Genomic DNA, 57,308 nt, shown 5'->3' with positions numbered 1-57,308 from the left:
AACACCTGCAGGCCGAAGGCATTCCCATGCGGCTGTAGAAAGAGATTCAGGGATAAAGGAGCATCAATCAAGTATAAGCAGGCCCCACCAGTGGCTTTACGAAATCCCAAGCATCAAGCACTAACAACATGCAGTTAGACTTTCAGAAAATGTCCGACGGCCTGGTTCCGGCCGTGGTACAGGATGCCGCCACCGGGCAGGTGCTCATGCTGGGCTACGTAAATGAGGAAGCCTGGGAGAAAACCCGGCAGGAGGGACGGGTAACCTTTTTCTCCCGGTCGAAAGGCCGGCTGTGGACCAAGGGGGAAACCTCCGGCAACTACCTGCGGGTCGTAAGCCTGCACCCTGACTGTGATAGTGACGCTCTGCTGATCCGGGCCATTCCCGACGGCCCCACCTGTCACCGTGGCACCACCAGCTGCTTTGAGCAGCCCGGGCAGCTGGCGCTGCCGGTGGCCCCGGTTGGGTTTCTGGCCGAGCTGGAGCGCCTCGTACAGCGGCGGCACCAGCATCCGGAGGAGGATCCTAACTCCTATACCGCGTCGCTGTTCCGGAAAGGAATGCCCAAAATTGCTCAGAAGGTGGGGGAAGAGGCCGTGGAAACGGTCATTGATGCCGTAGCCGGTAACCGGGAGGGACTGCCGGGGGAGGCTGCAGATCTGCTCTACCACTTGCTGGTGCTGCTGACTGCCGCCGGGCTTCAGCTCGACGACGTCGTGGCGGTGCTCCGCCAGCGGCACTCCACTATTTCGGCGGGTCAGCGCCGGGAATAGGTAGACCCTCTGATGCAGGTGGGGGTGGTTTACCTGCGCGGCCGTTGTAATTTGCCGGCTCAATTCCCTCCCGCTGCATGACAGGTGAACCCACCCCGCCGGCCGACTATATTTCCCGCCAGACGCTGACGGTACTGGTGCCCCTGTACAACGAGCAGGAGAGCCTGCCCCAGTTTGTGGTGGAGATGGACAAGTTCCTGGCCCGGGCCCCGCTGCCGGTCACGGTGCTGTTCATCAACGACGGCAGCACGGATAACTCCCTGTCCTTGCTGCGCTCCATTTGCCAGCCCCCGACGGCCTACGAATACCTGTCTCTGGTCCAGAACCGGGGGCTGAGCACTGCTCTAAAAGCCGGTATCGACCAGTGCCGGACTACCCTGGTCGGCTATATCGACGCGGATATTCAGACTTCGCCGGAAGATTTTCTGCTCTTTTTCGAGTTTTTCCCGGCCTACGATATGGTAACCGGCATCCGGGCCCGGCGCCGGGATTCAGTGGTCAAAAAGCTTTCTTCCCGCGTTGCCAACACCTTCCGTCGGGTGCTGATCAACGACGGGATTACCGATACGGGCTGCCCGCTCAAGATTCTGAAAACCGACTATGCCCGCCGGGTGCCCTTACTCCATGGCATGCACCGCTTCCTGGGGGCCCTGGTGCAGCTGCAGGGGGGGCGGGTCCACCAGCTGCCGGTCCGTCACTTTCCCCGTTTTGCGGGCACGGCTAAGTACACCCTCTGGAACCGGCTGTGGAAGCCCTTGGTCGACACCTTCGGCTTCCGCTGGATCCGTAGCCGCTGGGTGAATTATGAAATCAAAGAACAGCAGCGCCGCCCGGCAGGGGGCTCCGCGCGGTGACGACGGCTACGCTGGCCCTCTTGGTGGGCGCGACGGCTCAGCTGTTATTTTTCGGACGGATGGCGCTGCAATGGGTGCAGAGCGAGCGGGAGGGGCGGGTGCTGGTTTCCCGGGCTTTCTGGCTGATTAGTCTCGTGTCGGCCTTTCTGATGCTTGTATACGGACTGCTTCGCCAAGACCCGCTGATTCTGGGGGCTCAGCTGGTCAGCTACGGAATCTATATCCGCAACCTGCAGCTGCTGGGCCAGTGGCATTCCCTGACACGCTGGTTGCGGATTGGAATCTGTCTGGTGCCGCTCGTTACCATTGGATGGCTGCTGGCTACTCCGGACTCCATCCTGGCCCGGGCTATCCGGGAGCATGGCATTCCGGCGGGCTGGCTGCTGGTGGGTGGGGCAGGGCAGGCCCTGTCGCTGCTCCGGTTTGTTTACCAGTGGCTTTACTCCGAGCGCCGCGGAGCTTCCGTATTGCCGCTGGGCTTCTGGGTTGTCAGCCTGTTGGGATCGGTACTTACGATAGTGTATGCCATCTTCCGGGTTGATTTAGTGCTGATACTGGGCAATGCTGTTGGCCTGGTGATCTACACCCGCAACCTTCTGCTGCTCGGACGCACCCGCCGGCAGGGTGGCTCTATTTAACATAAAAAATAGGATAAACCCGGCAGGTCCGTTCCAGCAGGAGCGGCGCACCTATACCATGTCGACTACACCTGCCAGGCCTTTATTCCGGCAGCTGCTTGCGGATCTTATCAAGTAGAATTCGCACGATGTCGAGGTCCTGTTGATCCTGAATTACGAGCTGAGTATCCATCCCTGGTCCGCTTATCCTTATGGAGTAAGTAGCTCCGGCCGCAGTAACCGGCCCGGCAATACTGGCCATCTGGCCACGCCCCGGTTGGCTGACTGCCGGGCTCTCCAAAGGTACTGTCTTACCTGGCTCCACCGGCTCCGCAGAATTGGTACTCCGGTCCCGACGGTCTGCCTCGGGCAGTTGTTCAGAAAAGGCGGAAGCATCGGCAGCGTCCAGATCCAGCGTATCGAGTCCAAACAGCCGGGAAACTGCATCATATGTCCGGGCTGGGGGTACAACGCGGGGCTCCGGGGATATACCCGGCGTAGGAGTCCGGGCATGGGGAGTACTAGGAGCTCCTGGAGCGCTGTTTGTACCCGCAGGGATGCCGGGTGTTGCTGAAGCCTCTGGGGAAGCACCAGTGCCCCGGAACAGGTTTGGCGTTAAATCGGTGCTGGCAATTTCCCGCCTCGGAGTCTGCTGAGCAGAAAGCTGGTCGATATCGGCCAGTACGTTGCGCTCATCCATGATACCAACCATACGGGCACCTTCCAGAAAGGCTTTGGCTACGTTTTGCGCGTTTATCTCCTCAACCCCGAATTCCCGGATCAGGATAACGTCAAACATATGAACCGGGAGCTCCCGGCTCCGGAATTTGCGACAGATCTGCGTGAACAGAGGAGGGTTCAGAAACGCTTCCCGGTGGAATACTTTTTCTTCCTGCTTGTCATAAGCATGCTTGATGCGGCGGAAAAGATTGGTGGTCGTGAGTAACTCACGCTTGCTGGTAACCAAACCGAACTTAACGGCGGAACCAATGATGGCCTTGAACGAGCCACTAACCTTTCTATTGAGTTTGCGGGCACAGGTATCAATGGCACACTTACCACCAGTGTCGTCAACTACTTCAGCTACTTCCCAGGCACTGGTATAAGAAGTGCGGGGATAGTCAATGGTTTTAGGCATGAGAATGAATTGATATCAAAGTATAAAGGCAAAGATAAGCAAGTGAATGCTATATAAAAGTATAAAATAGTAGTACAAAGTATAAAATAGTAAAACCATCGTATACTAATTTTAACTTTTTATACTATTTATTACTTTTGATGATCATTCTCATTAATATCTCTTTACTAATCACTACATAACAACTTAAATAAATACCACCACAACGAAAGGGGGCGGTCGAGGCGGGTAGGGGACAGAAGCGTCTGAATAGGGGGCTTATCCATCGCGCTAAGCGAGAGTAGGCATCCTCGCTGCCATTGTAGCAAGCCTGGCGAGAGCCCTCGTTACAAGAGCTCCTAAGGCCTTCTTATCAGCTATACCGCGAATTGTATTACTTCAGAACAATGATACTGGCACTGAAAACCGAAGGCGCAGCATGCCATTTCATCTCCGGTTAAGCAGATCCTGATTGTGAAGGACCACAGCCGCATAGCTTTAAAGTGTGAGCTAATAGACTAGTGCTGCCAAAACCGTTAACCTGGATGCTGAGGCTACTTAAGCTTCATGCTAAGTACGCTCAATCGTACTATCATAATTTGAACCCATCAGAGTTACCTATTATATGCTTGCCAGTATTGACTGCCTGACAGCATAGCAATTATAGCATCAGACGTGGCCAGCCACAATTAAACGGGCTGCAGGGCGTGGTTATTTAGAAAACCTAGTCATTTAGAATGAGCCGCGGACGGTTGCCGTTTTTTACGCGCTTCTATACAGAGTCGTTAACCTGGGGTCGGCTAACCAGCGGTGCCGAGCGGTGCGGATTCATTGGCCGAACCAGTCCTTGAGTTATACCTCAGCAGATGGTCTATTGTGTTTCCATTCTTGCCGATTTTAGAGTGCCTGAACCAGATACGGCTTTTCGGCACGCTCCCGATACGATTATTGGTTTGTCTTATAATTTATATTATGTTAAGTAATGTTTTGAAAATACAGCCCGGACTCCTGTAGTGGCGGTCCGGGCTGCTGTTCTTCTCCTCGCCTGATCCAGGCAGGCGGTCGGTGTTTATTTCTTCTGACCTTCCATCTTGGCCGACATCCGCTCGGAGTCTGCTTTGCGACCCAGCTGCATGTAGCCTTTCTGAAGTGCCGTCAGAGTGCCGCGGTCATTCGGGCTGATCTGCAGCGCAGCTTCGAAGTACGGAATGGACTGCTCAACCAGCTTTTTGCCTTCGGCCTCCATGGCTTTGCCTTTCTTCTGGTACGTGGCCAGATCCATCTTATTGGTAGCCTTGAAGATGTCGGCGGCTTTGTTGAAGTAGTACACACCGGCGTTGTACTGCGCGTCGAAGTTCTTCGGATCAACCTCTACCGCTTTTTTGTAGGCGGCCAGCGCCTCGTTTGGCTGTTTGTTCTGGTCGTATACCGAGCCCAGCACCGCGTACAGGTTGGAATTCTTGGGATCAACCGCAATGGCTTTGTTGATCTTGTCGATTGCCTCCTTGCCGCGGCCGGCTTTCAGGTACATGTTGAGTTCCATCAACATGAAGTCCTTGTTGTTGGGATATGCCTGCAGCGCCTGCTGGAGCACGGCAGTCTTGGCCTTTTCGTCGTCGCCCGCCATCTGAATCATCCGGCTGTACATCGCCGGCGACTTATAGTTCATGGCCATGAGCTGCTTGTAGCTTTCGTTGGCAGCGGCAAAGTCATTGCCGGCCTGAGCGGCATAGGCAGCATACAGATACGCCGTGGTATCCTGGGGACGGTACTGCTGAGCCAGCCGGTACGACTTCAGCGCCTCCGCGTAGTTTTTGCCGTTGTAGCTCTCTACGCCGGCGTTCAGCGCCTGCCCGTACATAATTTCCTGCAGGGACTTTACTTTCTCATCGGCCTTCTTGGCGAATTCGTTGTCCTTGCCTTCAACTTCCTGGGCTTTTTTGTAGGAGTCATACGCCAGCTTGGTCGCATCAGCCTGGGGTATTGCCTTGCCGAAGATCGGGTCAGTCATCAGCTTCTCGTAGATCTCCCCGCGGGTGTACCAGGTCTTGGCTTTGGTGGAGGTTTTCTCGTTGAGAGCAGCTTTATCAATTTCAGCGCGGGCTTTATCAAGCACGCCCTGGCGCTGATACATGATGGCGTTGACAACAGCCGAGTTCTGGGCCGAGGCCGTGTGCAGCGCCGCGGCAGCGACAATCGTCAGAAAAATCTTCTTCATAGTGAGTGGAGACAGAAGAAACAAAAGTAAAAGTGAGTGGAATCGTTAAGCAAACGGGGCAAGCTGATGCTTAGTTCAGCCTGCCCCGGTGCCTTATGGTCGTTTAATTGTCGCTAAGGGAGTCGGCATCGGTGATAGCCGACAGGTCCGCGTCGCCGGTGGGCTCCACGGCAAGCCCCTCCCCGTCCTGGTTTTCGAACGCCTCCTCAGCCAGCTCGGCTTCCTTATCGGCCGCTACTTTGGCCACCGAGGAGATTTCGTCGCCCTCGTTGATTTTAAGCAGCCGCACGCCCTGGGTAGCCCGGCCAATAGTGCGCAGGTCGCTCATGCGCAGACGGATCGTGATGCCCGATTTGTTGATAATCATCAGGTCGTCGGAATCCTTCACCTCCTTGATAGCCACCAGCGCGCCGGTTTTGTCGGTGATCTTCATGGCCCGCACGCCCTTGCCACCACGGTTGGTGATGCGGTACTCATCGAGCGAGCTGCGCTTGCCGTAGCCGTTCTCCGAAACCACCAGGAGCTCCTGGGTTTCCGCATCCGACACGCATACCATGCCCACTACCCGATCATCCGGGCCAGCCAGCGTAATGCCGCGCACACCGGCAGCATTGCGGCCCATCGAGCGCACCTTGTCTTCGGGGAAACGCACGGCCCGGCCCGACCGCAGGGCTACGACAATCTCGCTGTTACCGCTGGTCAGCAGCACGTCGAGCAGCCGGTCGCCTTCGTTGATGGTAATGGCGTTGATGCCGGCGGTGCGGGGCCGCGAGTACGCCTCCAGCGGAGTCTTCTTCACGGTACCCTGCTCGGTGCAGAACATCAGGTAGGTGTTTTCCAGGTAGTCCGGGTCGCGCAGACCGCGCACATTCAGCACCGACCGCACCGAGTCCTCACGCGGAATCTCGATGATGTTCTGGATGGGACGGCCTTTGGCGTTCTTCCCTCCTTCCGGCACTTCGTATACCTTCAGCCAGAACACCCGGCCCAACTCGGTGAAGAAAAGCAGGTATTCATGCGTGGTAGCCACGAACAGGTGCTCGGTGAAGTCATCCTGCTTGGTTGCCGCGCCGCGCGCCCCGACGCCGCCCCGGGCCTGGGACCGGTACTCGTCGAGCGGGGTACGCTTGATGTAGCCTTCGCTGGAGATGGTAATCACCATGCTCTCGTCGGCAATCATGTCTTCCATTGAGAAGTCGCCACCGGCGTACTCGATCTGGGTGCGGCGGGCGTCGCCGTACCGCTCCCGGATGTCGATCAGCTCGTCCTTGATGATCTGACGCTGCAGCTCATCCGAAGCCAGTACGGACTTGAGGTAGTCAATCAGGCGCATCAGCTCCTCGTACTCCTGCACGATCTTGTCGCGCTCCAGGCCGGTGAGGCGCTGCAGACGCATGTCCAGGATGGCGCGGGCCTGTACTTCGCTCAGGGCGAAGCGCTCAATCAACTGGCCCCGGGCTACTTCGCCGTCGCGGGAGCCGCGGATCAGCTTAATCACCTCGTCGAGGTGGTCGAGGGCAATGAGCAGGCCTTCCAGGATGTGGGCCCGCTTCTGGGCTTCGGCCAGCTCGTAGCGGGTGCGGCGCACTACCACGTCGCCGCGGTGCTCCACGAAGTAGTGAATCAGCTCCTTGAGGTTAAGCGTCATCGGGCGGCCTTTTACCAGGCACACGTTGTTGACGCCAAACGAGCTTTGCAGCTGGGTGTAGCGGTACAGGTTGTTGAGCACCACGTTGGGCATCGCGTCGCGCTTCAAATCGTACACGATGCGCATACCGTCACGGTCCGACTCGTCGCGCAGGTCGGAGATGCCCTCGATCTTCTTGTCGTTGATGAGTGCGGCGGTTTTCTCGATCATCGCCGCCTTGTTCACCATGTAGGGAATCTCGGTGATGATGATCTGCTCCTTGCCGCTGGGCAGGGTTTCGTAGTGGGCCTTCGCGCGCATCACGATGCGGCCCCGGCCGGTTTCGAACGCCTGCTTGACGCCCTCGTAGCCGTAGATGGTACCACCGGTGGGGAAGTCGGGCGCCAGCACGTGCTCCATCAGCTCCGGAATGGTGATTTCCGGGTTATCCAGAAACGCGATGATGCCGCTGACCACTTCCGTCAGGTTGTGGGGCGCCATGTTGGTAGCCATACCCACGGCAATACCCGAGGTGCCGTTCACCAACAGGTTCGGGAACTTGGCCGGCATCACACTGGGCTCTTCCAGGGAGTCGTCGAAGTTGGGCTGGAAGTCAACGGTCTCCTTGTCCAGGTCGCCGAGCAGCTCGTCAGCCAAGCGCTTGAGGCGGGCCTCCGTGTAGCGCATCGCCGCCGGGGAGTCGCCGTCGATAGAGCCAAAGTTACCCTGCCCGTCGACGAGCGGGTAGCGCAGGCTCCAGTCCTGGGCCATGCGCACCATGGTGTCGTACACCGAGGAGTCGCCGTGCGGGTGGTACTTACCCAGCACCTCGCCCACGATACGGGCGCTCTTTTTGTAGGATTTATTGTAGGAAACGCCCAGCTCCGACATGCCATACAGCACGCGGCGGTGCACGGGCTTCAGGCCGTCGCGCACGTCCGGCAGGGCCCGGGAGATGATAACCGACATCGAGTAGTCGATGTAGGCGCCGCGCATCTCGTCTTCAATGTTAATCGGAATGATCTTTTCGCCTTCCGCCATAGAGAGAACTAAGTGGGTCGAAGCCGGACCGTACAGCCCGTCTGACCCGAGTGAATGAGTACTGCGTGTAAGCCCGAAAGATACGAAAAAAAGGCCATTTAGCCTAATCTACGCTACTCTTTTGACTTGCTCCGGTCGTTCTTGCGCTTGCCCTGATCCTGGCTGTGCACCTTGATTTTTTCGCCGATGGCGGGGCGCTGTTTTTTCCACAGCGGCTGGCCCCGGTACTTGGCGCCGTTGTGGAAGTGCACCTTGCGGGTGTGGCACGATAGGATGGGGCAGTTGCGGCAGGAAGCCAGGGTGAGCAGCAACAGGCCCGGCAGCAGGCCGCGGTAAAGCAGCAGACGAACGTTCATGCGGTAAAGGTAAGAACTGACGGGTCGGGGCCGCGGTACGGCGGCCAAAGTTGGAAGATATTGAGTTAGAAGCGTTAAAGATCCTGCCCTTCCCACTCGCGCAGAAACTGACCCAGGAAAACCTCCAGAAACGCGTGTCGCTCCTCGGCCACGGCCCGGGCCGCCGGCGTGTGCAGCCGCTCGCGCAGGTGGAGCAGCTTCTCGTAGAAATGGTTGATGGTAGGCGCCGTGTTCTGCTTGTAGCTTTCAAAGGAGTCATGGGCAATGGGCGGCACCGCAGGGTCGTGCAGGGGGCGCCCCTTGTAGCCCCCGTAGGCAAAGGCCCGGGCCACCCCGATGGCCCCGATGGCGTCGAGCCGGTCGGCATCCTGCACGACCTGCCCGGCCGGTGTGCTCATGGGTGTAGCTACGCCGACGCCCTTGAAGGAGATTTCCCGGATGATGGCCTCCACCGGCCCGATAACCTCCTCTCCCACTCCCAGGCTCAGCAGCCACTCCCGGGCCGCCCGGGGACCAGCCTCTTCGTCACCCCCATGAAACTTCCAGTCGGCAATGTCGTGGAGCAGGGCCCCCAGCTCGGTGATGAGCGGGTCGGCCCCGGGCGTGGTGCGGGCCAGGGCCCGGGCTACCTGCCACACCCGGCGGATGTGCTCCCAGTCGTGGCCGGAGCCTTCGTGAAGAAACTTCTGGCGCACGAACTCGGCGGTGCGGTCAATGATCTGCTGGGATTCCGGAGCCATGAAAAGCAAGGAAGATGAATCGGCAAAGCAACGAAGATGACGGCAGATTCTTGCCGGGCTACCGGCTTTCACCAGGCTGCTTCCCTCCTGCTCAAGGTCTTAGCTGACCAGCCTGATTGATTTTTTTAGCTGAATCCGGAGTTCGTCCGTATATTGCCTTCAAATGACGATTTAAAATTGCGCAAATGACTGCCGTTCGTAAAACCTCCGTTGCCAACATGGTGGACCTGATGGGCGGCCCGGCCGTGATTCCGCAGCTGGTGCACAACGAGCTCGATCTGCTGGCTGTGGCCATTAAGGGCATTTCGGTGCAGGCCCTGCGGGCGCTGCAGCAGCGGCTGCGCTTTTCCAACAAGGAAATCAGCGCGGTGCTGGGCGTTTCGGAAAGCACCCTGGCCCGGCGCGAGCAAAGCAACAAGGCCCTGACCCTGGACGAGGGCGAGAAAACCATTCAGCTCTCGGCCGTACTGGCCAAGGGCCTGGAGGTGTTTGAGGACGAGGATGACTTTCACCACTGGCTGAGCACCCGCAACGTGGCCCTGGGCGGTATCCGGCCCATCGAACTGTTGTCGTCGGCTATCGGGCGGGAGCAGGTGCAGGAAATTCTGGGGCGGATCCAGTACGGCATGTACTCCTGAGTTGTCCGTTGCAAGTTGTCCGTTGTCAGAGCACGGCCGACAACTGACAACGGGCAACTCATAACAAACCAACACCCCACAACTCAGCGACCCACGATGCTTCTCTACCGCCTCGGGCAGCAGCCCTACATCGGGGATACGGCCGGGCGCGGCGGGCTGTACTACGCGGGCCGCTGGCACGAGAAGGGCACGCTGATTCTCTACACCTCCGAGCACCTGTCTTTGGCCAAGCTGGAAGTGCTGGCCAATTCGGCCACGCTGCCCCGCAACATGTCAGCCCTGACGCTGGAAGTACCTGACCACACGCCGGTAAAGCACGTAACAGTGGCTGACCTGCCCGCCCACTGGCGGGAACTGCCCTATCCGCAGGAGCTGGCCCAGCTTACCCGGGCCTGGATTGAGGAAGGCCGGTACTGGCTGATGCGAGTACCCTCGGCCCACGCTCCCGGGGAGTGGAACTATCTGCTTAACCCGCTGCACCCGGCCCACGGCACGCTACGCATCGTCTCGCTGGAGCCCCACTCCTTCGACCCGCGCCTGAAGTGAGTTTTTAAGCTGATGGCCGGCAGCTACCGGCTAATGGCTTTTTCTGACCAGAGCCCACGAAAAAGCGGCACCGGAAATCCGGTGCCGCTTTTCGTTTGGGGTTTGCTCAACTCGGGAGCTACTTCTTCTGCTCGTTCAGGGACCAGTCGTAGGTCATGTAGGTGAGTTTGGCGTCGGGGTTGATTTTCTGGGTGGCGTAGCGGTTGATGAGCGTCTGGACCGAGCTGCCGTTCTTCTTGAAGTCGTCGGGGTAGAAGCTGAAGATGGCTGACACCTCGGCGGCGGTGGGCGTGAGCTTGTTTTTAGCGGGGTTGTTAATGAACTCCCGGCTTTGGTCGTCGAGCTGCTCATTGAGGCGGGCGGCTACGAAGGCCTCGTTGCGCAGGCGGGGGCAGGACATGGCCGCGCACACCAGGGCAAAGTGAATCCGGGGCTCGTCGAACTTCTTGCGGATGATGCGCTGCTCGATGTCGTTAAGCGAGTATTTCTCGTCGCTTAAGCGAATAAACTTCTGGTCCCAGGTGGTATTGACCAGGGTTTTGTCGCCGCCCAGCTGCCGGATACTCTTAACCGGGTACGCCCGGATGATGCGCTGAATGGTAAACGCGTTGTAGGCATTTATCCAGTAGGCCAGCTTTTCATCCTGGGTCCACTTGTCGTTTGGAGCCCCGTCGCTGAGGGTTTTCAGGTAGCCGTTCAGCGTGGTGCTGTCGGCCCGGAAGCCCACGTAGTCGACCATCCCGGCCGGATCGACATACTTCTTAAGCAGCGCATCCCAGGGGCCGTGGTCGGGCGCCGTGCTAGCCGCGGAAGTTGGATTCAAAGGAATCAGGTAGCGTACGTAGGCGCAACCGGTCTGGCAGGCCGAGGTACCTACCAGCAGCGCAAACAACGCCAGGCGGGTCAGGAGTCTCATAGTAGAGGAACAAGGAAAGAAAACAAATCAGGCGGGGGCCGGCTTACTCTGCCAACCCGCAGCGCAACGGCAGAGCCGAAACCATAACCGACGTACGAAAGTAGGAACTACCCAGTTTGCGGCCCGGTCCCACAGGCCGATTTCACCATTGGAACAATCCAACTGACCTGCCGGACGCGTAGATCAACAAATTTCGGACAGCTCTGCGGTCTGAATCCTTCCTTCTTCTCCTACTTCCCCTCTTCTATGCATCTAACCCCTACCCGCCTTCAGCGGTGGCTGCCCGGCATAGCCCTGGTGTGCACGCTGGCCGTGCCGGCCCAGGCCCAGACTACCGCGGGCCGCATCAGCGGCCAGATCCGCGACGCCAGCGGCCGGACCCTGCCCGGCGCCACCGTGCTGGTCAGCCCCCAGGGCAGCCCGGCCGGCACCAGCCCCCGGGCCGCTACTGCCGACGCCAACGGCCTGTTTGAGCTGACGGGCGTGGCGCCCGGCTCCTACACCGTGACCACAAGCTTTCTAGGCTACCGCAGCGCCACGCAGACCGTGACCGTATCGGACACCCAGGCGGCCGTCGTGGATGCCCGCCTCAGCGAGGATGCCCTGCTGATGAACGACGTGGTCGTAACCGGCACGTTCAACCCCCAAACCAAGCTGGAAAGCTCGGTATCCATCACCACCCTCGACAGCCGCCAGATCCAGAACCGGGTCAGCCGCGGCACGGCCGACCTGCTGATGGCCGTACCGGGCTTCCGGGTGAATTCCGACGGAGGCGAGGCTGCCAATTCGGTATCGGCCCGGGGCCTGCCGGTGAATGCCGAGTCGGGCTTCGGCTTCATTCAGCTGCTCGAAGACGGCCTGCCCATCCTGGAAACCGGTTCGCTCACCTTTGCCAAAACCGACATTCACTTCCGCGTGGATGAAACCATCGACCGGCTGGAAGTGGTGCGGGGCGGCTCGGCCAGCATCTTTGCCAACAACGCCCCCGGCGGCGTGGTAAACTTCCTGAGCAAAACCGGCAGCGGCACCAAGATCGGCGGACTCGTGCGCCTGACCGGCGGCGACCAGGGCTTTTATTCCGACCGGACCGGTGCTGCCCAGCTCGGCGGCCTGCAGCGGATTGATGCCAACCTCGGCGGCCCCATTGCGGGCACGCCCTTCAAGTTTAACGTGGGCGGCTTCTACCGCTACGACGTGGGCGTGAAGTACGCCGGCTTCCCGGCCAACGTGGGCGGGGGCGTGAAGGGCAACGTGACGTATTCCCTGCCCGACAACCGCGGCTACGTGCGCCTGTACGGCAAGTACCTCAACGACCGGGTAGCCTACTACACCAGCGTGCCCTACCAGAACCTGAACCGCCCGGAGCAGATTCCCGGCGGGCCCGACCTGCGCCGGGGCACCATGTACTCCGAGCACCAGCGCTACCAGAAGCTACCGAACCCGTTCAACAACGGCGAAGGCACCCTGGAGCGGGACCTGGCCAACGGGCAGCACACCCGCTACAAGGCCGTCAGCCTGGAGGTAGTGGTAGACCTGGGCCACGGCTTCACGCTGACCGACAATGCCCGCCTGCTCGACGCCAACCTGAGCACCGACGGCATCTACGACCTGCGCCCCCCGCTGGCCGGGGCGGCGCTGGGCGGCAGCTTTCTGGCCGGCTACCGGCCCCTGGGCGCCACGGGCTACCAGTTCAGCTACGCCGACGACCCCACCAATACCCCCATTGACATCACCACGCTCAACGGCAACGGGCTGGTGAACATTGCCGGCATCTTCCCCGACGATAAGCCCGCTACCAACGCCATCAACCGGCTGCAGCTAAGCAAGACCGTGGGCAGCCACCAGCTGACCGGCGGTATTTACGCCTCGCGCTATAACATCAAGGAGCGGCTCAGCTACAACACCATTGTGCAGGAAGTGGCCAACCGCCCCCGCCTGCTGAACCTGACGCTCACCACGTCCCCGACCTCGCCCTTCCGCGGCGCGCCGGTGCGGGTTACGGAAAACGGCTTCCTGGGCTACAGCTTCGGTACGGCCGGCGGCATTCTCGCCAACACCAACAACACCACCCAGGTGCTGAGCTACTTCCTCGGCGACGAATGGGCCATTACGGACCGGCTGCGCGCTGACCTGGGATTGCGCTACGAAACAACGCACACCAAGGGCACCGCTGCAAAGTCATCGGTTCTGCAGCGGCCGGATGCCCGCTTTTCCTTCCTGGGAGCTACCGGCAGCAACGGGGGACGCGACGGCGACTACACTACGCTGTTTGACAACTCCTACCTGGCCAACAACGGCGAGGTACGCACCTGGGACTTCCGCTTCGAAACGCTGAACGGCTCCATCGGCCTGAACTACAAGCTCGACGACAAGGCGGCCGTGTACGCCCGCTACAGCAATGCCGGCGTAGTGCCCACCAACGACCAGTTCGCTTTCCAGGCCAACCCCGACGACCCCACCGGCAACACCACCGCCCGCGGGCAGGTGCAGCGCGTGCAGCAGGCCGAAGGCGGCGTAAAAGCTTCCACCGACCGCCTGGGCCTGGGCCTGACCTTGTTCTACAGCCGCAACCAGAACATTCCCTTCACGGTGCAGCAGGCCAACCCCGGCGGGGGCTTTACCCTGCGCCAGGACCGCGGCACGGTGCAGAGCTCCGGCATTGAGACGGAAATCACCTTCCAGGTGGTGCGCGGCCTGACCCTGCGCGGCATCGGCACGCTGCAGGCGCCCCGCATCGTGGAGTTTCAGCTCCAGGCCACGGCCACCTCGGCACCCTTCTCCATTGCCGGCAACCGGCTGGAGGACACGCCGGACATCCTGCTCGAGGGCGGGGCCGACTACCAGTACAAGGGCTTCAACGCCTTTGCCAGCTACCGGTACTTCGGCGAGCGGTACGCCAACCGCCGCAACACCATCCTGCTGCCCGGCTACGGCGTGCTGTTTGGCGGCGTGGGCTACAACTTCGATGGCGTACTGAAGGGCGTGCAGCTACGGGTACAGGGCTCGAACCTGCTCGACACAAAAGGCTTCGGCGACGCCGCCGCCCGCAACGGTGAAACCATCACCCAGGAAATTTCGGACTCTCCCCTATACCTGCCGAACGGTGCGGTTAACCCCAGCCAGTACAACCTGGTCCGCTCCATCCTGCCCCGGAACATCACCGCCAGCGTCGGCTACGCTTTCTAAGCCAGCTGACCATCCGTTTTCCTACTTATCGCGAAAAGCCCCGGCGCAGGTATGCGCCAGGGCTTTTTTACTTCGGTGGGTTTTGAACCCGGTCAGCAGTTTCTGCTTGAACTATTCAATCACCGGGGCACGCTTGAACTCTTTGGTGCGGTCGAACAGGTAGCGGTAGGTGGCGTGGGTGCGCCAGATGTTGCCGCCGATGTTGCGGGCCACGGTCATCATCTTGGGGTTAAAGTCACCAATCCAGTTCATGGCGAAGTCCTCGTACTGTACCTTGGAGGTATCCTGCACCACTTTGGATACGGCCAGCACCATGGCCATTTCCATGCCTTTGCGCTGGTGAGCCGGCGCAATCCCGAAGGCAATGCCGGTGAGCGTGCGTACGGCTCCCCGCCAGCGGTGAAAGGCAAACTTGAGCTTGCCCACCCAGTCGAGCTTGCCGTTTACGTACCGGAACAGCTCGTTCAGCTCGGGCAGGGCAATAAAGAAGCCCACCGGCTCGCCGTGGTAGTAGGCAAACCAGCACACCTTCTCGTCGAGGATGGGCCGCAGCTTGCGCATGATGCCGGCGGCCTGCTCGGGCGTCATCTCCTTAACCCCGGCGTGCTTGACCCAGGCCTTATTGTACACCAGCCGGAAGTCCTCGGTGTACTTGGGCAGGTTCTTGAGCCGCATGTGCTCAAAGGTGTACTCGGAGTCCTTAAGCAGCCGGGCCGCTTTTTCCTGGTATTCGGGCGAAAGCGGGTCCAGCACTTTGCGGAAATACGTGTACTGATTGAAGTACAGCTGAAAACCGTAGCCTTCGAGCAGGCGGCGGTAGTAGGGCGGGTTATAGTTCTGCCCGTAGAGCGGGGGGCCGAAATTGTCGATCAGCAACCCCCACCACTGGTCCCGGTCGCCGAAGTTGATGGGTCCATCCATGGCTTCCATGCCCCGCTCGGCCAGCCAGTTTCGGGCCGCGTCCAACAACAGGGTGGCTGCGGCCTGGTCGTCGATGCATTCGAAAAAGCCCAGCCCGCCGGTGGGCTGGTCGAAAGTGCGGGCCGTGCGCTCATTGATGAATGCCGCCACCCGGCCAATAGTCTGCCCGGCGTCATCCAGCAGCAGCCAGCGTGTGAGGCTACCGTGGCGGAAGTATTTGTTTTTCTTGCGGTCAAACACCTGGGCAATGTCCTGGTCGAGCGGCCGGACGTAATTCGGGTCGTTCCGGTAGAGCCGGACGGGAAACTGAATAAACTCGTGGGCCTGTTCCGGCGTGGTAACTTCCTGCAGCAGCATGTAGGCCGGGAAAATGAAGGTTAAGCATCAACCCGCCCCCCTGGCGGCCTGACGGGCCAATATCGGGAATTATGTACGCCGGAACACCCGGCAGCGTTGAGCTTAACCGGCTAACCATCCACCAGCCTGGGTCTTATTCCCGCTCGCAGAGGGTACCGGCTACCTCCGGCAGCACCCCGAAGTTGATCAGCAGCCCGTTGACCAGGCTCTGCCGCCACAGCCAGAACACCGAGCGTTGGCGGTTGCGCTCTACCCGCACGTCGGCCGTCCGCACGTCCCAGTTGGCCCGCTGGGGGTTACTGTCGCGCAGCACGAAGGTGTTGGCCAGGCGGGAAGTCAGCAAAGCCAGGATACCCACTTTCTTGTCGCCTTCTACCGGGTTCAGCACTTTCACCTTGAGGCCGGTGTACAGCGCCACCACCGGACCGCGCCCCCGCTCCTGATCGAAGTGAAAGTCAAACGTGATGCGCTGGGTCTGTCCGCCCTCGAAGCGCACTTTGTTGGTGGGCTCCACGTACGGGTTCAGGGCCGCAAACTCAATGGCACCCAACGTCCCTTTCAGCTGATGAGCCCCGCGCCCGCGGCGCAGGTCGGTGGTCAGCGTAGCCTGAATCGGGCAGGTGTCCTGCAGCCGGCCCGAAGCCTGAAACACGGTAGTACCCGTTCCCGGCTGATTAGAAAGGTTGCGGATGGTGCCGTTGAGCTGGGAAATGGTGAGCACACCCGGCTCGGTACCGGTACGGCTGTACTGGGTGTAGTGCAGGGCCGCGTCGCGCACCTTTACCTGGGCCAGAGCATAGGTGAACGGAAGCTGGCCCAGCGTTTCGGGAGTCAGGATCGACGGCCCGGGCGCCCAGGGCCGGCGCAGGTCGCTGTACACGGCCAGGCGGCTGTGGCTGGCTTCCACTTGTCGGGCGGCAATAGCTCCGGTGCGGAGAAAGCCGGCGAAATCCACGCCCCGAGCCTCGACTTCCCCGACTTTCGCCTGAAGCCGCGGAATAAAGTAGCGCTTGCGGGCCGCAAAAGCCGCCGGAGCCAACTCGGGCACCAGCTCCAGCCCTTCTACCCGGCACCGGCCGCCCTTGGTGTTCAGGCGCAGGTGCTGGTAGCGCAGGCGGTAAAACGGGGCATCAACCAAAGCCTGGGCCGGGCCGGTGCTGGCCTGCCAGGACCGGGCGTACAGCAGCCGGGCCGGGTCCTGCCAGGCCGTAGAGTCCAGCCGCAGGTCGGAGCCCCGAAGGCTGATGTTCTCTACCACCGGCTGCAACTCCGGCAGGCGCAGCTGCAGGTGAGCCTGGTTCAGCGTCAGGTGCCGCACCCGGCAGCTTTGCAGCCCCGGAAGCAGCCGGCGCAACTCCCGGTGCAGGGTTGGCAGCCTGGTTACATCCTTGTAGCTGCTGGTGGAGTTAATTCGCAGGTTTGCCTGCTGGAAGCGTACTGAGTCCGCGTGCAGCTGCCCGCGCTCCAGCCAGGGCCGGGGCTGCACCCCGCTTACAAGCAGGCGGCGCAGCTGTGCGGTTCCTTTCACGGCCATACCGTGCCGCAGCTCCGAAGCGAGGCTAAGCGAATCGGCCACGAAGCGCCCGTCGGTGGTGGAATAGCGGGCCGCGGCCAGCGTTACTTTATGGTCCGGAACCTGAGCCGTAATGCCACGCGCTCGTAGGCCCCAGTCGGCAGCATAGGCCAGGCGCTGGGTATCGGCCGCCCCGGCGGGGCTGATAAGCACGTCGTGGGCCACCAGGTCGAGGCGCCGGGCAGCAAGGGGCGCCGGCCTGGTTTCGCCGTAAGTAGCCTGCACGTCGTCAAGCTTTACCTGCCCGATGCGCAGGCCGGCCAGTTGGGGCGGCAGCAGCTCGTGGAGCTGGGGCAGCTGCATCTGCCCCGGCTGCCAGCTGGCCAGATGCGCTTTGGTGGACGTAATCAGCACTTCCCCGACCGGCACCACCTGGGGGTCGAACAGCACCCGCAAACCAATCCCACGGACTTCCACCGTTTCCATATCGACCTTCAGCCGGGGCAGCGGCAGTTGCCCGGCCAGCAGAGGCCGCGCGGCCGGATCCGGGGCCAGGTGCACGCCCCGCAGCAGACAGGAGCGGCCTACTAGATTGGTTTGCAGATGGTCGATGCGAAGCCGGTAGGCGCCCCCGTACAGCTCGTGGACCTGCTTTTCCAGGGCTTGCCGCAGCCAGGGGTCAAGCCGCTGCGACACGAACCGCACCCCAACGACCGTCGCCACCCCGAGCACCAGCCCGATACCAAGCAGCCACGCCAGCCAGCGCCAGACGCGGCGCCGGCGCGGAGAAGGCACTGGCGGGTTGGGAGAGGAAACGGGAGTAGGCACAGGACAGGCATGGCGCGGCGCGGGGGAGCACAGCAGACAGAAAAAGTAAATTTAACGCCGGCGGCGCCTTTGCCCTAGCAGAGCGCCCGGATTAATTACGTCCGGGCGGAAAGCTACTGCCCTGCCTTCCGGCGCAGCCGCTGCAGCAGCTCGCTCATGGCCGGCGTGTCGTACTGGGCCATTCCTTCGTGGCGGGCCACAATCTCGCCGGCCGGGGAGATAATAAAGGTCGTGGGAATCGACTCGGTGTCGAACGAAGCCGGCAGGGCCCCGCCCAGCATGTAAACGGGCATCGTGAAGCCCCGCTGGGTGATAAAGCGGCTGGTTTTGGCGGGCTGCTTATCCAGGGACACCATTACAAACGCCACGTCGGCTCCCTGGTTTTTCTCGTACAGGCGCTGGATGCCGGGCATCTCCGCCACGCAGGGTGGGCACCAGGTAGCCCAGAGGTTCAGAAAAATCACCTTGCCCCGCAGGGCGGCCAGCGTGGTAGGCTTGCCATCGAGCGTACGCAGTGAGAGGGAGTAGTCGGCCGGCAGGTGGTCGGCGGCCGGCCGGCTGACCGTGGGCGTTATCAGTCCCGTGGCCAGGAAAGCCCGCTGCACCCCACCGATAACCTCGGTGTGCAGACCAGACAGGTAAAGTACGGCCGGAACCAGCCCGTACGCTGAAGGACGGAGCAACTGGCGGAAAGCAGCGGGAAAGGACGGCATAGGGACAGATCAGGGGCAGCTAAACCGCAAATATACGCCATCTGCCCCGGCCGTTGCAGACCCGAGGCTAAAATTCCGGGGGCGACCCGCCCGCGTAATAGCAGCTCAGAATAGAATCCATCGGCGCCTGCCCGGTGGCTACGGCAGAAACCTCTCCTGCCACGACTTAGCTAGTTTTGCGGCCTCTAGAATCATCTGAGACGCAAACAGCCCACCGCGGACGGTGGGCTGTGCTAAGGCTAGCTAATAATAAGTCACGTCATAAATCCAAAGGCCAGGGCTTTACTTTACAACTGCGAAGCGCACCGCCCGGGTACTGCCATCGGCCGTCACCGAAGCCAGGTACAGGCCCGCCTTCAGGGTTGCGGGCAGCTCGAGGCGCTGCGCACCGGCGCCCAGGCGTTGCTCCTGCCGCACCACGGCTACTTCCCGGCCCGTCACGTCGAGCACCCGCACCGACACGACACCGGCCTGCTTCAGCTCAAAGGACAGCGTGGCACTGCCCTCGGTCGGGTTCGGGGCCACGCTCAGCGCCAGCACCGACTCCGCGGCGGGGCGGGAAGCCAGGGTCTGACCGGCCACGTTGTAGCAGGTCATCTGGGGGTTGAAGTTGGTCCAGCCGGCCGCCCAGTTGGTCGGCCCGAAGGCGCCGCGGAAGGATACCACGTCGAAGGTGCTGTTCGGACCGCCGTTGCCGGGGCCGGTGAGCTTGGCGCTGCTGAAGGCCGCGCCGCTGTTGAGCATCGAGGCGGCCGGCAGCTCGAACGCCGGCGTGCAGGGCGCGCTGCCTGCGCAGACGCCATCGAAGGCAAAGCTGGCGGCACTCATTCCCAGATCCGCCACGGTGCGGGCCGTGTCGTTGCCGGTGCCCACAAAAGAGTTGATGCTGAAGCCGGCGGCGCTGCCCCCGGTGGCGCGGGCTACCCGACGGGTGTAGCCGGCCAGCACGTTATTCTGGAAGGCCAGCAGGCCCGACTGGGCATTCGCCTGGGTGTTGCCGTTGCTCTGGCTGTTGATTTCCAGGGCATAGGGACGGCCCGAGAAAACCGAGTTGAAGATGCTCTGGGCCGAGTTGCGGCGAATCTGCGCCCCGTTGGCATTGGCAAAGGGTGCCGCGGCGTTGGGCGTGGTGGGCATAAATACGCTCATGTTCGAGAACACGGCCGAGGTCTGGGGCGTGTTGGCCGTGCCGGTGGCGTCGTTGTCGCTCTCGAAGCCGTTGGAGATGCCGCCCGTGGCAATGTCGCCGCGGCGGGGGTCGCGGATGCTGATGCCGAACTGCACCCGGCCCGAGTAGCCGTTGTCGGTGTCGAAGTCGTCGTCGGTACCGGCCAGGGCGACCAGGTACTTGGCGTTGACGGTGCCGCCAAACCACTCAAACGAGTCGTCGCCGGAGCCCGTCACCTGCACGTGGTCGATAGTGGTTCCGGAGCCGACGCCGGCCATGGTCAGGCCGTTGATTTCGTTGTTGGGCAGGAAAGCCACGCCGGGATACTCGATGCGCACGTACTGCAGCACGCCGGAGTTGTCGTTCGGGTCGTTGCCGCCGAACGTGGCAATCACTCCACCCTCAATGGTGGGGCTGCCGGCCAGGTTGATGGGCGCGCGGCCGCAGATGATGATGCCGCCCCAGTCGCCGGGCTGCCGGGAGCCGGCGGGCTGGTTGGAGGTAAAGACAATGGGCTGGGTGGCCGTGCCGGCGGCGTTGATGCGCCCGCCCTGGCGGATAATCAGGGCGCCTTTGTTGGCCAGGTCGCCTTTGATGATGGTGCCGGGCTCAATGGTGAGCGTGGCGCCGCTGTTCACGTACACGAAGCCGTTGAGCAGGTAGATGTTGTTGCGGGTCCAGGTGGTGTTGGTGGTAATCTCGAAGCCGGTGGTACTGGTGGTGCCGGTGCCCACGGATACCACCGGGGACGAGGCCGGGCAGGACTGGGCCTGAGCCGACAGGCTGGCCAGAGCAAGGAAAACCGGGAGTACAATCTTTTTCATAAGGGGGCTAAGCTGAAATGAGACCTGATTGTGATGAGGCAAAGGTCGGGCAGCAAAACGGCCCCCGGAGGCCGGGAGCCGTTATGTTTATGCCACTTCAGGGTTACCAATTTGTTACCGGGGCCGGCCGGAACGGGCGTTAAAACCGGTACGTCAAACCCAGTGTGGAGTAGGTACCGCGGCGGTAGCGGTTGAAGGCGGCGCCGTGCTCGATGCCGTTGATTTTACCGTTGCGGTCGAAGTCGTAGTACTGGCGGGTGAGCTGGTTGAGCAGGTTCTGCACGCCGGCCCGGACCTCGAAGTGCTGGCCAAACCCTTTGGTCAGGGCCAGGTCCACCACGTGCCGGGGCAGCTCGATGACGGAGGGGTTGTTGCCCCGGTCGCCCACGAAGGCAATGCGCGGGCCGATAACGTTGTACTGAGCTGCAATCTGCCAGTGGTTTTCGTCGTCCTGGTAGAACACCCCGGTGTTGACCACGTAGGGCGACTGGCCCTGCAGAGCGCGGTTGGTAAGGGCATGGTCGCGGTTCACGCTCAGCGTCGTGTCCAGCTGCACGCGGCTCTTGATAAGCGAAGCATTCAGAATAAACGAGAAGCGCTGTAGAAACCGGTTGTCAGTCAGATCCAGCAGCGACTTGCGGGCTTCCACTTCCACGCCCACGTCGTAGGCCTGGTCGGCATTCTGATACGTCAGGGTCAGGTCGCTGCCGGTAATGGAGCGCGTGACCTGCTCAATGGCATCGGTGAAGTGCTTATAGAACACGCCCACCGACAGCATCTCCGAGCGCGACGGGTAGAACTCGTAGCGCAGGTCGGCATTGTAGATGCGGGCCGTACGCAGCGTGTCGGAGCCCAGCACGTAGAAGTTGTTGCTGAAGTCGTAGTAGGTGTAGTTGGCTACTTCCCGGAACTCGGGGCGGTTCACCGAGACGCTGCCCCCGGCCCGCAGCAGGTTTCGCTCGTTGAAGTTGTACGTGGCATTCACCGAAGGCAGCACGAACGTGCGCGTCTCCTCGTAGGGCTTGGCCTGGGCATCACCCGACTCCAGGAATTTGCGGTTGTATTCCAGGCGCAGGCCGCCGGTCAGGTTCAGCTTTTCCGACAGCGGGGCCACGCCGCTCAGGTACACGGCCGCCAGGGTGTTTTCGCCAGTGTAGCGGTCCTGGGCGTTGGTGTTTTCCTTGAGCACGAAGCCGGTGGTGGCGTTCAGGTTCTCGGGGCTGAAGATGCTCGTCAGGGGCAGTTCGCCCAGCGCCGGGTCAAAACCCCGGCTGCGGGTGTAGTTGAAGATGCGGCTGTCGTAGTTGCGCTTTTTCTGCTCGGCGTAAAAGCCCAGGCGCAGCTTGTACTCGCTGCTGCGGAGCGTGTCGCGCCCGGCAAACCGCTGCTCGACCTGTCCGCTGCCCATCCAGGTGTTTTCCGTGAGCGTGGCGAAGTAGCGCGAGCTGGTCTGGGGCACGCTGTTGATCGACACCGCAAAGGGCATCGGGCTCTGGTCGCCGGGGCGGTTGGGCTCCAGGTAGCGGGTCTGCTGGTTCTGGCGGTAGTCGGGCTCGTCGCGGAACACGTAGTTGTAGCCCGCCGCCCAGGTGAGCGAGGTACGCCCCGCTCCTACCTCGTGGCTGCCGGCTACCTGCCCCGAGTAGATGCTGCGGCTCTGGTAGTGCAGGCTGTAGTCGTTGTGCTCGAGGTCGCCTTCGCTGAAGTTGATGCCCCGGCGGTTCACAACCTCGTCGGTGCCGTACTGGTTGAAGAAGTTGCGCAGCTCCAGCCGGTGCCGGTCGTTAAGGCGCACCTGGTAGTTGTGAATGAGGCCCAGGCGCACGGCCGAGAGCGAGCGGGTGTCCTGGTAGCGAAACTGGGCCGAGGGCAGCAAATCCGGCAGCTTGGGGTCGTAGTAGTCGTAGCGCTGCCGCTCGGAGGTGTACTGCTCCTGGGTGTTGGAGTAGGAAAGGGCCGTCACGTTGCTCACGTACACCGAGCCGATTTCAAACTTGCGGTTGATTCCCAGCGACAAACGCAGGTCGGGGCGCGAGGCCACCGAGCGGGGCAGGAACTCATTGCGCAGGCTGCCGCGGCCGGCGTCCAGGGCCGGGCCGTCGGTGCTGCCGTTGCGGGTCAGGCCGCGCAGCAGGCCGGGCATTGCCCGCTGCCCGTTGTCAAAGCCCAGCACATCGGTAGCACTGTGGTCGGAGGCCAGAAACCCGTCCTTGAAGGTGTTCGTGCTGCGGGCCCAACCTGATACCGACAGGGACGTCGAGTTCTCCAGCACCGAGTTCTTGGTGTACACCTTCACGACCCCGCCGCCGAACTCCCCCGGCAGCTCCGGCGCCCCGGATTTAAAAATCAAAACCCGGTCGATAACCGAGCTGGGCAGGATGTCGAAGGAAAATGAGCGGGTGTCGGTTTCGGCCGAGGGCGTGAGGGCGTCGTTGAGCAGCACCGTGTTGTATCGCTCGGCCAGGCCGCGGATGACGATGAAGTTGTTGTTTTGGATTGTGACGCCGGGAATCCGCTTCACCACTTCGGCTGCGTCGCGGTCCAGCGTCTTCACGATCTGGTCGTTGCTCATGCCGCTCACGACCACCTCGCTTTTGCGCAGGTCCTGAATCAGGGCCATTTCAGTACCGGTCTGCTTCTGCCCGGTTACCGTGACCTCGCGCAGGGCGGTGGCGTTTTCCTCCAGCACGGCATCCAGAGTGGTTTTGGCCCCGGCGCTGATGGTAATGCCGGTAAACGTCTGGGGCTTGTAGCCGATGTAGGTAATGGTAATGCCGTAGGTGCCGGGCGCGAGCTTCAGCTCGTAGCGGCCCTCTACATCCACGGGGGCGGCCTGCACTGTGCCGGTCACGATCACCGTGGCGCCGATAACGCCGTCCCCGGTTTTCTTGTCCGTGACGCGGCCGTGGAGGATGCCCTGCTGGGCGTGGGCCAGGGCGCTTACAATCAGAAAGATACAAAGCAGTAAAAGGCGATTCATAGGGGTCTTTTTAGATTGCTGAGCAAAGCTAGACCCGGCCTGTTACGGCAATATGTTGAGAGTATTATGCTTGTGTTAATGCATTTGCAAGTTGCTAATAAACAAAATGTTACAACAATATCCAACCTTCCATCCGACGGCCTGCCGGCTTCACCGAAACGCAACCGAACCGTAATGCTGGCTTGACATTTCCCGCCCGGGTGGCGGGTAGTTTTGACCGACCCTTTTATATCCCTTATCCTATGCCCCGCCTGCTTATTCTTTTGCTGCTTACCGGCCTGTTCACCCGGGCCCACGCCCAGAGCACCACCCGGCTTACCGTATCCGATGGTGCTGCCGGGGACCTGCCCGCCCAGGCGGCCGTTCCCGCTACCTATGACGTGGCCGAGCAGATGCCAGCCTTTCCCGGCGGCGACCAGGCATTCGGGGAGTTTCTGCGGCGCAAGATTCAGTATCCGGCTGCCGCGCTAACCCACGAAGTTTCCGGCAAGGTGTACGTGCGCTTTATTGTCGACGAGCAGGGCCACATCCGCGACGCCCGGGTGGTGAAAGGCCTAGGCTACGGCCTCGATGAGGAAGCCCTGCGGCTGGTGCGCATCATGCCCTGGTGGCAGCCCGGGCTTATCGGCGGACAACCGGTGCGCGTAGCCCTCACGCTGCCGATTCAGTTCCGGGCCCTGCCCTAGTCCGTCGTTCACTGCCTGCAGGTCAGTGCAAAACACAATTGTTAGACAGCGCTAAATTTCATTTCGGGGTATATCTAAAACCCAGATTATCAGGTTTTATTGACCCGTACCCGGCACTTGCGTAGCTTTGCAGCTTCCCCCGGCCTCATCCCGATGCGTATCCGTCAGGACTGACCTGGAGGGACCTGACCAAAAAAGTACAAAATGCAAGCACCTTCCGTCACGAAAACCAAACAACGGCTGGGCCTGCTTTCCCTCGTGGTCAGTGTGGGGCTGGTGGCGGTGAAGTTCTACGCCTACTACCTGACCTCCTCCCAGGCTGCCCTCACCGACGCGCTGGAGTCCATCATCAACATCTTCACCAGCTCATTTGCCTTGTACAGCCTCTACCTGTCGGGGCTGCCCAAGGACGAAAACCACCCCTATGGGCACGGGAAGGTGGAATACCTGTCCGTCGGCTTCGAGGGTGCCCTGATCTTGTTTGCGGGCATCTACACCTTCTACAGCGCCACCCTCACCCTGCTGCACCCGCACGCCGTGGCCCGGCCTGACTGGGGGGTGGCCCTGCTGGCCGGCACGGCCCTGGTGAACCTGATAGTAGGCTTCGTGCTGGTGAGCCAGGGAAAAAAGCTTTCTTCGATTGCGCTGGTGGGCGACGGGCAGCACCTGTACCTTGACGCGGTCAGCTCCCTGGTATCATGCCTGGCTCTGGGTTTGGTTTTCTGGACCGACAACGTGCTGTACGATACGGCGGCGGCCTTCGTGCTGGGCGCTTTCATCACGGTAAACGGCTTCCGGATGCTGCGCCGCTCGGTATCCGGGCTGATGGATGAATCAGACGTGGAAGTGGTGCGGCAGGTAATTGCCGAGCTGCAGCAGTACCGGCAGCCGGCCTGGATTGACGTGCACAACCTGCGGGTGCTGCGCTACGGGGCCAACCTGCACATCGACTGCCACGTGCAGATGCCGTACTACTTTAGCCTCGAGGAAACCCACACCGAGCTCAACAAGATCGAGCACCTGATCGGGCAGCGCTTCGACGTGGAGGTGGAGATGTTCGTGCACGCCGACCCGTGCACCTTTGCCGCCTGCTCCCTTTGCCACATGCCCGACTGCCCCGTGCGCCAGCATCCGTTTTCCCGGGAAGTGAGCTGGACGGTAGCCAACGCCGTCCGCAACGAGCGTCACCACCTGAGCAGCTAAGGTAAAAGCACGAGACGGACAACTTATCCGCGACCTGCCCGACCCTGAATACCCAAAAAGGGAATTACTGGGCCCTTCAAACTGTTTACTGCCTGTCATATTCCCCGTTGTACCGGAAAGGGAAAGCTCAACTGCAGGTCGTTTCACGCTTGTGTACGTAGCTTTACCGCTTCCTTTCCGACCCCGCTACGCTCACCTATGCTTCTTCCCACCTCGCGGCTCTACTTCGGCAACCCCGTCGGCCGGGTTCTGGAACACCCCGACGGATTTGCTCACGTTATCTACGAGCCTGGTCCCCGCAAGCTTCACCACCTGCAGGCTTTTTTAACCCATACCGGTCAGCTTTTGCGCAGCAAGGGCTGGAACAAGATGCTGGGTGACCAGCGTCTGATGGCTCCTTTTACCGAGGAAGAAAGCAAGTGGATTGTGGAATACTGGCTGACCCGGGCTGAGCAGGGCGCGGAAATTTACGGGGCCGTGCTGCTTCCGCACGACGTGTTTGCGCGCCTCTCGCTCAACCAAATGATGGCGGAGGCCCGGGCGGCCGCTCTCACCTACCGGTTGTTCGATAACGAGGACAACGCCCGGGCCTGGCTACGCCAGCTCCCCTAGGGCAACCCGTAGGCTTGTTTTCCGGCAATAGTCCTGCCCTCGCGCAGGTCAGGTTGGATTAAGCAGTATAGTAACCGAACCGCCCGGTATGTCGGCAGTGTTGCCCAGCAAAAAGCCCCGGCTGGTAAGCCAGGGCATTTCCGACAGTGCAGGTAAAATCCGCCTGACTACTTTTTCCGAACCTGCTTCAAAGACCGCTTGGCTTGTTTGCGGGCCGTCTTGAGGTAGGTTTTGAGCTGATACTTGCGCGACACGGAAATAACGCGGGCATTGGTCATCGAAACCGTGGACGATGTGGCAGCGGCATTTAAAACCATCTTTTCGTCGGCATACCCGGCGTAGGTTACCAGCGCGTTCAACTCCCCGGCACTGGCCGGCACCTCAAACTGAAACTCCCCGTCGGCGTTGGTAACGGCCATTTGCTTGGTGTCGGTAAGGATAACCACGGCGCCGGGCAAGGGTCCGGCCGGATTGGTGATCTTACCAACCAGCACCACTGATTCGGAGGCACTGGCCTCAGTTGCACGACCTGATTTTTTATCCGGCTCAGAGTCCACGGCAGCCGTGGTAGAGGCACTGGCTACTAATGGCTGGGCCTGAACCCGGGCAGACCCGAAAAGCAGGAAGAAGGTGAAAAACGAAGCGGCTGAAAGTGTAGAAAGAAAGTTCATGGCACGAAGCTGGTATTTTGTTTAACATTTTGACAGTAATTGTTAAACGAAACCAGCCACGTATTGTTACCCGCAAAGTGCATTTTGTCTTTTCTTTCCCTGCTGTTGAGCAGTCATGAGCCCCGACACAGCCAGGTCAGTTATTGTTCCTGCCCCCGGTTTTAACTCCCGGCTGATTCCGGCTTCCCATTTTTCTTCTGGGCTAAATCCTCCTGGACAAGGCGGGGAGGAACTTTTTCGCGTTGGAAAAAATAAGCTCGTAAATTAAACGCCGAAAGCTGAGCCATTTCCTCTTTCTGTTTGTTGTCCTTTGATGTCTACCTCAGCTAAACGCCCCCGTCCTCGTAAGCCCTCTGAAGCGGCTACCCCTGTCCTGTCTTACGCTGAAAACCTGATGGCCTCGCACGTGCGGGAAGCAGGTAAAACCGTGATGTACAAGCACGATGCCTGGGGCCACCTGGAAACCCGCTTCGTGCGCACCTCGAACGTAAAAGCCTGGGAAGCCAAGGGGTTTATTGCCCGCTAGGTCCCGAGCCCATAACCCGTACCTGCCGGCTTGCAGGAAACACCGATGCCTTTACCGTATCCAAGGTTGGATACGGTAAAGGCATCGGTGTTTTCAGAGCTCTTATAAGGCAGGCTCCGAAACCGGAAAGAGGCGCACCTACGCACTCACCAGCCGGGAATGCCGATCAGGTAAGTGAACCCCACTTAGACGGGCATACTAGTGGCCACAGCAAAAAAACACCCCTGTAAATACAGGATTTACAGGGGTGTTCATTTAGTAAGAGCCTCCTGCCGGGATCGAACCAGCGACCTACTGATTACAAGTCAGTTGCTCTACCAGCTGAGCTAAGGAGGCGTATTGTGGGCGCAAAACTAGCATTTCACGCCCACACTGCCAACTAGGCCCGTACTATTTTCAGCTGTTTTTTAAGGGCATCAATCCGGCCCTTGGCCTCGTCGATGCGGCCTTGATACTCTTCGCGCAGCTGATTGGCGTTCTTTGAGCGGGCAAAGAACTCCAGGTTGGTTTGCAGCGTGGCAATGTCATTTTCCAGCTCGTTGATTTCCCGGCGCAAACCCTGCTCTTTGCGGTAGAGCTGCTGCTGGGCATCGGGGCTGGACTTGAGCCGCTCCACCTGCAGCTGGAACAGCAGGTCGCTGCGCTCGGCGTAGGAAAGGCCGGGCACCAGATCCAGATACTTGCCCATCAGGCTCTGGAACTTCTCCTCGGCCCGCTCAGCCGAGCCGCGGGGTCCGCCGTTGGCGCCATCAAAGGCCCGCCATTCAGCTACATGCTGCCGGAAACCTTCCAGCGTCCCCGGCGCATCGACGGAAAGTGCGGTTACGGCTTCGGCCACGCGGTCAAGGTGAGCGGCCTGCTCCTGCGACACTTGCTGCGCCTGGTGCTCCCGCTGCTTTACCTCCTGATTTTTGCGGTCGAAGAAGGCGTCGCAGGCGGTGCGGAAGCGGTTCCAGACTTTATCGGACTGCTTCTCGGGCACGCGGCCAATCAGCTTCCAGTCCTTCTGCAGACGGATGACGATTTCCCGCCCCTGCTCCCAGTCCGGGTTTTGCAGGGCGGCTTCGGCCTGCTCGCAGAGCTCCAGCTTACGCTTCAGGTTGCTGCTCTTCTCTTCATCCAGGGATTTAAAGAACTGGTTTTTTCGCTGAAAAAATCCTTTGTAGGCGGTCCAGAACTGCTTATTGAGCTGCTCGGCTTTGTCGCGGGGCACTAGGCCGGCGGCATCCCACTCCTCCTTAAGCTTTTGAAGCTCGTCGGTTTTGGCCCGCCAGTCGTTGACGCGCTCAGTATGGAACTCGCCAAATACTTTCACCTGCTCCAGCAGGGCGGTCTTGCGGCTCAGGTTGGCCGTTTCCTGCGCCGTGCGGGCGCTCATAAATTCCTTTTTGCGGTCGTGCACCTTCTCGGAGGCCTGCAGAAAGCGGTTCCAGATCGGGTCGCGCTGCTCGTTGGGCACGGGGCCCACGTTTTTCCACTCCTCGTGCAACTGGCGCAGCTCCTGCAATGCCTTGTTGATGCTGGGCTGCTGGGCCAGGGCCTCGGCGCGCTGCACTAGCGCCTCCTTGGCTTCCAGGTTGCGGCGGCGGTCCAGCTCCTTCATCTCGAAGAACAGGCCGCGGTTGTTGTAGTAGATGTCGAGCAGGGCGTGGTAGCTGCTCCAGATTTCCTGAGAGTCCTTCTGGGGCACGGGGCCGGCAGCCTTCCACTCGTTCTGCAGGGTTTTCAGCTGGTTGCCGCTGTCCTTGGTTTCGGCCGACTCTACCAGCTGCCGGAGCTGGGTGAGCAGCTCCTGCTTGCGAACCAGGTTTTTGGCGCGCTGCTCGTCTTCGGCGCGGGCATCGCGGGCGCGGCCTTCGCGGAATTCCTGCAGGGCTTTGGTCAGCTCAGTGTGGGCTTCCGAATCGTGGTAGGCAAAGTCGTCGGCGGCGCCGCCTTCGCTGGTGAAGCGCTGCCGGGCGGCGGTACGCTCCGCAGCCAGAGCCGTTTCGTACTGCCGGTTCAGGTCGTAGATCTGCTTGCGGTTCTGGCGGGCATCGGGGCGGCGCAGCAGGGAGAGCAGGTAGGTAGCCTGGGCGGGCAGCTCGAGGTGAGCGAAATCAGGCGCCGGGGTTTCCGGTACGTATTCCTCTTCTTCCTCGGCGTGTGCCGCGGCCGCTTCGGCGGCCACACCGGCCGAGGCCGTAGCCGAAGTCGGCAGGGCGGCTACGCCCTCGGGGGCCTGCTCAATCGCTTCTGCCGAATCAAGAGCCACCGTGGGCGCTTCGGGCATCGGCGTAACGTGGGCTTCAGCAGCTGGCTCGGGGGTTGCGGGCAGTGAGCCTTCGGCTCCGGTAACGGCGGCGCTGTCGGCTTTGTCGAGCGGGGCGGGCGCAACTGGGGGAGTCGCGGCCACGTGGGCCTGGGGCTCAATGCTGGGATCCTGACCGGGCAGCTCAACGGCGTCAGTGGCCGGCTCGTCAGAGGCGGACTCGGCCGCGGGCTCCTGAGCTTCAACGGCAGCTTCCGCCACGGCGCCGGGGCCTTCGTGCCCGTAGTGCGCCGAAGCCCGCACTGCTGCATCCGACACTACCGGAGCCGCGCTATGGCTGGCCTCGGGCGCAGCCGGGGCAGCCGGAGCCGGGGTGTCGGGCGTTGCTTCGGCGGGCGCGGGTGCGGCAGGGTCCTGCTTCAAGCGGATTTCGGCCAGACGGCGCTCCAGAATGCTCATCGGAGAATCCGAATCGGCAGCGGAGTTTTGGGGAGCGGAAGTGGGATCTTCAGGTAGCATAGTTCGAAAGTGAAAGGCCCGGCTGATACGGACAAGGGTGGAACGGGATAAACTCAGTTTAAGCGCGGGTCCACGGGGTAGTTGGAAATGACGCGGTAACGACCGCCTTTTTCACGCAAAATGGCCTGCCAAAAGGCATCATTAGCCAAAGTAAACACTTTCCCAGCAGCATTGGGATGTACAATCCAAACATTTTCCTGGACCTCGCCCGCCAGCTGGTCGGCCGTCCAGCCGGAATACCCGACGTACAGCCGCACCGACTCCGGCGCAACTTCGCCGCTCATCAGCAACCCCAGCAGAACGCTGAAATCACCGCCCCAGTATACGTCCTGCCCCAGGCTTTCGGCGCCGGGCAGATCGGCGCGCTGATGCAGAAAGTGCAGGGTGTCGGGCTGCACGGGCCCACCCAGACCAAGCGGAACCTGGGCCGCGGGCGAGTCTTCTCCCCCGGGTAGCTCCAGCACGTCGCCCAGCACCAGATTGGTCAGGCGGTTGAGCACCAGGCCAAAGGAGCCTTCCTCCTCGGTGTGGCGGCAGAGCAGAATCACGCTTCGCTCGAAGTTGGGGTCGCCCAGAAAAGGCTGGGAAATCAGCAGGCTTCCGGAATGCAGGGCAGGCATAGAACTCAGCAGAAAAAAGTTGATGGGGCGGGATAAAAGGCGACGGGTAGACCATACCGAAGCGCTGACGACGGGCCGGAAACTGACGCAGCCGGAAATTTCAGGCCCGCTCCGGATTTTACTTACGTCGGGCAGGTGCTTCGGGGTTCCCTACCTGAGCGGGTTTACTACCTTGCAGCCTGATTCGCCCGGGCCGGGGCAACCCTGCCTTCACCCGCTCACCCTTCCTGCCTTATGCTAGACCAACAGCTGGCCGACCTGCGCAAAACCTACGCCCAGCGTACCCTCACGGAAGCCGACGTAGCCCCCGACGCCGTGCTGCAATTTCGGCGCTGGCTCGACGAGGCCCTGGCCGCCCAGGTCGAAGAGCCGACGGCCATGACCGTGGCTACCGTCGACGACCAGGGTCAACCCTCGGCGCGGGTGGTGCTGCTCAAGGGCCTGCCCGAAGACGAGGGCTTCCTTTTTTACACCAACTACGACAGCCGCAAGGGCCGGGAGCTCACGGCCCACCCCCTGGCGGCGCTGACGTTCTTCTGGCCCGGCCTGGAGCGGCAGGTGCGCGTGGAGGGCCGGGTGGAGCCGGCCCCGGCCGGGATGTCGGATGCCTACTTTCAAAGTCGCCCCCGCAGCAGCCAGATCGGTGCCTGGGCCTCGCCCCAAAGCCGGCCAATCGGCAGCCGTGAAGAGCTGGAAAAGGAGGAGCAGGAGGTAGAGACCCGGTTTGCCGGGTTCGACCCGCTGCCCCGCCCGCCCCACTGGGGTGGCTTTATCGTGCGCCCCCACCGCATCGAGTTCTGGCAGGGCCGACCCAGCCGCCTCCACGACCGGATTCTCTACGAACGCGCCGGCGAAGACTGGAAGCTCAGCCGCCTGGCTCCCTGATGGTGGCCGCGTAGTTCTGGCAACGCCGCGAAATAATGCTTCTGGAGCCAGCGCGCTCCGTTCTATTGTAGATATCCTTATCCGCACCCTCACTTTCTTACAGCTTGGCTGAAATCCGACCCATCCGGGGCTGGCGCTACAACGAGGCGCTGAGTGCCCATATCGACGACTACGTTTCTCCGCTGTTCGACGTGGTGTCGACCAAGCAGCGTGATGCCCTGTACCGCAACCCGCTGAACAGCATTCACCTGTCCGTGCCCCGGGATGCCGATGCCACGGCGGCGGCGCTTCAGCGCCTGCGGGAGTGGCAGGAAAGCGGGGTGCTGCGCCAGGACGAGATGCCCGGCATCTACGCCTACTACCAGTATTTCCGGCTCCCCGGCTCAACCCGGGAATACTGCCGCAAGGGCTTTATGGCCCACATCCGCGCCTACGACTGGTCCGAAAACCAGGTGCTGCGCCACGAAAGCACCCTGCCCGGCTCAGTCAACGACCGGACTGAGCTGCTGGCCCGGCTGCAGTTTCAGACCAGCGCCACCCACGGCCTGTACCGCGACGACGCGTTTGAGCTGGAACGCTACCTCGACGAAGCCATCCAGGACCCGCTCTACCAGACCGAGGAAGACTACCAGGGGGCCCGCGACGTGCTGGCCGTCATTCAGGATGCTGCCGTCATTCACCGGTTTCAGCGGGTGCTGGCGGAGCGACAGGTGATTCTGGCCGACGGCCACCACCGCTACGAAGGGTCACTCCGCTACCGGCAGGCCCAGCTGGCGGCCCACCCCGAGGCCACCGGCCGGGAGTCCTGGAACTACCACCTGATGTACCTCACTAACTCGGCCGCCGACGACCTGCGCATCCTGCCCACCCACCGGCTGCTGCTGGAGCTGCCCGGCAACCTGAGTAACGAGGACTTCCTGGCCCGCCTGGCCGTGTATTTTCGGGTGATGCCGCAGGAAGACGCCTTCGGCCTGCCCGAGCTGATTGCCGGCAAGCCCTGGGCGTTTGGCCTTTACCTCCAGGGGCAGGCCTACAAGCTGCGCCTGCTCCCTGAAGTGCACGAGCAACTCAACTGGGACACGACGACTGAGGTGAAAGCCCTTGATCTGACCGTGCTGCATTACTTTGTGCTGGAGCGGGTGCTGGAGCTGAAAGGCCCCGACGTGCAGCGGGCCTGGCCCGGCATTGCCTACGTGCGCAGCTTCTCCGAGTGCCTGTCCCGCGTCGACCGGGGCGAGGCCCGGGCCGCCCTGATTACCAATGAGGTGACGATGGCCGAAGTAGAGCGCGTCTGCCACAGCGGGGCGGTGATGCCGCCCAAGTCGACCTTTTTTTACCCGAAAACCATCGGAGGCTTTCTGTTCTCCTCTATCCGCGACGATGATGCTCCCAACCCGTTTAGTGCTTGCCTCTAACTCCCCGCGCCGCCGCCAGCTGCTCACCGACCTGGGGTTGACCTACGAGGTGCGCCTGCAGGAAGTGGATGAGTCGTTTTCGGAACACCTGCGCCGGGCCGAAGTAGCCGAGTACCTGGCCGCGCACAAAGCCCAGGCCTACCGGGCCGGGCTGGCTGCCGACGAAGTGGTGCTGACGGCCGATACCATCGTCTGCCTCGAAGACGACGTGCTCAACAAGCCCGCCGATGAAGCCGAGGCCATCCGGATGCTGACCCGCCTGCAGGGGCGCGCCCACGACGTATTCACCGGGGTGTGCCTGCTCACCGGCGGTGGGCAGCAGGTGGTCTTCTCGGACCAGACCCGGGTGCACTTTCGTGCCCTGACACCAACTGAAATCGAGTTCTACGTACGCCAGTACCGCCCCCTCGACAAAGCCGGGGCGTACGGAGCCCAGGACTGGATTGGGATGGTGGCCGTGACCCGGCTGGAAGGCTCTTACTTCAATGTGATGGGTCTGCCGGTGCACCGGGTATGGGAAGAACTGACCAAGCTGATGGGCGGCCTGCTGCCGGCATGAGCCGGGTAGCCGGGCCACTTCCCCTACAGTTTTTCCTGGCGCTGGGCCTGGGGCTGCTCCTGCTGGCAGCTTTGGGGCTCACCCTGGTATTTGGGCCGGGCTCCTACGCCGACATCGACCACCTGCGCCACCTGCGCTACCACGACGGCACGTTCCGGACCCTGCCGGTTGCGTTGAGCCCCGCCGGCTATCAAAACGTAAAGCTGGGGCTGCTGGCTTTGGTGGGAGTTCTGGGTCTGGTAACGGCCTGGGGCTTCCGGACCGGCGGCTGGCTGCGGCAGGAAGTGGGTGCATTGCGCCGGGAGCACCGCGCCGCGCCTTCCCTGCTGGCTCCTTGGCATGCACTGCCGCGCAAGGACAAGGCTACTGCCCTGGGGCTGCTGGGTTTGCTGCTGCTCGTGCGGGGCTACTACCTGGCTTACTACCCACTTTACGGCGACGAGGTAGTGAGCTACCTGTCCTTTGTGCGGGAGGGGCCGGTGGCGGCACTGAGCTACTACCCTATTCCTAACAACCACATCCTGTACAGCGTCCTGTGCTGGCTGTTCAGCCAGCTGAGTTCGAACGTGTACTTTGCCATGCGCCTGCCGACGCTGCTGATCAGCACAGTGGGAACGGCGCTGGTAGGGCTGCTGCTTTTACCCCGCACGGGCTTTCAGGTGACGGCGCTGACGGTTTTCCTGTTTGCCTTCTTTCCCTACAGCCTGTTTCAGGCCGTGGTTGGGCGGGGCTATTTCCTGCTGGCGTTCTGCTCTCAGGTGGCACTGGTGGCCGCGCTGGCCCTGCTCAACAATACTGACCGCCCGCGCCGGGCCTGGACGGTGCTGGTGTGCTCCGCGGTGGCAGGGCTCTACGCCATGCCCACCTTTCTGCTGATCTTCGGCGCTCTGTTCGGCAGCCTGGGCCTCTCCTTCATTTTTCAGCGGCAATGGTCCCAGCTGGGGCAACTGATTCCGGCCGGGCTCGTGACGGGAATAACAACCTTGCTGCTGTACGCGCCGGTGCTTGTCGTGTCGGGAGCCGGGGCGCTGTTTGCTAACGGCTACGTAGCTCCCGGCGCGGGCAGCACGCCGGACCTGACCGGGTTGTCCTACGTGCTGCGCACCGAGGGGCAGCTGCTCGGAGCAGGGCCGCTGGGAGCCCTACTCAGCGTGAGTATAAGTCTGGCCGCACTCTTCTCGTCTAGAAGGCGGCGGGGCAGCTCCCGGCACTTGGTGTTTCTGGCGCTGGGGCTACTCTGGGTTCCGTACCTGCTGCTGGCCGCTCGGGGCATTTTCCCACCTGCCCGGGTGCTGTCATTTCGGATATTTTTTCTGCTGCTGCCAGCCGCGCTGCTCTACGAGCAGGTGCTGACCCGCTGGGTTAGCCGGCCTGCTTTTCGGCACCCGGCACTGGCCCTGGGCCTGCCAGTCGTAGCGTGGGCGCTCCTTGGCTTGCGGCCCTTTCACCAGCGGGCACTGCTTGAAGGGCAGCGCAACGCCCGGGTGGCCAGCACCTACTCCTGGCTGCGCCATCACGGAGCCCGGCGCGTGCTCACCCTTCATCCCCACTACCAGCTCTACCTCACTTTTTTCAGCCAGCAAGACCGCGCTAACCTGCGGGTAGACGCGAGTCGTCAGCCTGGAGTCTCGTATGACTATCAGCTAACCGACAAGGAAACCAGCCCGGCGCCACCGGCCCAACCGGCGCTGTTTGAAAACGAGGACGTGCGGGTCAAGCCGCTCCGCTGATGCTCGCGCTGCTTACGCTTCGAGCCGGGTGAGCAGGTCCCGCTGGGCGGCCTGCCAGCTGGCCAGCTCGCCGTTTTCGGTCCACAGCTCCACCAGCTCCGAGCCCTGAAGCACCGCCTGCACCGCCCGGCGGGCCAGGTCCAGCAATTCGTCTTCGTCGCTTACATCGAGGTGCTGGATGGCCGAAAACAGGCCGGGCAGGAAGTCGGAGCCGGGTTTACCGTGCCAGGCCGCCACAATCTCGGCGGCGGCCAGGGCCTGGGACGCTTCGTCAGCTTCCAGATTTTCGCCTTCCGCAGCGGTAATCAAGGCTTCCAGCAGCTGAACTTCGCTGGGACGCTCCATAAAGTCGCCGGCAAAGTCCGTGGCATCGTCGTTGTCGAAGTTGAAGTTTCCCCAGGCAGACATAGGCAGTGAGTGGTTTAGTGGCAGAGCAGTTGAAATCAGGCTATGGTACGGGCCGGGCCCCGGAAGGTAGCACTTCGCCCGAGCCGCCGGGGCAAAATGCATCCGTTTGACTTGCTTTCCACGGTGGTCAAGATACAAAACTAGGGGGCAGCCGGGCAGCCGCCTGATTTTTCACGGCCCGCCCCCTCGTTGGATAATCCGACAGGGGCTACCTATTTGTGCGTAATCTTGCGAGCCTTCTCTCCGGTCCATTTCCCGCGACCAGCTTTTCGCGGGCTTTTGTTTCATGACGAACCTGCGGTTTTTTGCGTTACTGGCTGCTTTCCTGGTGGGCGGCGTTTCCGCGGCCCTGGGGCTGCTGTACTGGACTACCCCGTATGCCCGGGTGCTGGGTCTGGGCCAGGTTACCTACCACGAGGTAGGATTTCGGCTGTTCCCGCTCGCCGTTACCCCATCCTCCTATCTGCTGCTGCGCACCGTGCTGCTGGCCTGCCTGCTGACTGCCGCCGCTGGCCTTGCCGCCCTCCGCACCTTCCGGCCGGCAGCCTGGGTTGAATTTCGCTCGCTGGGTCGGGAACTGCGGCGAGCATCCGCGGCCCTGTGGCAAACCTGGCTTGAGCTTCCCCGCTGGCAGCGGCGGGCGGCCGGGCTGCTGCTGACCGCCCTTACCAGCCTGCGGATTGCGCTGGCCTTCTGGCTGCCGGTCAGCACCGACGAGGCGGCCTCGCTCGACTATTTTGTACGGCAGGGCCTGGTCGGTATTACCAGCTTCTATCCGATTCCCAACAACCATATCGGTGCCAACCTGCTCGGCTGGGTTGCCTGGGAGATGACCGGCCACGCCGGGCTGACGATGCGCCTGCCCACGCTGCTGGTGGGCCTTGGCGGCACGACGCTGCTGTATGCCCTGCTACTGCGTTACCTGCGGTTTTACGGGGCCACGCTTGCCCTAGCCCTGTTCAGCCTCTCACCGTTCACCCTCTATCATTCGGCGGTAGGCCGGGGCTATCTGCTGGTGTCAGTATGCGCCGGGCTGGCCTTTTTTGGTCTGCTTGCTATGCTGCACTCCCGGCAGTTTTCCCGGACCGGCGCAGCCCTGTTCGTGTGCAGCAGCGTAGCCGGCTTCTACACGATCCCCATTTTCCTGTACCCGTTTCTCTCCTTTCTGCTGTATGCCGGGGCTTACCTGCTCGGGGTCCGGCGCAAGTCAGCCCTTATGCCGCTGGGAGCAGCGGGCCTGCTGGTCTTGGTAGTCGTAGCCCTGCTTTACCTGCCGGTGGTAGTGGTATCGGGGCTGCCGGCGCTAACCGGCAACTCCTACGTGGTGGCGCTGACGCCGGCTGCCTTCTGGCAGAAGGCCGGCTTTTACCTCTGGGCCCTCGAAGGCGAGCTGCTGGGGCAGCTGCGGCTGGGCCTGGGCGTATTTCTGCTACTTGGCACGGCTACCCTGGTTTGTCTGTACACCGCCCCGCGGGGCTCCGCTTTCCGCCACCTGGCCGGCCCGGCCCTGGTGGCTACGGTCCTGCCGTACGCGCTGTTGGCCGCGCAGCGGGTGATGCCGCCCGAGCGGGTCCTGTTCTACAAGATGCTGTTTTTGTTTATCCTGGCCGGGCTGCTGTACGGGGAGCTGGTGGCTGGTTCCCGTCGATTCCGCCGCGCCCTGACCTTGCTCCTGCCTGTGCTTCTGCTAAGCTACGCCGCCTACCAGACGTACTACCTGCGCCAGAACTATCAACCCTTCAGGAACAGCGAAGCCCATATCAAGCGGACCTACCAGTGGGTGGCGGCCCGCCAGCCCGCCCTGGTGTTTGTGGAGGCATCGTACTACCAGCTGTTTTTCTACCACTACCACCTGCTCGCTCCCGGGCCAACCGTGCTGCACTCGCGCTGGCGCCGGGACCAGCCCTACGACCTGCTGGTGCTCGACCGACGGGAACCCGAAGCTCTGAAGCAGGTGGATACGACCCGCTACGCCCCCGCCTACCAGGATTCTTTTGTCACGATCTACGAACGCCGGAGCTGGTAGCAGCCCCATTGGCCTTGGCACTTACCGCAGCTTCTCCTTCAAAATTTCCAGCTCCACGGCAGGCGAAATCCGCTCGTACAGAATGTGGTAGGCGGCCGTGGTGATGGGCATGGACACCTGAAGCTCCCGGTTGAGCTCGTAGATGCTCCTGACGGCGTAGTAGCCCTCGGCTACCATGTTCATTTCCATCTGGGCCGATTTCACCGAGTAGCCCCGCCCGATCATGTTGCCGAAGGTGCGGTTGCGCGAAAACTGCGAATAGGCCGTCACCAGCAGGTCGCCCAGGTAGGCCGAACCCGACAGGTCGCGCGTCACGGGGCTGATGGCGTGCAGAAAGCGGCGGATTTCCTGCACCGCGTTGCTGACCAGCACCGCCTGGAAATTGTCGCCGTAGCCCAGGCCGTGGGCAATGCCGCAGGTCAGGGCAATGATGTTCTTCATCACGGCGCAGTACTCGATGCCGTCCAGATCGTCCATCGGGTAGGCCTTTACGTAGCGGTTGCGCAGCATCCTGCTGAAGTCCTCGGCCAGCACCAGGTCGGGCCCGCCAATGGTGAGGTAGCTCTGCTTTTCCAGGGCTACTTCCTCGGCGTGGCAGGGTCCGGCCACCACGCCCATCCGACTCTGGGGCAGCCGGAACCGCTCGGTCACGTAGTCGGTCACCAGCACGTTCTCCTTGGGAATCATGCCTTTGATGGCCGAAATGATGCGCTTGCCCCGGAGGGCGTCGCGGTCAAGCTTGTCGAGGGCGCTGCGCACAAAGGCTGCGGGCACGGCCAGCACCAGCCAGTCGGCTTCTTCCACGACGTCGGCCAGGTTGGTGCTCGGATGCACCCGGCTCAGGTCGAAAGCCACCGACGAGAGGTAGCGCGGGTTGTGCCGGGTGGTGCGCAGGTGCTGCACATCATCTTTGCTGCGCAGCCACCAGCCCACCTGAGCCCCGTTTTCCGACAGAATCTTGGTCAGCGCGGTGGCCCAGGAGCCGCCGCCAATCATGGCTATTTTATCCAACGCAGTAAATCGTAAAGTGTCGTGGCGCCCGCCGCGCGGCCGTTCAGCGCCTCAAAAGTGCGAAGTTTCCGCCACAGATAAGCCCCTGGCGCCGCGCGGGCACCAGGGGCTTGTCGTTGAGAGTTCGTAGTCAGGCAGTACATCCCGCTCGCCTTCCCTGCCTGAGCAGCACCAGGTCGGTCGCCCGTCTGCTTTATTTCTCTTCTTCCGGGTCTCCGCTCAGCGCCGCTTTGTTGATGGTCTTGGCGTCCTTCACCGTCACTACCGCCCCGTTCTTGAGGGTTTTGGCGACTGTGCGGAACGGTCCGCTCACCACCTCGTCGCCCGCCTGCAGCCCGCTCAGGATTTCGATGTTGGCAAAGTCGCTGATGCCGGTTTTCACGGGCGTCAGCATGGCCTTGCCCTTGCGCACCACGAATACCACTTCCTGGATGTCGGCCCGGGCCGCCTTCTGAGCTTCCTCGGGGGCCCCGTTGCCGCGCTGAATCTTTACGCCTCCCTCCTCTTTGTCCTTCTTGGTGGCGGCGCTGTCCGACCGGGTCGTGACGGCTGCTAGGGGTACGCTCAGCACGTTGTTTTTGCGCTCGGTGATGATGTCGACCGAGGCCGTCATGCCCGGCCGGAACGGTACCACGGTGCGGCCCTTCACAGTGCGCAGCAGGTGGCGGTACGAATCGGGCAGCAGGCGGATGCGCACCTCGAACTCGGTTACGGCTTCGGCCGTCAGGGCGTCCTTGGCGGTATTGGCAATGCTGGTCACCAGGCCGCGGAACTTCTCATCCTTGCTGGAATAGGAGTCAACCTCTACTTCCACCGAGTCGCCAAGGTGCACGTTGATAATGTCGTTTTCGTTTACGTTCACCCGCACCTCCATCGAGTTCAGGTTGGCGATGCGCATGATTTCGGTGCCGGCCATCTGCGACGTGCCCACGACCCGCTCACCCTTTTCCACGTTCAACTTGCTTACCGTGCCGCTTACCGGGGCATAGATGGTAGTTTTGTTGAGGTTTTTGCGGGCTTCTTCCAGGGAGGCCTGGGCGCTGGAAACGTTACTCTGCGCGGCGCGGATGCTCTGGCGGGCGCTGTTGATTTCCTCCTGACTGGCTTCGTAGGCGGCCTTGCTGGCTTCGTAGTCGGCCTGGGAAATTACTTTTTGCTTGTAGAGCGAGGCGCTGCGGCGGTAGCTTAGCTCGGTTTGCCGGGCATTGGCCATCAGCTGCTGGAGGCGGGCCTGGGTCTGGGCCACGTTGGCCCGCTGGGTGCCCACCGTCGCCGACTGCACGTTTACCATGGCCTGGTAGTTGTCGGGCCGGATGCGCAGCAGCAGCTGGCCTTTCTTGACGGAGTCGCCCTCGGCTACATACAGCTCAATGATTTCCCCGGATACGTCGGGCGAGATCTTCACTTCGGTTTCGGGCTGCACCTTGCCCGAGGCACTCACCTTCTCCACAATGCTTACCGGGGCGGCTTTGGCCGTGATAACCTCGGTACCGGTTGGCTGGCCCACCCAGCCCTTCTGCTTGGCCACAACGAAGCCAATGATGAGAAAAAGCAGCAGGCCGAGGAGAATAAAAAGTAAGCGGTTGTTTTTCATGGAAGGAATAGTGGCTTTACGCCGCAAGCTGTGCTTTATTTAGTAAATCTGAGGTAGGCGGAACTAGGCGGCGTGCAGATGCAGCGTCGGGGTGCTTCCAAGATGAACGCCCAGGCCCCGGGAGGCAGCCTGCTCCTTTTCCGTTTGGCGGCGGCCAATCCGGAAGCCCATTGCAAAAATTCCCGCCAGCATCAACCCTATCAAAAGCACCAGCAGTGCGGTGCGGAAGCGTTTGTTTTCCATAAGGATAACGGAGTTGGTGTACACCCGCCTGGCGAGGCGCTACAACGTCAGGGGCCGACCCTGGTAGAAGTCGAGCACCTTGCGGCGGAAGACGAACTCGTACTTGGCCTGAATCATGGTTGACTCGGCCGAGGTGAGGTTGTTTTTGGCAATGTTGAACTCGGTGCCGTTCAGCAGGCCGTTGTTGAAGCGGATTTCGGCGTTGCGGTACGCCGTGGTCAGGGCCTCTACCTGGCGCTTGGCCGAGGAAAACCGCCGCTGGGCCGCAATGGCATCGGCGTAGGCCTGCTGGATGTTCTGGCGCAGGGCCAGGCGGGTCTGCTCGGCCCGGAGCTCGGCCTGCTTCACCGCCACCTGGGACCGCTGCACGTTGGTACGGGCCTGCAGGCCGTTCAGAATCGGGATGGTGAGGCTGAATTGCAGCTGCCGGCCCAGGTTGTTTTTAAACTGGGAGCCGAAGCCTTCCGGCAACGACCGGGCTTCGGGCTGGGGGAAGCCTGCGAAGCCCCCCGGTACCAGGATGGGCCGGCTGGGGTTGGCGGGGTTATACTGGTAAAGCGGGATGGGGGTGATGATGGTGTCGCCGGTCAGCACCCGGGTCTGACGCAGCGAGGAATAGCCGGAGAATACACCGGCGCCAAAGCTCAGGCGGGGGTAGTAGGCGCCGCGCGCCACTTCCACGCCCCGCAGGGCACTTGCCACCCGGGTTTCAGCGGCCTTTACCTGGGGCATCAGGCCGAGGGCCGTCTGGTACGTGCCGTCGGGGTCCGCGGCCAGCGGGGCCTCTTCGTCCGGATCGGGCAGGTTGGGCAGCTCAATCGTAAACCCGCTGGGCGACGGCAGGTTCAGGTACTGCGAAAGCGTGAGGCGGGCCAGCTCGCGCTGGTTCTGGGCCGTGATGACGTTCAGCTCATCGGAAGCCAGCTGGGCCTGGCTGTCGAGCAGGTTGCTTTCGGCCACGCTGCCGGCCTTGAGCAGCTTTTTGGTGCGCTCCACCTGCAGCTGGGTGCTGTTGACCCGCAGCTCGTTGGTACGGACCAGCTCCTCGGCCAGCACCAGCTGCAGGTAGGCCGACGCTACGTTCAGCGACAAATCGTTGCGGGCCTGCTCGATATCGGCCAGACTGGCCTGGTAGTCGAGCGTGTTACGCTTGACGGCATTTCGCAGCTGAAAACCCTGAAACAGGACAAGCTGGGAGCTGGCGTTGAAGTTGTTGGCCCGGGTGGTCTGGTCGGCCAGCTCAAACGTGAAGGGGTCGACGTTGGTACCGTAGTTCCAGGTCTGGGACGCCGTTGCGTTGGCCGTCGGCAGCATGGCGGCCCGGCTCTGGCGCAGGGTTGCGTCGGCCAGCTGGGCACTAAGCTGATTCTGGCGCACCGTCAGGTTGTTTTGCAGGGCGTAGTCCACGGCCCGCTGCAAACTCCAGGGACCGGTGGGAGCCTGGGGCGTAAGGGCCCCGGCCGGGGGCTGGGGCGGCGTGGCGGTCTGGGCAGCACCGACCCCGGGGGCCAGCAGCATACCGCCAAAACCCGCCGTCAGGAGCAGGCGGCGAAGCAGAGGGCAGGAAGTTTTCATGGTCAGAATGGCCTAGTCAATAGTCGGGATGTATGTCACATGGTGCACCCAGCTTAGCTGCCGCAGGTACTCGAGGGTAATGGGCTTGATGCTGGAATCCATTTCGATAAACTGCCGGGCTACCTCGTTTTTGCCTTTGCGCGACACAAACATCGTGGCGATGTTGCAATCGTCGTGGGCTATGACCGAGGCGATAAAAGCAATGGAGCCCTGCCGGTCGTCGGCATCCACGATAAGCGTGTGCAGGGAAGCCGAGAAATCGGATGGAAAGCCATCGACTTCCACGATGCGGATCACGCCCCCGCCCCGGCTTTGCCCGACTACCTCCACGCCCCGCCCGCTCCGCTCGTCGCGCAGCTGCAGGCGAATGGTATTGGGATGCATGGTGGAGGCGTTGCCCACGCTCTGAAACACGTACTGCAGCCCGGCCTGCTCGGCATGGCTGAACGCGTCGCGGATGCGCACGTCGTCGGTCGGGAAGCCCAGTAGGCCAGCCACGATGGCGCGGTCGGAGCCGTGGCCTTCGTAGGTGCGGGCAAACGAGTTGTAGAACGTGACGGTGGCGTGGGTGGGCACCGCGCCCAGGATGCGGATGGCGGCCAGGGCAATGCGCACGACGCCCGCCGTGTGGGAGCTGCTGGGGCCAATCATGACGGGCCCAATCATATCAAAAATACTGCTGCGCTCGGCCATAAGACGGGCTAAAAGTAGTGGATTGCCCCGGGAAAAACCAACCGCGCCGGGCTACTACGGCAAGCTGAGCGCTATAAGCCAATAGGATGCGGCCGGCCACCCAAAGGTTGCCTGAGCCGGCTGGGTATTATGAATTGATTTTCGTTCTTTGGGCTATATTTCCCCTTCCACCCCACCCAATGTCTACTCCCCAGGACGAATTTTCCCCCGCTGTCTTCGAGCAGCTGCGGCGGCTGCAGCAGAAGTATGAGGCTGACGGTCAGGATCTGGCCGCTTACCTCGAGGGCCTTTACCACGCCGACTACGTCACCTATTGGGACTATATCGAGCTCGATACCCTGCTGAGTCTGCAACGCCCGCTCACCACCATTCCCGATGAGCGAATCTTTATTATGTACCACCAGATCACGGAGCTTTACTTTAAGCTCTGCCTGTGTGAGTACGACCAGATCGGCGAGCTTACGCAGCCTACCATGGGCGAGCTGGTTTTGCGCCTGGGGCGCATCAACCGCTACTTCGAAAACCTGATCGACTCGTTCGATGTGATGGTCGACGGCATGGACAAAAACCAGTTCCTCAAGTTCCGGATGTCGCTAATGCCGGCCTCGGGCTTTCAGAGCGTGCAGTACCGCATGATCGAAATAGCCTCCACGGCCCTCGACAACCTGCTCGACAAGGAAAAGCGTCGCCTGCTGGGCGAAGCCGCCGCCCACGACGAGCTCATGGGCTGCATTTACTGGAAGGCCGGGGCCACGCTCGAAGGATCGGGCGCCAAGACGCTTACGCTGATGCAGTTTGAGGAAAAATACAGCCACCACCTTACCCGCCACGCCGTTCATTACCAGGACCGCAACGTGTGGAGCGTGGTGCAGCGCCTGCCCGAAGAGGACCGCCATCACCCCCGCCTGATCCGCCAGCTCAAGCTGCTCGACTCCAACGTGAACATTAACTGGCCGCTGATGCACTTCAAGTCGGCGGTCCGCTATTTGGAGCGGGACCCGGCGGCCCTGGCGGCCACGGGCGGCACGAACTGGAAGAAGTACCTGCCTCCCAAGTTTCAGAAGCGCATCTTCTACCCCCAGCTTTGGACCGAGCAGGAAATTGAGGAATGGGGTAAAAGCTGGGTGGAAGGCATTCTGGAGCAGGTCAGCGCCGGGTAAAGCCACCGTTATATAATGTTGCAACAAGCGCCCCGGCCAGCTAGTTTGGTCGGGGCTCTTGCTGTTTCAGCAACTCAATCTGCCGCAATGCGTGAGGTATCCCGCGTGTCGGGCATGCGCCAGTACACGAGCAGGGAAATGGCCGCGCAGAGCGTCACGTACCAGTAGTACCAGCTTTCCACGTCGTGGCTTTTGGCCAGCAGGGCCACATACTCGGCCGTGCCACCAAAAATGGCGACGGTCAGCGCGTAGGGCAGCCCCACGCCCAGCGCCCGGATTTCAGTTGGGAACAGCTCGGCTTTTACCACGGCGTTAATAGAGGTGTAGCCGCTCACGATAACCAGGGCCAGCAATAGTAGGCCAAAGGCCACCCAGGTACTGCTGGACTGCCCCAGCAAGTGCAGCAGCGGCACCGTGCCCAGCGTAGCACCCACCCCGAAAAACAACAGCACCGGCCGGCGGCCCACCCGGTCCGACAGCGCCCCCAGCAGCGGCTGCAATACCAGCATGACGGCCAGGGCCCCGAAGGAAATCAGCGTTGCCTGGTCTTTGCTGAAGCCGGCCGTGTTCACCAGAAACTTCTGGGCATAGGTCGTGAACGTGTAAAAGGCCAGCGTGCCGCCGAGCGTCAAACCCACTACCGTCAGCACTTCGCGCGGGTGCTGAAGCAATAGCTGCAGCTTGCCGGGTTGCGGACTACCTGCCGCAGCCGGCGCCTGGCTGTGCACAAAGGCGTCGGTTTCCTCCATCGTGCGGCGCAGATACAACGCTACCAGCGCGGCCAGTGCCCCGATGCCAAAGGGTATCCGCCAGCCCCACTCAGCCAGCTGCCCGGGGCTCAGCACCTGCTGCAGCCCCAGCTGCACGAGCAGCGCCAGCAGCTGCCCGCCCAGCAGCGTCACGTACTGAAAGCTGGAGAAGAAGCCCCGGTTGCGCTGGTCAGCCATTTCGCTCAGGTAGGTGGCCGACGTGCCGTACTCCCCGCCTACGCTCAGCCCCTGCGCCAGCCGGGCTACCACGAGCAGGATGGGCGCCGCCACCCCGATGCTGGCATAGCCGGGCGTGAGGGCAATCAGCAGGGAGCCCGCGCACATGAGCAGCACCGACAAGAGCAAGGCGGCTTTGCGCCCGTGCTTGTCGGCATAAAGCCCCATCAGCCAGCCGCCCAGGGGCCGCATCAGAAACCCCACGGCAAAGATGGCAGCGGTATTAAGCAGCTGGGCAGTGAGGCTTCCTTTCGGAAAAAACGCCGGGGCGAAATACAAAGAAAAGGCTGAGTACACGTACCAGTCGTACCACTCCACCAGGTTGCCGATGGACCCGCTCACGATAGAGCGGATGCGGGAGGCCATGGTGCGGGGCGTGGGGCGGTTGGCCGGTAAAAAGTCAGAAGCCATAGAAGTCAGGGAAAGCCGGGGCAAATTATCGGGAATTACCCGAAGGGCCCGTCCGGAACCAAAAGGCTGGCTGACCGCCTTTTGTCCCTGTCCGTACAAGGTGGGATTTAAATCTGCTACTGCCATGACCGAAACCGAGCGCAAGAACATCGACACTTCCCTGGAGCAGGTGCGCAAGCTGCACGCCAACATCAGCCAGCTCTGGGATGCGGAAACCACCGCCAACTTCTACTACCAGGTACTGAGCGGCACTATTGCCCGCAACGGACCCGACGTAGCCAAGGCGATTACCGAGATGCTGAACGAGCAGTTCGACAACACCCGCCGGGCCCACTCCGACCTGGGCCGGGTGGGTCTGAACATCTCCGGCAAAGGCGGGAGCGGCATGAATCCGTAACTTTACGGCTGGCTTAGCCCCCATCCGGCCACCAACGGCCCTTTTTTACCTGGTTTAAAGGCTAGACACCTTTCACCCTATTATGTCCGACAAGAAAGAAATTGAAGTGCTGCTTCCCCCGGAAGTAGCCTACGACGAGTACGCCCGCTACCGGGCCCTGCTGGCCGCTGCCCAGCTTCAGCCCGGCCAGGCCGACTTCGTGCACCTGCGCCGCCGCTCCATTGATGCCCGCGGCCGCCAGCCGCAGGTTCGCCTGCGGGCCGACATCTGGCTTTCCCGCCCCCCCACCGATTTGTTCGGCCCCTGGTTCGAGTACCCCGACGTGAGCCGGGCCCGGCGTTCCGTGCTTATCGTGGGAGCCGGTCCGGCCGGGCTGTTTGCCGCGCTGCGGGCCATTGAGCTGGGTATCCGCCCCATCGTACTCGAGCGGGGCAAAGACGTGCGCACCCGGCGGCGTGACCTGGCCGCTCTTAATAAGGAGCATCTGGTCAATCCCGACTCCAACTACTGCTTTGGCGAAGGCGGGGCCGGTACCTACTCCGATGGGAAGCTCTACACCCGCGCCACCAAGCGCGGCGACGTGCAGCGCATCCTGCGCCTGCTCGTGCAGCACGGTGCCACGCCCGATATTCTGGTCGACGCCCACCCCCACATCGGCACCAACAAGCTGCCCTACGTAGTTCAGGCCCTGCGCGAAAGTATCCGGGCGGCCGGCGGCGAAGTACGCTTCGACACCCGGGTCGATGACCTGCTGCTCGAAAAAAACCAGCTGCGGGGAGTTGTAACGGCCACGGGCGAAGCCCTGGAAGCGGACGGCGTCATCCTGGCCACCGGCCACTCGGCCCGCGACATCTACGAGCTGCTGCACCGGCGCGGAGTGCGCATCGACGCCAAGCCCTTTGCGCTGGGCGTGCGCGTGGAGCATCCCCAGCAACTTATCGACCAGGCCCAGTACCGCCGCCAGGACCGGGGGCAGCTGCCAGCCGCCTCCTATTCGCTTGTGCACCAGACCCAGTGGCAGGGCAAGCAGCGGGGCGTATTTTCCTTCTGCATGTGCCCGGGTGGCTTTATTGTGCCTGCGGCGACGGCGCCGGGCGAAGTGGTGGTGAACGGCATGAGCCCCAGCCGCCGCGACTCCCGCTTTGCCAATTCCGGCATCGTGACGGCCATTGAGCTCGAAGACATGGACCTGAAGCAGTACGGGGCGCTGGCCGGGCTGCGGCTGCAGCAGGAAATCGAGCAGCGGGCCTGCGCCCTGGCCGGCAACACCCAGCTGGCCCCGGCGCAGCGCCTCGGCGACTTCCTGAAAAAGAAAGCTTCGACGGAGCTGCTCGAAACCTCTTACCAGCCCGGCCTGGTGTCGGTGCGTATGGACGAGGTGCTGGGCGCCGGGCTGGCCGAGCGGCTCCGCCAGGGCTTCCAGGACTTCGGCCGTAAGATTCCGGGCTACGCCACCAATGCCGCCCAGATTGTAGGCGTGGAAAGCCGGACCTCCGCCCCCGTACGCATCCCCCGCGACCCGGCTACACTGGAGCACCCCGAAATCCGCGGGCTTTTTCCCTGCGGCGAAGGTGCCGGCTTTGCCGGAGGCATCGTGTCGGCCGCCATGGACGGGGAGCGGTGTGCCGAAGCCATGGCCGCGTTAGCTGTTAGCTGTTAGCTGTTAGCTGTTAGCTGTTAGCTGTTAGCTTGTATTGCTGCGTATACGCTTTGTTTCAGTTTTTCTGAAGAAGCCACCCGCTAACCGCAATTAGCTAACCGCCCATACACATGAAAAAGACCCTCGTTCTCGGCGCCAGCGACAATCCCGCCCGCTACTCTTTCCGGGCCGTGCATCAGCTTAAAAACCACGGCCACGAAGTGGTACCGGTGGGCATTCGCAAGGGTGCCGTAGCCGGCCTGCCCATTCACACCGACCGGCCTGTCGAAGCCGGCATCGACACGGTGACCCTGTACGTGGGCCCCCAAAACCAGCCGACCTGGTACGACTACATTCTGAGTTTGAAGCCGAAGCGCATTATCTTCAATCCCGGCACTGAAAACCCGGAACTGGAGCGCCTGGCCCAGCAGCAGGGCATCCGTACCGAAGAAGCATGTACCCTGGTCATGCTTTCCGTCGGTAACTACTAGCTTCCCCAGCCGCCGGCTGAGGTCTTGCTATCCACAGCTCTTCACTTGATTCGAAAGCCCCGGTATCGGTTGATATCGGGGCTTTTGCTGCTTTCGCGTTACGCGGGTGTCAGGCAGCATTCCTTGTTTGCCTGGAACTCTAAACCGCGGTTTTATCACTATTTTTAAAAATCTTTAGCGCGCAGGCAACCGTTGGAATTCGCCCCGCATCTACCCGTCCAAACGCCCCCTATCGACAGTTTTTTACTTTCTTTTCCGTGACCGACGCCGAATTAATTGCCGCTTGCCGCCAGGGCAGCAGCCGCGCGCAGAAACAGCTCTACGAGCGGTTCGCCGGCCTGATGTTTGGCGTGTGTCTGCGCTACCTCCGGCAGCGGGACGACGCCCAGGAAGCCATGCTGGGTGGGTTTACCAAGGTGTTTCGCGCCCTCGACCAGTACCGGCACGAAGGTAGCTTCGAAGGGTGGATCCGCCGTATAATGGTGAACGAGGCCCTGGGCCAGCTCCGCCGCAAAGAGCCCCTGCACATGGCTATCGATGATTACTCGGTAGATGTGGCCAGCACTCCCGCCGACGCCGAAAGCCAGATGAACGCCGCCGACCTGATGGCCCTGCTGGCCGAATTACCTGCCGGGTACCGTACGGTTTTCAACCTGTACGCCCTGGAAGGCTACTCTCACCCCGAAATTGCCGAGCTGCTGGGCATTTCGGAAGGCACTTCCAAATCGCAGCTAAGCAAGGCCCGGGCCATGCTCCAGCGTCGCCTCGCCGCCGCCAGCCAGACCGCCACCGCTCACTCCACACCGAAAGAACTCTATGCAACCGCACGATATTGATCAACTGTTCCGGGATAAGCTGCAGGACCATGCTCCTGCCCCTCCCGCTTTCCTGTGGGAGCAGCTCGAAGCTGAGCTGGCTCCTGAGCCCGCCCGCAAGCGGCCGGTGATGTGGATGTATGCCGCGGCAGCCGTCATTGCGCTGCTACTGGTTGCGGGTGGTGCTTGGCTTCACCCCGGCGCCGGCCTGCGCACCGGTCAGGGCGAGTTGGCTTCGACTGCGAAGCATCCGGCCGCTCAGCCTCTGAAGGCTGATCAGACCCGTGAGCGTGAGGCTAGCCAGCTGCGCGAAGCTGCGAATCCGCAAAATTCTGACGAAACCCAGGCAACTGCTCAACTGGCCCTGGCATCTAGCGTCTCGAAACCGGCTACCAAACGGGAAGTCGCTCCTTCAAGTCAGCTCGCCAGCCTTGCTTCCACTGCTGCTCCGGCATCAGGTAAGAAAAGCGCAGCCACGCAGGCTACATCGCAGCCGGCTAGCTCATCTGCCCTGGCCGCCACTTCTGCCCCCACGTATCCGGAGCGTGGTGCAGAACCGGTCCCGGCCAACAGCTTTGCGGCTCAGCCTGACGCGGCCGTAGCCCCGGCCCTGCCGGCCGGCCCCATTGAGGTCGAAATCCGGCGCGACCCGACCCCGGCTACCACCGTAGCCAGCGCCGAGGAGCCCGCCCGACGCACCCGATTCGGCGCGGTGCTGAAGCAGGCCCACAACGCGCTGCGGGGCGAGCAGGTAAGCCTGGCCGAAGCAGGCTTGCCGGAAAGCCTGACGGTGCAGGCCCGCGTGGGCAGCCGCACCCTTACCAAAACAATTCAACTCTAATTCCTCCTACGTTCATGAAATGCTCAACCCTGCTGGCAGTATTGCTGCTGGCCCTGGCCGCGCCTTGCCGCTTGCTGGCCGCCGTAGCGCCTTCAAATGATGATACCATTGTGGTGAAAATGCCCAACCAGGCCACCATGACGCTGTATGTAAAAAACAAGGAGCAGCTGCGCCAGATGCGCACCTACAAGCTGGACTCCCTGATGGTGATGCTCGACGGCTATATCCAGAAAGCCGAGAAGGCCGGGCAGGATTCCAAGTCGGACCAGATTACCATGGAGTTCTACCCCGATAAAGACCATCCCGGCCAGAAGGCCCCCGAACAGATCCGCATTACGGTTCGCAACCGGGCCGCTGGTGCCGGCAAAGGCGACCAGAAAACGGAAGAGCGCAAGATTGTGGTCATCAACGGCGACGACAAAAAGGACGGCTTCAACATCCGCATCAATACCAACGATGATGACGATGACGACCACCACGACCGCGACTCCCTGCGCCACGTCAAAGAGAAAATCAAGAAAGAGGAGCGGGCCAACCGCATCGTGCGCAACGACTTTACCGTGGACCTGGGTCTGAATGCCTTTGCCAACCGCCAGACGTATTCGCCCGGCGGCGTAGAGCAGCCGTACGACCTGCGGGCCCTGGGCTCCCGCTACGTCAGCCTGAACTGGCACTACACCATCCGGCTGGGTGGCAAGCGCAGCCCCCTGCGCCTGGTTACAGGGCCCGAGTTTGCGTTCAACAACTACATGTTCGACAACAACCGCCGCCTCGTATCGACCGATTCCCGGGTTGACATCATCCGGGAGCCGGTGCTGAGCCTGCAGAAAAGCAAGCTGGCCACCACCGTAGTAAACCTGCCGCTGATGTTCGACCTCACCTTCCGCGACAAGCAGGGTCACCGCAACCTGCGCCTCGGAGCCGGCGGCTTTGCCGGCTACCTGCTCGAAGCCCACACCAAGATCAAGTACGATCTGGAAGGCGACACCCAGAAAGACAAGGACCACGGCCGCTTTAACCTGCAGGACTTCCAGTATGGCGTGCAGGGCCACGTGGGCGTACGCGGACTCGACCTGTTCGTCAAGTACAACCTGAATGAGCTGTTCCGCGAAAACCGCGGCCCTCAGGTTCAGTCGGTAGCCTTCGGCGTAACGCTGATGTAACCGTCCGATGTCAAAGCAAAAAGTCCCGCCGAGCTTAGCTCAGCGGGACTTTTTGCTTTAGGACATATTTTAGCTGACTGTACCGGCAGCAGCATCTGGTCAATGCGTCGAGGAAACCCGTCAGGCCTTCGTAGCAAGGGTAAGCAGTCAGATCGTTGATGCCGTTGAAGCGAAGTGGGCTGATTTTTCCTCCCGACTCCCTGCATTACAGCGCCCGGTGGAAGTTGTCGAGCAGGATGGCGGCGGAAATGGCGACGTTGAGGCTTTCGGCGCCGCCGGCCCCGGGAATATGCAGGCGCTGCGTGAGGCGGGCCAGTACCTCCGGCCGCATGCCGTGCGATTCGCTACCCATCACCAGCACCCCGCGGGGCGTGAGCTGCTGGCGGTGCACGTTGTCGCCCTCCAGGTCGGCGCCGTACACCGGCACGTCCGGCGGCAGCGTGCCGAGCCACCCGGGCAGCTCGCGCTGCCAGACCGGCACCCGGGTAAACGAGCCCATCGTGGCAGCTACGGTTTTGGGTGCCCAGGGGTCGGCGCAGGTATCCGAGCACACCACCCCGGCCAGGCCGTACCAGTCGGCCAGGCGGATCAGGGTGCCCAGGTTGCCGGGGTCCCGCACCTGGTCGAGGGCCAGCAGCAGGCGGTCGGTGCCGGTGGGCAGCGGGGGCTCCTGCGGCAGCTTCGCCACGGCCAGCGCGGTGTTGTTGGTGGCCAGCGTACCAAGGCGGGTAAGCTCTTCTTCCGTCACGATTTCGACGGGTAGGCCGGGCGGAAGCGGCGGGGTTTTTAAGGCAAAGTCGGCAGTAAGGAACACTCGTTCCGTAAGAAGTGCGGAACTTAGCAGCTCGCGGACGCTCTTGCCCCCTTCAACCAGGAAGGCTCCTTCGCGGAGCCGGTACTTTTTCAGGTGCAGCGCGTGCACGTATTTCGCAACTGCTTTTGAAACCATATTTGTTATCTACGATGCCCCAGCGGGCTTTTTCAAATGTGAAGGTGGCGGCCCTGCTGGTGCTGCTGGTCGCGGGCAGCTGCTCGCCGATCAAGCTGCTGGCCCCCCGGCAAAACCTGCTGAGCCGCATTAAGCTCGAAGGCGTGCGCCAGGCCGATGCGGAGCGGATCCAGGAACTGTATCAGCAGGAGCCGAATACCACGTTTCCGCTGCCAAAGCTAGCAATCTACCAGCTAGGCCACACCTTTTACAACCCGGAACGCATCCAGAGCCGCCTGCAGCGCATCCGCACAAGCTACGCTCAACAGATTCAGGCCGCCCGCCCCGACTCGGCCAAGGTGGGGAAGCTACTGGTGAAGCGCGACAAGCGCACCCGTCGCCTGCGCCTGGCCCTGGACAAGGGCAACGCCATCATGCGGCTGGGCGAGCCGCCGGTTATCTACGACTCTACGCTGACGGACCGGACCGTGGAGCAGATTTCCACCTTTCTGCGTTCCAAGGGCTTTTTCCGCAGCAAAGTCACGGCCACTGACACGGTGAAGGACCGCCGGGTAACGGTGACGATTAACGTGGTGGAGAACACGCCCTTTACCTACAGCCGCCTCAGCTACAGCTTTCCCGACACGGCGGTGGCCCAGGTTGTGCGTGGCAGCCAGGCGACTTCCCTGCTGCACGAGGGCGACCGGTACGACGAAGAAGTTATCGGGCAGGAGCGCGCCCGCCTTGAAACGCTGTTCAAAAATGCCGGCTACTTCGACTTTCGCCAGCAGTACATTTCGCTGGAGGCCGACACCAGCTACGCCCCCGCCACCGTACGGCTACGCACCTTTATTGCCGAACCCGACTCGGGCATCCGTCACCAGGTATACACGATCCGGCAGGTCAACTTTATCACCGACGCCGGGCAGGTCCGCTTCGGGGCCCAGCGCGACACGCTGGTGCTCGACTCGGTGCACTACCTGGCCTATGAGCACCGCTTCCGCCTCCGCACTCTCGACCGAAAGCTTACCGTCCGGCCCGGGCAGCGCTACAGCCAGGCCAATACTATGCTCACGCAGCGCCAGCTCGCCAACCTGGACGTATTCCGATTCAACAACGTCAGCTACGCGAAGCCCGACAGTACCGTAGGACTGCTCGATGCCTACATCAACGCCTCGCCCACCAAGCGGCTGCAGGAAACCACGGAGCTGGGCGGCACGGTGGTGCAGAACCTGCCGGGCCCGTTTTTCAACTTCCGGCTGAAAGTACGCAACGTGTTCGGGGGAGCTGAAATCCTGGAGTTCGGCGTCCGGACCGGCTTTGAAGGTCAGATCAAGCGGACCCAGGAAGCCAGCGAACTGACCACCCAGCTGGGTGCCAACGCCAGCCTGGTGCTGCCCATGTTCCTGGTGCCCTGGCGCACCGACCGGTTTCTGACCCGCTACAACCCCAAAACCCGGCTCAGCACCACGTACACCTACGTCAAGCGCCAGGAATACACCCGCACCAACCTGGAAGCCACCTACGACTACGTATGGCAGCAGTCACCCTACAAGCAGTACGTTCTGACGCCGATGAACCTAAGCCTGGTGCGGGCCAGCAACATCTCGGACGCCTTCCAGAGCACGCTCGACAAGCTGGCCCTGCAGGGTTCCCCGCTTTACCGGAGCTTCGACTCCCTGTTCATTCCAAGCATGAACCTGACGTCGCTCTACAATTCCAATGACTTCAACCAGACCCGGGACGCGCGCTACCTGCGCATGTTTGCCGAAGTCGGGGGCTTGTCGCGGGACTTGTACCGGAACTTACCCTGGTTTAATTTGAAGGTGTACAACTTCGCCAAGGTGAATGCCGACTGGCGGCGCTACCAGAAGTTCAGCCCCCGCACGTTTCTGGTGTACCGCCTCAATGCCGGGGTAGCCAGCGCGTTGTCGCGCACGGGCGGGGCCTATACCATTCCCTACGACAAGTATTTCTTTGCCGGGGGTGCTTCCAGCCTGCGCGCCTGGCGCCCCCGCCGCCTTGGCCCCGGCTCCCACACCGAAGTAAACAGCGACGGGGAACAGGTATTTGACCTCGAGCAGCCCGGCGAAATTCTTCTGGAAGGCAACGTGGAGTACCGCTTCCCGGTGTACAGCTTTATCAACGGCGCGCTGTTTACTGACTTTGGCAACGTCTGGCTGCTGCACGACGACCCGAAGAAGCCGGGGGGGCAGTTTGCCCCGACCACCTTTCTGCGGCAGGTGGCCGTGGGCTCCGGCATCGGCATCCGCTTTGACTTTACCTTCCTGATCCTGCGCCTGGACGTGGCCACCAAGGTGTACGACCCCACGGCGCTGGGCAATAAGTTTCGGCTGGGCAGCTTCAACCTGGGCACCAACCAAACCGCCTTCAACCTCGGTATCGGCTACCCCTTCTAAGGCGGAAGCTTTTCATGGACTAACCACACCAGTGGGGCTGGCAGATCATCCCTTCTTCATCCCAGCAAAACAAAAAGCCCCGGCGTAGATCTACGCCGGGGCTTTTTACTAATACGTGACTTGGCTTATTATTCAGGGTGCCACGCTTGGCGGGCTCTCCGCCCCCAAGGCTTCAGTTCCTTAGCTTACCACTCCAGCAGTTCGGCAAGGGCGGTAGCTACTTTTTCGGCACTGGGCAGCATCTGACGCTCCAGGTCAACGTTCAGCGCAATGGCGGGCAGGTTGGCGGCGCCGAGGGTGAACACGGGCGCATCCAGCTGCTGAAAGCAGGTGCGCTGAATACGGCCGGCCAGGCTTTCGGCAAACGAGTTCATCAGGGGCTCCTCGGTCAGCACCAGCACTTTGCCGTGGCGGCGCACGGCTGCTTCCACGGCTTCGTAGTCGAGCGGGTTAAGGGTGCGCAGGTCCAGAATCTCAACCTGGCCCTCGAACTGCCGGCTGGCGGTTTTGGCCCAGTACACGCCCATGCCATAAGTTACTACCACGCAGGTGGCGCCCCGCCCGAGCTGCTCGTCGGTGGCCACCTGCACTACGTTGGCCTTGCCCAGCGGAATGACGTAGCCCGCTGCCGGCTCGGTGGTCTTGGCATCTTCAGTGCCGGGCACCTTGCTCCAGTACAAGCCCTTGTGCTCGAGCATGACCACGGGGTTGGGGTCGAGGAAGGCGGCGCGCATCAGCCCTTTCATGTCGGCCGCGTTGCTGGGAAACACCACCTTGATGCCGCGGATGTTGAGCAGGGTGCTTTCAATGGAGCCCGAGTGGTAAGGTCCGCCCCCGCCGTAGGCGCCAATCGGCACCCGGATCAGGGACTGCACCGGGAACTGCCCGTTGGTGAGGTAGCACGACTTCGACAGCTCTTCCACCAGCTGGTTGAGGCTGGGCCAGATGTAGTCGGCAAACTGAATTTCGACAATGGCCTTGGCGCCCACGGCCGACATACCGGCCGTGCTGCCCACGATGTAGGCTTCCTGAATGGGCGTGTTGAAGACGCGGGTGTCGCCGTACTTTTTGGCCAGCAGGGCGGCTTCGCGGAACACCCCACCCAGCTCCCCGCCCACGTCCTGCCCGTAGAACAAGGCCTCCGGAAACTCCTGTAGAATGTCATCCACCGCGTGCAGGGCGGCATCCACCATCAGGGCTTTATCGGCCCCGGCCGGGCACCGCTCCCCGGCTTCCTCGGTGACGGCGGGCGGCGCAAACTCGTGGTTGGCAAAGGTTGCCGGGTCGGGGGCCGGGGCGGCCTGGGCCCGCTGGTAGTCGGCCAGCACCAGGGCGCGGGCCTCGTCGGCAATGAGCTGGAGTTGGTCTTCGGTTTCGCCGGCGTCGAGCAGCAGCTGGTGCAGGCGGGGCAGCGGATCGAGGGTAGTGTGGGTAGCCAGGTTGTCGCCCCGGTACCACTCGCGGCGTACGCCGCTGGTGTGGTGGCCCAGCAGCGGGCACTTGGCGTGCACCAGAATGGGGCGGCGGGTCTGGCGGGCGTACTCAAACGCCAGGGCCATGCCGGCGTGGGAAGCGGCAAAGTCGGCCCCGTCCACGCGCAGGCGCTGCAGACCCTTGAAGCCGGCGGCAAACTCGTAGGCATCCATGGCGCGCATCTCCCGGCCGGTGGCCGAGATGCCCCACTCGTTGTCCTGCACGAGGTAGATGATGGGCAGCTGGTGAAGCACGGCCATCTGCAGCGCTTCCGACACTTCGCCCTCGGTCATGGCCCCGTCGCCGATAGAGCACAGCACCACGGGCTGCTCGGCTGCCGACGTCAGCACGCCCTGCCCTTCGAGGTAGTGAATGGCGTGGGCCATGCCGGTGGCCGGAATGGCCTGCATCCCGGTAGCCGAGCTTTGGTGCGGCATGACCGGGAAGCCCGACCGGCGCAGGGACGGATGGCAGTAGTAGGTACGGCCGCCGGAAAACGGGTCGTCGCGCTTGGCCATCAGCTGAAGCATCAGCTCGTAAGGCTGCAAACCCATCCCCAGCAGCATAGCATCGTCGCGGTAATAGGGCGTGGCGTAGTCGGTGGGGCGCAGGTGGAAGGCGGCAGCCAGCTGGATGGCTTCGTGGCCCCTGGAAGAGGCGTGCACGTACTTGGCCGTCACGGCCTTGTTTTCCTCGTAGAGCCGAGCCATTTCGTCGGAGGTGCGCATCAGCCGGTAGGCCCGCAACAGAATGTCGCGGTCAGGCTGGTGGGTAGCAAAGTCGGTTTCGAGGGCGGGAACGGCGTGGGTGGACATGCGGCGTAGTGGGTTTGGGGCGAAATTACGGCTTCGGCGCCATATTTGGACAGACGGTTCCGGGGCGGATCGTCTGCGGGTAAGCCGGTGGCAACGCAGCCGGCCCGGATGGCCGGTCTGCGTGCGGAATAAAAGGGGCCTGGTGCACCAGCACCGACCAGCGGGCGCCCCGCACAGCCCGGACCGCCGGGACACGCCCTACACCTGAATAAGCTACTACCTTCCGACCCGTGCCCTTCCCGACGGCCCCACGGGCGGGCGGCCGGTCATCAAAACCGGCAAACTCCTACCTTTGCCAGTCGGAAACCGATGCTCTCCGGACCAGCTGTGCCTTTGCTCCTGCCTTTGCCACGCTTCTCTCCCTCACTGAATGCTGAACGCCAACCTTTTTCCATTCGATGCTCCGGAAGCGCCCTCGCATCGGGGTAGCGTAGAACAGTGGATGCGCCTTTTCCAGGACTGGCTGTGCCGACAGCTTGAAGCTACTGATGGGCGGGGACGGTTTCAGGAAGATGCCTGGGAGCACCACAGCGGCGGCGGGGGCCGGAGCCGGGTGCTGACCGGCGGGCAGATCATCGAAAAAGGCGGGGTGAACTTCTCGGCCGTGGC

At 62.0% G+C, this 57,308-nt stretch carries 47 protein-coding genes, 1 tRNA gene and 1 pseudogene (1 of these 49 running past the window's edge); 25 read left to right on the top strand and 24 right to left on the bottom strand.

Annotated elements, in window-relative coordinates:
* The 4 genes and pseudogenes from hisF to LJY25_RS00225 form a co-directional block, all read left to right on the top strand.
* Positions 1-38, top strand: partial view of an imidazole glycerol phosphate synthase subunit HisF gene (gene hisF, locus LJY25_RS00240; protein WP_227606209.1) — the 3' portion only. 721 nt of this gene lie to the left of the window's left edge; 38 of the gene's 759 nt are visible here — the last part of the coding sequence; the start codon falls outside the window, past its left edge; it ends in the stop codon at positions 36-38.
* Between the two features lie 84 nt (positions 39-122).
* Positions 123-773, top strand: a pseudogene (gene hisIE / locus LJY25_RS00235) (bifunctional phosphoribosyl-AMP cyclohydrolase/phosphoribosyl-ATP diphosphatase HisIE); the annotation flags it as partial.
* 77 nt (positions 774-850) lie between these two features.
* The gene (locus LJY25_RS00230) at positions 851-1,627 is read left to right on the top strand and encodes a glycosyltransferase (RefSeq protein WP_227606207.1); all 777 of its coding nucleotides are present in this window, start codon (positions 851-853) and stop codon (positions 1,625-1,627) included.
* 59 nt (positions 1,628-1,686) lie between these two features.
* Positions 1,687-2,265 (top strand): lipid-A-disaccharide synthase N-terminal domain-containing protein, encoded by a 579-nt coding sequence (locus LJY25_RS00225; RefSeq protein ID WP_394799939.1) that lies wholly within the window; start codon positions 1,687-1,689, stop codon positions 2,263-2,265.
* An 82-nt stretch (positions 2,266-2,347) separates the two neighbouring features.
* Here LJY25_RS00225 and LJY25_RS00220 read toward each other — a convergent pair whose 3' ends face one another.
* From LJY25_RS00220 to LJY25_RS00200, 5 genes are all read right to left on the bottom strand, one after another.
* Positions 2,348-3,382, bottom strand: coding sequence for a hypothetical protein (locus tag LJY25_RS00220; RefSeq protein WP_227606205.1), 1,035 nt, complete (start codon positions 3,380-3,382; stop codon positions 2,348-2,350).
* A 1,048-nt stretch (positions 3,383-4,430) separates the two neighbouring features.
* The gene (locus LJY25_RS00215; protein WP_227606204.1) at positions 4,431-5,579 is read right to left on the bottom strand and encodes a tetratricopeptide repeat protein; all 1,149 of its coding nucleotides are present in this window, start codon (positions 5,577-5,579) and stop codon (positions 4,431-4,433) included.
* 103 nt (positions 5,580-5,682) lie between these two features.
* Positions 5,683-8,247, bottom strand: a complete 2,565-nt coding sequence (gene gyrA, locus LJY25_RS00210) for a DNA gyrase subunit A (protein ID WP_227606203.1) — start codon at positions 8,245-8,247, stop codon at positions 5,683-5,685.
* A gap of 113 nt (positions 8,248-8,360) precedes the next feature.
* Complete coding sequence (locus tag LJY25_RS00205; RefSeq protein ID WP_227606202.1) at positions 8,361-8,603, bottom strand: hypothetical protein; 243 nt, start codon at positions 8,601-8,603, stop codon at positions 8,361-8,363.
* Positions 8,604-8,677: 74 nt separating this feature from the next.
* Positions 8,678-9,343: an HD domain-containing protein gene (locus tag LJY25_RS00200; protein WP_227606201.1), complete on the bottom strand. Its 666-nt coding sequence runs from the start codon at positions 9,341-9,343 to the stop codon at positions 8,678-8,680.
* 185 nt (positions 9,344-9,528) lie between these two features.
* Here LJY25_RS00200 and parS point away from each other — a divergent pair, with 185 nt between their 5' ends.
* Positions 9,529-9,981, top strand: coding sequence for a type II RES/Xre toxin-antitoxin system antitoxin (parS, locus tag LJY25_RS00195; RefSeq protein ID WP_227606200.1), 453 nt, complete (start codon positions 9,529-9,531; stop codon positions 9,979-9,981).
* Between the two features lie 96 nt (positions 9,982-10,077).
* Complete coding sequence (locus tag LJY25_RS00190) at positions 10,078-10,527, top strand: RES family NAD+ phosphorylase (RefSeq protein ID WP_227606199.1); 450 nt, start codon at positions 10,078-10,080, stop codon at positions 10,525-10,527.
* Between the two features lie 118 nt (positions 10,528-10,645).
* Here LJY25_RS00190 and LJY25_RS00185 read toward each other — a convergent pair whose 3' ends face one another.
* Positions 10,646-11,443 carry a DUF547 domain-containing protein gene (locus LJY25_RS00185; protein WP_227606198.1) on the bottom strand — a complete coding sequence of 266 codons (798 nt, stop codon included), beginning with the start codon at positions 11,441-11,443 and terminating at the stop codon, positions 10,646-10,648.
* A gap of 246 nt (positions 11,444-11,689) precedes the next feature.
* Between LJY25_RS00185 and LJY25_RS00180 the strand changes: the two genes are divergently transcribed.
* The gene (locus LJY25_RS00180; protein ID WP_227606197.1) at positions 11,690-14,629 is read left to right on the top strand and encodes a TonB-dependent receptor; all 2,940 of its coding nucleotides are present in this window, start codon (positions 11,690-11,692) and stop codon (positions 14,627-14,629) included.
* 111 nt (positions 14,630-14,740) lie between these two features.
* Here LJY25_RS00180 and LJY25_RS00175 read toward each other — a convergent pair whose 3' ends face one another.
* The 5 genes from LJY25_RS00175 to LJY25_RS00155 all read right to left on the bottom strand — a co-directional run bounded on the left by LJY25_RS00175 (position 14,741) and on the right by LJY25_RS00155 (position 23,933).
* Complete coding sequence (locus tag LJY25_RS00175; RefSeq protein WP_227606196.1) at positions 14,741-15,907, bottom strand: hypothetical protein; 1,167 nt, start codon at positions 15,905-15,907, stop codon at positions 14,741-14,743.
* A 133-nt stretch (positions 15,908-16,040) separates the two neighbouring features.
* Positions 16,041-18,248, bottom strand: a complete 2,208-nt coding sequence (locus tag LJY25_RS21325) for a DUF748 domain-containing protein (RefSeq protein ID WP_227606195.1) — start codon at positions 18,246-18,248, stop codon at positions 16,041-16,043.
* 113 nt (positions 18,249-18,361) lie between these two features.
* A complete protein-coding gene (locus tag LJY25_RS00165) occupies positions 18,362-18,961 on the bottom strand; it encodes a TlpA family protein disulfide reductase (protein WP_227606194.1) in 600 nt (199 codons plus the stop codon).
* A gap of 282 nt (positions 18,962-19,243) precedes the next feature.
* Positions 19,244-20,953, bottom strand: a complete 1,710-nt coding sequence (locus tag LJY25_RS21170; protein WP_262908586.1) for a T9SS type A sorting domain-containing protein — start codon at positions 20,951-20,953, stop codon at positions 19,244-19,246.
* 139 nt (positions 20,954-21,092) lie between these two features.
* Complete coding sequence (locus LJY25_RS00155; RefSeq protein WP_227606193.1) at positions 21,093-23,933, bottom strand: TonB-dependent receptor; 2,841 nt, start codon at positions 23,931-23,933, stop codon at positions 21,093-21,095.
* Between the two features lie 242 nt (positions 23,934-24,175).
* On the opposite strand from LJY25_RS00155, the gene LJY25_RS00150 reads away from it, so the two are divergent.
* The 3 genes from LJY25_RS00150 (at position 24,176) to LJY25_RS00140 (ending at position 26,434) form a co-directional block, all read left to right on the top strand.
* On the top strand, positions 24,176-24,619 hold the full coding sequence (locus LJY25_RS00150; RefSeq protein ID WP_227606192.1) for an energy transducer TonB: 444 nt from the start codon (positions 24,176-24,178) through the stop codon (positions 24,617-24,619).
* Positions 24,620-24,823: 204 nt separating this feature from the next.
* Entirely contained in the window at positions 24,824-25,822 is a 999-nt protein-coding gene (locus tag LJY25_RS00145) for a cation diffusion facilitator family transporter (protein WP_227606191.1), read from the top strand.
* A 198-nt stretch (positions 25,823-26,020) separates the two neighbouring features.
* Positions 26,021-26,434 carry a hypothetical protein gene (locus LJY25_RS00140; protein ID WP_227606190.1) on the top strand — a complete coding sequence of 138 codons (414 nt, stop codon included), beginning with the start codon at positions 26,021-26,023 and terminating at the stop codon, positions 26,432-26,434.
* 167 nt (positions 26,435-26,601) lie between these two features.
* On the opposite strand, the gene LJY25_RS00135 is transcribed toward LJY25_RS00140, so the two are convergent.
* The gene (locus LJY25_RS00135) at positions 26,602-27,105 is read right to left on the bottom strand and encodes a carboxypeptidase regulatory-like domain-containing protein (protein WP_227606189.1); all 504 of its coding nucleotides are present in this window, start codon (positions 27,103-27,105) and stop codon (positions 26,602-26,604) included.
* Positions 27,106-27,499: 394 nt separating this feature from the next.
* Between LJY25_RS00135 and LJY25_RS21165 the strand changes: the two genes are divergently transcribed.
* Entirely contained in the window at positions 27,500-27,631 is a 132-nt protein-coding gene (locus LJY25_RS21165) for a hypothetical protein (RefSeq protein ID WP_262908585.1), read from the top strand.
* A gap of 263 nt (positions 27,632-27,894) precedes the next feature.
* Here the strand turns inward: LJY25_RS21165 and LJY25_RS00130 are convergent.
* From LJY25_RS00130 to LJY25_RS00120, 3 genes are all read right to left on the bottom strand, one after another.
* Positions 27,895-27,967, bottom strand: a tRNA-Thr gene (locus LJY25_RS00130).
* 43 nt (positions 27,968-28,010) lie between these two features.
* A complete protein-coding gene (locus LJY25_RS00125) occupies positions 28,011-30,401 on the bottom strand; it encodes a DUF349 domain-containing protein (RefSeq protein WP_227606188.1) in 2,391 nt (796 codons plus the stop codon).
* Positions 30,402-30,454: 53 nt separating this feature from the next.
* On the bottom strand, positions 30,455-31,021 hold the full coding sequence (locus LJY25_RS00120; RefSeq protein ID WP_227606187.1) for a YqgE/AlgH family protein: 567 nt from the start codon (positions 31,019-31,021) through the stop codon (positions 30,455-30,457).
* 234 nt (positions 31,022-31,255) lie between these two features.
* Between LJY25_RS00120 and pdxH the strand changes: the two genes are divergently transcribed.
* The 4 genes from pdxH to LJY25_RS00100 all read left to right on the top strand — a co-directional run bounded on the left by pdxH (position 31,256) and on the right by LJY25_RS00100 (position 35,610).
* Positions 31,256-31,906 carry a pyridoxamine 5'-phosphate oxidase gene (pdxH, locus tag LJY25_RS00115; RefSeq protein ID WP_227606186.1) on the top strand — a complete coding sequence of 217 codons (651 nt, stop codon included), beginning with the start codon at positions 31,256-31,258 and terminating at the stop codon, positions 31,904-31,906.
* A 104-nt stretch (positions 31,907-32,010) separates the two neighbouring features.
* The gene (locus LJY25_RS00110; protein WP_227606185.1) at positions 32,011-33,321 is read left to right on the top strand and encodes a DUF1015 domain-containing protein; all 1,311 of its coding nucleotides are present in this window, start codon (positions 32,011-32,013) and stop codon (positions 33,319-33,321) included.
* Positions 33,308-33,880 (top strand): Maf family nucleotide pyrophosphatase, encoded by a 573-nt coding sequence (locus LJY25_RS00105; RefSeq protein ID WP_317206566.1) that lies wholly within the window; start codon positions 33,308-33,310, stop codon positions 33,878-33,880. The genes LJY25_RS00110 and LJY25_RS00105 overlap by 14 nt, the downstream gene beginning before the upstream one ends.
* The gene (locus LJY25_RS00100; RefSeq protein ID WP_227606183.1) at positions 33,835-35,610 is read left to right on the top strand and encodes a hypothetical protein; all 1,776 of its coding nucleotides are present in this window, start codon (positions 33,835-33,837) and stop codon (positions 35,608-35,610) included. Before LJY25_RS00105 ends, LJY25_RS00100 begins: the two co-directional genes overlap by 46 nt.
* Positions 35,611-35,622: 12 nt before the next feature.
* Here the strand turns inward: LJY25_RS00100 and LJY25_RS00095 are convergent, their stop codons facing one another.
* Positions 35,623-36,018, bottom strand: coding sequence for a DUF4259 domain-containing protein (locus LJY25_RS00095; protein ID WP_227606182.1), 396 nt, complete (start codon positions 36,016-36,018; stop codon positions 35,623-35,625).
* 286 nt (positions 36,019-36,304) lie between these two features.
* On the opposite strand from LJY25_RS00095, the gene LJY25_RS00090 reads away from it, so the two are divergent.
* The gene (locus tag LJY25_RS00090) at positions 36,305-38,044 is read left to right on the top strand and encodes a hypothetical protein (RefSeq protein WP_227606181.1); all 1,740 of its coding nucleotides are present in this window, start codon (positions 36,305-36,307) and stop codon (positions 38,042-38,044) included.
* A gap of 21 nt (positions 38,045-38,065) precedes the next feature.
* Here LJY25_RS00090 and LJY25_RS00085 read toward each other — a convergent pair whose 3' ends face one another.
* The 5 genes from LJY25_RS00085 to sdaAB form a co-directional block, all read right to left on the bottom strand.
* Positions 38,066-39,055 carry an NAD(P)H-dependent glycerol-3-phosphate dehydrogenase gene (locus LJY25_RS00085; RefSeq protein ID WP_227606180.1) on the bottom strand — a complete coding sequence of 330 codons (990 nt, stop codon included), beginning with the start codon at positions 39,053-39,055 and terminating at the stop codon, positions 38,066-38,068.
* 193 nt (positions 39,056-39,248) lie between these two features.
* Complete coding sequence (locus LJY25_RS00080) at positions 39,249-40,649, bottom strand: efflux RND transporter periplasmic adaptor subunit (protein WP_227606179.1); 1,401 nt, start codon at positions 40,647-40,649, stop codon at positions 39,249-39,251.
* A 63-nt stretch (positions 40,650-40,712) separates the two neighbouring features.
* The gene (locus LJY25_RS00075) at positions 40,713-40,892 is read right to left on the bottom strand and encodes a hypothetical protein (protein ID WP_227606178.1); all 180 of its coding nucleotides are present in this window, start codon (positions 40,890-40,892) and stop codon (positions 40,713-40,715) included.
* A gap of 39 nt (positions 40,893-40,931) precedes the next feature.
* Positions 40,932-42,467, bottom strand: a complete 1,536-nt coding sequence (locus LJY25_RS00070; protein ID WP_227606177.1) for a TolC family protein — start codon at positions 42,465-42,467, stop codon at positions 40,932-40,934.
* A 12-nt stretch (positions 42,468-42,479) separates the two neighbouring features.
* Complete coding sequence (gene sdaAB, locus LJY25_RS00065; RefSeq protein WP_227606176.1) at positions 42,480-43,160, bottom strand: L-serine ammonia-lyase, iron-sulfur-dependent subunit beta; 681 nt, start codon at positions 43,158-43,160, stop codon at positions 42,480-42,482.
* Positions 43,161-43,339: 179 nt separating this feature from the next.
* Between sdaAB and LJY25_RS00060 the strand changes: the two genes are divergently transcribed.
* A complete protein-coding gene (locus LJY25_RS00060; protein ID WP_227606175.1) occupies positions 43,340-44,320 on the top strand; it encodes a tryptophan 2,3-dioxygenase family protein in 981 nt (326 codons plus the stop codon).
* A 74-nt stretch (positions 44,321-44,394) separates the two neighbouring features.
* Here LJY25_RS00060 and LJY25_RS00055 read toward each other — a convergent pair whose 3' ends face one another.
* Positions 44,395-45,717: an MFS transporter gene (locus tag LJY25_RS00055; protein ID WP_227606174.1), complete on the bottom strand. Its 1,323-nt coding sequence runs from the start codon at positions 45,715-45,717 to the stop codon at positions 44,395-44,397.
* Positions 45,718-45,841: 124 nt separating this feature from the next.
* Between LJY25_RS00055 and LJY25_RS00050 the strand changes: the two genes are divergently transcribed.
* The 6 genes from LJY25_RS00050 to LJY25_RS00025 all read left to right on the top strand — a co-directional run bounded on the left by LJY25_RS00050 (position 45,842) and on the right by LJY25_RS00025 (position 51,063).
* Entirely contained in the window at positions 45,842-46,114 is a 273-nt protein-coding gene (locus LJY25_RS00050; RefSeq protein WP_227606173.1) for a hypothetical protein, read from the top strand.
* 82 nt (positions 46,115-46,196) lie between these two features.
* The gene (locus LJY25_RS00045) at positions 46,197-47,774 is read left to right on the top strand and encodes an NAD(P)/FAD-dependent oxidoreductase (protein WP_227606172.1); all 1,578 of its coding nucleotides are present in this window, start codon (positions 46,197-46,199) and stop codon (positions 47,772-47,774) included.
* Between the two features lie 110 nt (positions 47,775-47,884).
* Positions 47,885-48,244, top strand: a complete 360-nt coding sequence (locus LJY25_RS00040) for a CoA-binding protein (protein ID WP_227606171.1) — start codon at positions 47,885-47,887, stop codon at positions 48,242-48,244.
* Between the two features lie 257 nt (positions 48,245-48,501).
* Positions 48,502-49,080, top strand: a complete 579-nt coding sequence (locus tag LJY25_RS00035; RefSeq protein WP_227606170.1) for an RNA polymerase sigma factor — start codon at positions 48,502-48,504, stop codon at positions 49,078-49,080.
* Entirely contained in the window at positions 49,061-49,900 is an 840-nt protein-coding gene (locus tag LJY25_RS00030; protein WP_227606169.1) for a hypothetical protein, read from the top strand. The genes LJY25_RS00035 and LJY25_RS00030 overlap by 20 nt, the downstream gene beginning before the upstream one ends.
* 14 nt (positions 49,901-49,914) lie before the next feature.
* Positions 49,915-51,063, top strand: a complete 1,149-nt coding sequence (locus LJY25_RS00025; RefSeq protein ID WP_227606168.1) for an outer membrane beta-barrel protein — start codon at positions 49,915-49,917, stop codon at positions 51,061-51,063.
* A gap of 205 nt (positions 51,064-51,268) precedes the next feature.
* On the opposite strand, the gene LJY25_RS00020 is transcribed toward LJY25_RS00025, so the two are convergent.
* A complete protein-coding gene (locus LJY25_RS00020; RefSeq protein ID WP_227606167.1) occupies positions 51,269-52,012 on the bottom strand; it encodes a TrmH family RNA methyltransferase in 744 nt (247 codons plus the stop codon).
* A 14-nt stretch (positions 52,013-52,026) separates the two neighbouring features.
* On the opposite strand from LJY25_RS00020, the gene tamL reads away from it, so the two are divergent.
* On the top strand, positions 52,027-54,411 hold the full coding sequence (gene tamL / locus LJY25_RS00015) for a translocation and assembly module lipoprotein TamL (RefSeq protein ID WP_227606166.1): 2,385 nt from the start codon (positions 52,027-52,029) through the stop codon (positions 54,409-54,411).
* Positions 54,412-54,596: 185 nt separating this feature from the next.
* Here tamL and LJY25_RS00010 read toward each other — a convergent pair whose 3' ends face one another.
* Entirely contained in the window at positions 54,597-56,699 is a 2,103-nt protein-coding gene (locus LJY25_RS00010; protein ID WP_227606165.1) for an alpha-ketoacid dehydrogenase subunit alpha/beta, read from the bottom strand.
* 442 nt (positions 56,700-57,141) lie between these two features.
* Here LJY25_RS00010 and LJY25_RS00005 point away from each other — a divergent pair.
* The coding region (locus LJY25_RS00005; protein WP_394799944.1) for a coproporphyrinogen III oxidase at positions 57,142-57,308 on the top strand (167 nt) is incomplete at its 3' end.

It is taken from the genome of Hymenobacter translucens (assembly GCF_020685205.1).
Taxonomy (GTDB): domain Bacteria; phylum Bacteroidota; class Bacteroidia; order Cytophagales; family Hymenobacteraceae; genus Hymenobacter; species Hymenobacter translucens.
This window is presented reverse-complemented; position numbering and strand designations above follow the sequence as displayed.

Excerpts from the sequence above, each read along its gene's own strand:
- LJY25_RS00230 (WP_227606207.1), top strand. The coding sequence starts at position 851 with ATGACAGGTGAACCCACCCCGCCGGCCGACTATATTTCCCGCCAGACG.
- LJY25_RS00225 (WP_394799939.1), top strand. The coding sequence starts at position 1,687 with ATGGCGCTGCAATGGGTGCAGAGCGAGCGGGAGGGGCGGGTGCTGGTT.
- LJY25_RS00220 (WP_227606205.1), bottom strand. The coding sequence starts at position 3,382 with ATGCCTAAAACCATTGACTATCCCCGCACTTCTTATACCAGTGCCTGG.
- LJY25_RS00215 (WP_227606204.1), bottom strand. The coding sequence starts at position 5,579 with ATGAAGAAGATTTTTCTGACGATTGTCGCTGCCGCGGCGCTGCACACG.
- gyrA (WP_227606203.1), bottom strand. The coding sequence starts at position 8,247 with ATGGCGGAAGGCGAAAAGATCATTCCGATTAACATTGAAGACGAGATG.
- LJY25_RS00205 (WP_227606202.1), bottom strand. The coding sequence starts at position 8,603 with ATGAACGTTCGTCTGCTGCTTTACCGCGGCCTGCTGCCGGGCCTGTTG.
- LJY25_RS00200 (WP_227606201.1), bottom strand. The coding sequence starts at position 9,343 with ATGGCTCCGGAATCCCAGCAGATCATTGACCGCACCGCCGAGTTCGTG.
- parS (WP_227606200.1), top strand. The coding sequence starts at position 9,529 with ATGACTGCCGTTCGTAAAACCTCCGTTGCCAACATGGTGGACCTGATG.
- LJY25_RS00190 (WP_227606199.1), top strand. The coding sequence starts at position 10,078 with ATGCTTCTCTACCGCCTCGGGCAGCAGCCCTACATCGGGGATACGGCC.
- LJY25_RS00185 (WP_227606198.1), bottom strand. The coding sequence starts at position 11,443 with ATGAGACTCCTGACCCGCCTGGCGTTGTTTGCGCTGCTGGTAGGTACC.
- LJY25_RS00180 (WP_227606197.1), top strand. The coding sequence starts at position 11,690 with ATGCATCTAACCCCTACCCGCCTTCAGCGGTGGCTGCCCGGCATAGCC.
- LJY25_RS00175 (WP_227606196.1), bottom strand. The coding sequence starts at position 15,907 with ATGCTGCTGCAGGAAGTTACCACGCCGGAACAGGCCCACGAGTTTATT.
- LJY25_RS00165 (WP_227606194.1), bottom strand. The coding sequence starts at position 18,961 with ATGCCGTCCTTTCCCGCTGCTTTCCGCCAGTTGCTCCGTCCTTCAGCG.
- LJY25_RS21170 (WP_262908586.1), bottom strand. The coding sequence starts at position 20,953 with ATGAAAAAGATTGTACTCCCGGTTTTCCTTGCTCTGGCCAGCCTGTCG.
- LJY25_RS00155 (WP_227606193.1), bottom strand. The coding sequence starts at position 23,933 with ATGAATCGCCTTTTACTGCTTTGTATCTTTCTGATTGTAAGCGCCCTG.
- LJY25_RS00150 (WP_227606192.1), top strand. The coding sequence starts at position 24,176 with ATGCCCCGCCTGCTTATTCTTTTGCTGCTTACCGGCCTGTTCACCCGG.
- LJY25_RS00145 (WP_227606191.1), top strand. The coding sequence starts at position 24,824 with ATGCAAGCACCTTCCGTCACGAAAACCAAACAACGGCTGGGCCTGCTT.
- LJY25_RS00140 (WP_227606190.1), top strand. The coding sequence starts at position 26,021 with ATGCTTCTTCCCACCTCGCGGCTCTACTTCGGCAACCCCGTCGGCCGG.
- LJY25_RS00135 (WP_227606189.1), bottom strand. The coding sequence starts at position 27,105 with ATGAACTTTCTTTCTACACTTTCAGCCGCTTCGTTTTTCACCTTCTTC.
- LJY25_RS21165 (WP_262908585.1), top strand. The coding sequence starts at position 27,500 with ATGGCCTCGCACGTGCGGGAAGCAGGTAAAACCGTGATGTACAAGCAC.
- LJY25_RS00125 (WP_227606188.1), bottom strand. The coding sequence starts at position 30,401 with ATGCTACCTGAAGATCCCACTTCCGCTCCCCAAAACTCCGCTGCCGAT.
- LJY25_RS00120 (WP_227606187.1), bottom strand. The coding sequence starts at position 31,021 with ATGCCTGCCCTGCATTCCGGAAGCCTGCTGATTTCCCAGCCTTTTCTG.
- pdxH (WP_227606186.1), top strand. The coding sequence starts at position 31,256 with ATGCTAGACCAACAGCTGGCCGACCTGCGCAAAACCTACGCCCAGCGT.
- LJY25_RS00100 (WP_227606183.1), top strand. The coding sequence starts at position 33,835 with ATGGGAAGAACTGACCAAGCTGATGGGCGGCCTGCTGCCGGCATGAGC.
- LJY25_RS00095 (WP_227606182.1), bottom strand. The coding sequence starts at position 36,018 with ATGTCTGCCTGGGGAAACTTCAACTTCGACAACGACGATGCCACGGAC.
- LJY25_RS00090 (WP_227606181.1), top strand. The coding sequence starts at position 36,305 with ATGACGAACCTGCGGTTTTTTGCGTTACTGGCTGCTTTCCTGGTGGGC.
- LJY25_RS00080 (WP_227606179.1), bottom strand. The coding sequence starts at position 40,649 with ATGAAAAACAACCGCTTACTTTTTATTCTCCTCGGCCTGCTGCTTTTT.
- LJY25_RS00075 (WP_227606178.1), bottom strand. The coding sequence starts at position 40,892 with ATGGAAAACAAACGCTTCCGCACCGCACTGCTGGTGCTTTTGATAGGG.
- LJY25_RS00070 (WP_227606177.1), bottom strand. The coding sequence starts at position 42,467 with ATGAAAACTTCCTGCCCTCTGCTTCGCCGCCTGCTCCTGACGGCGGGT.
- sdaAB (WP_227606176.1), bottom strand. The coding sequence starts at position 43,160 with ATGGCCGAGCGCAGCAGTATTTTTGATATGATTGGGCCCGTCATGATT.
- LJY25_RS00060 (WP_227606175.1), top strand. The coding sequence starts at position 43,340 with ATGTCTACTCCCCAGGACGAATTTTCCCCCGCTGTCTTCGAGCAGCTG.
- LJY25_RS00055 (WP_227606174.1), bottom strand. The coding sequence starts at position 45,717 with ATGGCTTCTGACTTTTTACCGGCCAACCGCCCCACGCCCCGCACCATG.
- LJY25_RS00050 (WP_227606173.1), top strand. The coding sequence starts at position 45,842 with ATGACCGAAACCGAGCGCAAGAACATCGACACTTCCCTGGAGCAGGTG.
- LJY25_RS00045 (WP_227606172.1), top strand. The coding sequence starts at position 46,197 with ATGTCCGACAAGAAAGAAATTGAAGTGCTGCTTCCCCCGGAAGTAGCC.
- LJY25_RS00040 (WP_227606171.1), top strand. The coding sequence starts at position 47,885 with ATGAAAAAGACCCTCGTTCTCGGCGCCAGCGACAATCCCGCCCGCTAC.
- LJY25_RS00030 (WP_227606169.1), top strand. The coding sequence starts at position 49,061 with ATGCAACCGCACGATATTGATCAACTGTTCCGGGATAAGCTGCAGGAC.
- LJY25_RS00025 (WP_227606168.1), top strand. The coding sequence starts at position 49,915 with ATGAAATGCTCAACCCTGCTGGCAGTATTGCTGCTGGCCCTGGCCGCG.
- LJY25_RS00020 (WP_227606167.1), bottom strand. The coding sequence starts at position 52,012 with ATGGTTTCAAAAGCAGTTGCGAAATACGTGCACGCGCTGCACCTGAAA.
- tamL (WP_227606166.1), top strand. The coding sequence starts at position 52,027 with ATGCCCCAGCGGGCTTTTTCAAATGTGAAGGTGGCGGCCCTGCTGGTG.
- LJY25_RS00010 (WP_227606165.1), bottom strand. The coding sequence starts at position 56,699 with ATGTCCACCCACGCCGTTCCCGCCCTCGAAACCGACTTTGCTACCCAC.